The sequence below is a fragment of the Nocardioides aequoreus genome (assembly GCF_000720335.1).
Taxonomy (GTDB): domain Bacteria; phylum Actinomycetota; class Actinomycetes; order Propionibacteriales; family Nocardioidaceae; genus Marmoricola; species Marmoricola aequoreus.
Genome location: NZ_JOJN01000002.1, coordinates 281819 through 338372, shown reverse-complemented (window position 1 = coordinate 338372; position 56554 = coordinate 281819). Strand labels below are relative to the sequence as shown.

Annotated in this window: 50 protein-coding genes and 1 tRNA gene (2 of these 51 cut by a window edge); 22 read left to right on the top strand and 29 right to left on the bottom strand. The window is 73.1% G+C overall.

Translation table 11 applies throughout. The features are described from left to right. The 6 genes from IG63_RS0104165 to IG63_RS0104140 form a co-directional block, all read left to right on the top strand. A protein-coding gene (locus IG63_RS0104165) for an NADH-quinone oxidoreductase subunit J (protein ID WP_084596589.1) crosses the window boundary here: on the top strand, positions 1 to 395 show its 3' portion. It extends 397 nt beyond the left edge of the window; the window shows 395 of its 792 coding nt (coding positions 398-792); its start codon lies beyond the left edge, outside the window; the stop codon is at positions 393 to 395. Beyond that, positions 392 to 691: an NADH-quinone oxidoreductase subunit NuoK gene (nuoK, locus tag IG63_RS0104160; protein ID WP_030483121.1), complete on the top strand. Its 300-nt coding sequence runs from the start codon at positions 392 to 394 to the stop codon at positions 689 to 691. Before IG63_RS0104165 ends, nuoK begins: the two co-directional genes overlap by 4 nt. Before the next feature lie 64 nt (positions 692 to 755). After that, complete coding sequence (gene nuoL / locus IG63_RS0104155; RefSeq protein ID WP_030483120.1) at positions 756 to 2663, top strand: NADH-quinone oxidoreductase subunit L; 1908 nt, start codon at positions 756 to 758, stop codon at positions 2661 to 2663. Next, positions 2660 to 4183: an NADH-quinone oxidoreductase subunit M gene (locus IG63_RS0104150; RefSeq protein ID WP_030483119.1), complete on the top strand. Its 1524-nt coding sequence runs from the start codon at positions 2660 to 2662 to the stop codon at positions 4181 to 4183. The genes nuoL and IG63_RS0104150 overlap by 4 nt, the downstream gene beginning before the upstream one ends. Beyond that, entirely contained in the window at positions 4183 to 5775 is a 1593-nt protein-coding gene (gene nuoN / locus IG63_RS0104145; RefSeq protein ID WP_030483118.1) for an NADH-quinone oxidoreductase subunit NuoN, read from the top strand. The genes IG63_RS0104150 and nuoN overlap by 1 nt, the downstream gene beginning before the upstream one ends. After that, positions 5772 to 6767: a polyprenyl synthetase family protein gene (locus IG63_RS0104140; protein ID WP_211249189.1), complete on the top strand. Its 996-nt coding sequence runs from the start codon at positions 5772 to 5774 to the stop codon at positions 6765 to 6767. Before nuoN ends, IG63_RS0104140 begins: the two co-directional genes overlap by 4 nt. A gap of 117 nt (positions 6768 to 6884) precedes the next feature. Here the strand turns inward: IG63_RS0104140 and IG63_RS0104135 are convergent, their stop codons facing one another. The 10 genes from IG63_RS0104135 to IG63_RS0104090 all read right to left on the bottom strand — a co-directional run bounded on the left by IG63_RS0104135 (position 6885) and on the right by IG63_RS0104090 (position 18958). Beyond that, positions 6885 to 7823: a type IV toxin-antitoxin system AbiEi family antitoxin domain-containing protein gene (locus tag IG63_RS0104135; RefSeq protein ID WP_030483116.1), complete on the bottom strand. Its 939-nt coding sequence runs from the start codon at positions 7821 to 7823 to the stop codon at positions 6885 to 6887. A gap of 212 nt (positions 7824 to 8035) precedes the next feature. After that, the gene (locus IG63_RS0104130) at positions 8036 to 10120 is read right to left on the bottom strand and encodes a PhoX family protein (RefSeq protein ID WP_030483115.1); all 2085 of its coding nucleotides are present in this window, start codon (positions 10118 to 10120) and stop codon (positions 8036 to 8038) included. Positions 10121 to 10240: 120 nt separating this feature from the next. Beyond that, on the bottom strand, positions 10241 to 10708 hold the full coding sequence (locus IG63_RS0104125; RefSeq protein ID WP_245604308.1) for a thioesterase family protein: 468 nt from the start codon (positions 10706 to 10708) through the stop codon (positions 10241 to 10243). Further along, positions 10705 to 11652 (bottom strand): 3-hydroxyacyl-CoA dehydrogenase NAD-binding domain-containing protein, encoded by a 948-nt coding sequence (locus tag IG63_RS0104120; RefSeq protein WP_030483113.1) that lies wholly within the window; start codon positions 11650 to 11652, stop codon positions 10705 to 10707. The genes IG63_RS0104125 and IG63_RS0104120 overlap by 4 nt, the downstream gene beginning before the upstream one ends. Continuing rightward, on the bottom strand, positions 11649 to 12551 hold the full coding sequence (locus IG63_RS0104115; protein WP_245604307.1) for a beta-keto acid cleavage family enzyme: 903 nt from the start codon (positions 12549 to 12551) through the stop codon (positions 11649 to 11651). The genes IG63_RS0104120 and IG63_RS0104115 overlap by 4 nt, the downstream gene beginning before the upstream one ends. Continuing rightward, on the bottom strand, positions 12548 to 13714 hold the full coding sequence (locus IG63_RS21275) for a serine hydrolase domain-containing protein (RefSeq protein ID WP_051706131.1): 1167 nt from the start codon (positions 13712 to 13714) through the stop codon (positions 12548 to 12550). The genes IG63_RS0104115 and IG63_RS21275 overlap by 4 nt, the downstream gene beginning before the upstream one ends. Then, complete coding sequence (locus IG63_RS0104105; RefSeq protein WP_030483110.1) at positions 13714 to 15501, bottom strand: ABC transporter ATP-binding protein; 1788 nt, start codon at positions 15499 to 15501, stop codon at positions 13714 to 13716. Before IG63_RS0104105 ends, IG63_RS21275 begins: the two co-directional genes overlap by 1 nt. After that, a complete protein-coding gene (locus IG63_RS0104100) occupies positions 15498 to 16343 on the bottom strand; it encodes an ABC transporter permease (RefSeq protein WP_030483109.1) in 846 nt (281 codons plus the stop codon). The genes IG63_RS0104105 and IG63_RS0104100 overlap by 4 nt, the downstream gene beginning before the upstream one ends. Continuing rightward, the gene (locus IG63_RS0104095) at positions 16340 to 17374 is read right to left on the bottom strand and encodes an ABC transporter permease (RefSeq protein ID WP_245604304.1); all 1035 of its coding nucleotides are present in this window, start codon (positions 17372 to 17374) and stop codon (positions 16340 to 16342) included. The genes IG63_RS0104100 and IG63_RS0104095 overlap by 4 nt, the downstream gene beginning before the upstream one ends. A gap of 3 nt (positions 17375 to 17377) precedes the next feature. Next, positions 17378 to 18958, bottom strand: coding sequence for an ABC transporter substrate-binding protein (locus IG63_RS0104090; RefSeq protein ID WP_036194378.1), 1581 nt, complete (start codon positions 18956 to 18958; stop codon positions 17378 to 17380). 86 nt (positions 18959 to 19044) lie between these two features. Here IG63_RS0104090 and IG63_RS0104085 point away from each other — a divergent pair, with 86 nt between their 5' ends. After that, the gene (locus tag IG63_RS0104085; protein ID WP_084596585.1) at positions 19045 to 19857 is read left to right on the top strand and encodes an IclR family transcriptional regulator; all 813 of its coding nucleotides are present in this window, start codon (positions 19045 to 19047) and stop codon (positions 19855 to 19857) included. A 42-nt stretch (positions 19858 to 19899) separates the two neighbouring features. Here IG63_RS0104085 and IG63_RS0104080 read toward each other — a convergent pair whose 3' ends face one another. Both IG63_RS0104080 and rarD read right to left on the bottom strand, forming a co-directional pair. Then, positions 19900 to 22257 (bottom strand): arylsulfatase, encoded by a 2358-nt coding sequence (locus IG63_RS0104080; RefSeq protein WP_211249188.1) that lies wholly within the window; start codon positions 22255 to 22257, stop codon positions 19900 to 19902. 49 nt (positions 22258 to 22306) lie between these two features. Beyond that, positions 22307 to 23218 (bottom strand): EamA family transporter RarD, encoded by a 912-nt coding sequence (gene rarD, locus IG63_RS0104075; RefSeq protein WP_030483104.1) that lies wholly within the window; start codon positions 23216 to 23218, stop codon positions 22307 to 22309. Positions 23219 to 23286: 68 nt separating this feature from the next. Between rarD and IG63_RS0104070 the strand changes: the two genes are divergently transcribed. Then, a complete protein-coding gene (locus IG63_RS0104070) occupies positions 23287 to 23751 on the top strand; it encodes an SRPBCC family protein (RefSeq protein WP_030483103.1) in 465 nt (154 codons plus the stop codon). A 2-nt stretch (positions 23752 to 23753) separates the two neighbouring features. Here the strand turns inward: IG63_RS0104070 and IG63_RS23195 are convergent, their stop codons facing one another. The 5 genes from IG63_RS23195 to IG63_RS0104045 form a co-directional block, all read right to left on the bottom strand. Further along, positions 23754 to 25043: a LuxR family transcriptional regulator gene (locus tag IG63_RS23195; protein ID WP_030483102.1), complete on the bottom strand. Its 1290-nt coding sequence runs from the start codon at positions 25041 to 25043 to the stop codon at positions 23754 to 23756. Positions 25044 to 25062: 19 nt separating this feature from the next. Next, a complete protein-coding gene (locus IG63_RS0104060) occupies positions 25063 to 25539 on the bottom strand; it encodes a hypothetical protein (protein WP_030483101.1) in 477 nt (158 codons plus the stop codon). Between the two features lie 60 nt (positions 25540 to 25599). Then, positions 25600 to 26076 (bottom strand): DUF4334 domain-containing protein, encoded by a 477-nt coding sequence (locus tag IG63_RS0104055; RefSeq protein WP_281174270.1) that lies wholly within the window; start codon positions 26074 to 26076, stop codon positions 25600 to 25602. Positions 26077 to 26138: 62 nt separating this feature from the next. Next, entirely contained in the window at positions 26139 to 27236 is a 1098-nt protein-coding gene (locus IG63_RS0104050) for a 2-oxoacid:ferredoxin oxidoreductase subunit beta (RefSeq protein WP_030483099.1), read from the bottom strand. After that, complete coding sequence (locus IG63_RS0104045; protein WP_084596578.1) at positions 27233 to 29176, bottom strand: 2-oxoacid:acceptor oxidoreductase subunit alpha; 1944 nt, start codon at positions 29174 to 29176, stop codon at positions 27233 to 27235. The genes IG63_RS0104050 and IG63_RS0104045 overlap by 4 nt, the downstream gene beginning before the upstream one ends. 271 nt (positions 29177 to 29447) lie before the next feature. On the opposite strand from IG63_RS0104045, the gene IG63_RS0104040 reads away from it, so the two are divergent. Both IG63_RS0104040 and IG63_RS0104035 read left to right on the top strand, forming a co-directional pair. After that, positions 29448 to 30368, top strand: a complete 921-nt coding sequence (locus IG63_RS0104040; protein ID WP_030483097.1) for a sulfite exporter TauE/SafE family protein — start codon at positions 29448 to 29450, stop codon at positions 30366 to 30368. A gap of 91 nt (positions 30369 to 30459) precedes the next feature. Then, positions 30460 to 31251: an isocitrate lyase/PEP mutase family protein gene (locus tag IG63_RS0104035; RefSeq protein WP_051706130.1), complete on the top strand. Its 792-nt coding sequence runs from the start codon at positions 30460 to 30462 to the stop codon at positions 31249 to 31251. Between the two features lie 6 nt (positions 31252 to 31257). On the opposite strand, the gene IG63_RS0104030 is transcribed toward IG63_RS0104035, so the two are convergent. From IG63_RS0104030 to IG63_RS0104020, 3 genes are read right to left on the bottom strand one after another with little or no spacing between them, the layout of a single operon-like run. After that, on the bottom strand, positions 31258 to 34062 hold the full coding sequence (locus IG63_RS0104030; RefSeq protein WP_051706129.1) for a DEAD/DEAH box helicase: 2805 nt from the start codon (positions 34060 to 34062) through the stop codon (positions 31258 to 31260). A gap of 31 nt (positions 34063 to 34093) precedes the next feature. Beyond that, entirely contained in the window at positions 34094 to 34555 is a 462-nt protein-coding gene (locus IG63_RS0104025; RefSeq protein WP_030483094.1) for an SRPBCC family protein, read from the bottom strand. 37 nt (positions 34556 to 34592) lie between these two features. Continuing rightward, on the bottom strand, positions 34593 to 35084 hold the full coding sequence (locus tag IG63_RS0104020; RefSeq protein WP_030483093.1) for a YajQ family cyclic di-GMP-binding protein: 492 nt from the start codon (positions 35082 to 35084) through the stop codon (positions 34593 to 34595). Between the two features lie 92 nt (positions 35085 to 35176). Between IG63_RS0104020 and IG63_RS0104015 the strand changes: the two genes are divergently transcribed. Next, positions 35177 to 35262: transfer RNA gene (locus tag IG63_RS0104015), tRNA-Tyr, on the top strand. A 70-nt stretch (positions 35263 to 35332) separates the two neighbouring features. Here IG63_RS0104015 and IG63_RS0104010 read toward each other — a convergent pair. Then, positions 35333 to 35692, bottom strand: a complete 360-nt coding sequence (locus IG63_RS0104010) for a hypothetical protein (protein WP_157210013.1) — start codon at positions 35690 to 35692, stop codon at positions 35333 to 35335. 373 nt (positions 35693 to 36065) lie between these two features. Between IG63_RS0104010 and IG63_RS0104000 the strand changes: the two genes are divergently transcribed. After that, the gene (locus IG63_RS0104000; RefSeq protein ID WP_245604302.1) at positions 36066 to 36863 is read left to right on the top strand and encodes an SDR family NAD(P)-dependent oxidoreductase; all 798 of its coding nucleotides are present in this window, start codon (positions 36066 to 36068) and stop codon (positions 36861 to 36863) included. Positions 36864 to 36869: 6 nt separating this feature from the next. Here the strand turns inward: IG63_RS0104000 and IG63_RS21265 are convergent, their stop codons facing one another. Continuing rightward, positions 36870 to 38255 (bottom strand): serine/threonine-protein kinase, encoded by a 1386-nt coding sequence (locus IG63_RS21265; protein WP_157210012.1) that lies wholly within the window; start codon positions 38253 to 38255, stop codon positions 36870 to 36872. 28 nt (positions 38256 to 38283) lie between these two features. Next, positions 38284 to 39156 carry an SGNH/GDSL hydrolase family protein gene (locus IG63_RS0103990; RefSeq protein WP_030483089.1) on the bottom strand — a complete coding sequence of 291 codons (873 nt, stop codon included), beginning with the start codon at positions 39154 to 39156 and terminating at the stop codon, positions 38284 to 38286. Between the two features lie 124 nt (positions 39157 to 39280). On the opposite strand from IG63_RS0103990, the gene IG63_RS0103985 reads away from it, so the two are divergent. Together IG63_RS0103985 and IG63_RS0103980 are read left to right on the top strand one after the other, a co-directional pair. Further along, on the top strand, positions 39281 to 40333 hold the full coding sequence (locus IG63_RS0103985) for an NAD(P)-dependent alcohol dehydrogenase (RefSeq protein WP_030483088.1): 1053 nt from the start codon (positions 39281 to 39283) through the stop codon (positions 40331 to 40333). Positions 40334 to 40367: 34 nt separating this feature from the next. Next, positions 40368 to 40745 (top strand): TfoX/Sxy family protein, encoded by a 378-nt coding sequence (locus tag IG63_RS0103980; RefSeq protein ID WP_030483087.1) that lies wholly within the window; start codon positions 40368 to 40370, stop codon positions 40743 to 40745. Between the two features lie 13 nt (positions 40746 to 40758). Here the strand turns inward: IG63_RS0103980 and IG63_RS0103975 are convergent, their stop codons facing one another. Together IG63_RS0103975 and IG63_RS0103970 are read right to left on the bottom strand one after the other, a co-directional pair. Next, a complete protein-coding gene (locus IG63_RS0103975) occupies positions 40759 to 41517 on the bottom strand; it encodes a sulfite exporter TauE/SafE family protein (RefSeq protein ID WP_030483086.1) in 759 nt (252 codons plus the stop codon). Then, the gene (locus IG63_RS0103970; protein WP_030483085.1) at positions 41514 to 42233 is read right to left on the bottom strand and encodes a FadR/GntR family transcriptional regulator; all 720 of its coding nucleotides are present in this window, start codon (positions 42231 to 42233) and stop codon (positions 41514 to 41516) included. Before IG63_RS0103970 ends, IG63_RS0103975 begins: the two co-directional genes overlap by 4 nt. A gap of 86 nt (positions 42234 to 42319) precedes the next feature. Here IG63_RS0103970 and IG63_RS0103965 point away from each other — a divergent pair, with 86 nt between their 5' ends. From IG63_RS0103965 to IG63_RS0103950, 4 genes are all read left to right on the top strand, one after another. After that, positions 42320 to 43636: an SLC13 family permease gene (locus IG63_RS0103965; RefSeq protein ID WP_245604300.1), complete on the top strand. Its 1317-nt coding sequence runs from the start codon at positions 42320 to 42322 to the stop codon at positions 43634 to 43636. Positions 43637 to 43640: 4 nt separating this feature from the next. Beyond that, the gene (locus IG63_RS0103960) at positions 43641 to 44837 is read left to right on the top strand and encodes a CaiB/BaiF CoA transferase family protein (RefSeq protein ID WP_030483083.1); all 1197 of its coding nucleotides are present in this window, start codon (positions 43641 to 43643) and stop codon (positions 44835 to 44837) included. Continuing rightward, complete coding sequence (locus IG63_RS0103955; RefSeq protein WP_051706127.1) at positions 44834 to 46294, top strand: carboxyl transferase domain-containing protein; 1461 nt, start codon at positions 44834 to 44836, stop codon at positions 46292 to 46294. Before IG63_RS0103960 ends, IG63_RS0103955 begins: the two co-directional genes overlap by 4 nt. A 194-nt stretch (positions 46295 to 46488) precedes the next feature. Further along, on the top strand, positions 46489 to 47973 hold the full coding sequence (locus IG63_RS0103950) for a DEAD/DEAH box helicase (RefSeq protein ID WP_030483081.1): 1485 nt from the start codon (positions 46489 to 46491) through the stop codon (positions 47971 to 47973). 266 nt (positions 47974 to 48239) lie between these two features. On the opposite strand, the gene IG63_RS0103945 is transcribed toward IG63_RS0103950, so the two are convergent. After that, positions 48240 to 50186: an alpha/beta hydrolase family protein gene (locus tag IG63_RS0103945; protein WP_030483080.1), complete on the bottom strand. Its 1947-nt coding sequence runs from the start codon at positions 50184 to 50186 to the stop codon at positions 48240 to 48242. An 83-nt stretch (positions 50187 to 50269) separates the two neighbouring features. Between IG63_RS0103945 and IG63_RS0103940 the strand changes: the two genes are divergently transcribed. Genes IG63_RS0103940 through IG63_RS0103930 form a run of 3 tightly spaced genes read left to right on the top strand, consistent with a single transcriptional unit; the run spans position 50270 to position 52729 of the window. Next, positions 50270 to 51214 (top strand): pirin family protein, encoded by a 945-nt coding sequence (locus tag IG63_RS0103940; protein ID WP_030483079.1) that lies wholly within the window; start codon positions 50270 to 50272, stop codon positions 51212 to 51214. A gap of 22 nt (positions 51215 to 51236) precedes the next feature. Next, complete coding sequence (locus tag IG63_RS0103935; protein WP_211249186.1) at positions 51237 to 52124, top strand: homocysteine S-methyltransferase family protein; 888 nt, start codon at positions 51237 to 51239, stop codon at positions 52122 to 52124. Further along, complete coding sequence (locus IG63_RS0103930) at positions 52124 to 52729, top strand: DNA-3-methyladenine glycosylase I (RefSeq protein WP_030483077.1); 606 nt, start codon at positions 52124 to 52126, stop codon at positions 52727 to 52729. Before IG63_RS0103935 ends, IG63_RS0103930 begins: the two co-directional genes overlap by 1 nt. 15 nt (positions 52730 to 52744) lie before the next feature. Here the strand turns inward: IG63_RS0103930 and IG63_RS0103925 are convergent, their stop codons facing one another. Both IG63_RS0103925 and IG63_RS0103920 read right to left on the bottom strand, forming a co-directional pair. Beyond that, positions 52745 to 53059: a hypothetical protein gene (locus tag IG63_RS0103925; RefSeq protein ID WP_030483076.1), complete on the bottom strand. Its 315-nt coding sequence runs from the start codon at positions 53057 to 53059 to the stop codon at positions 52745 to 52747. Positions 53060 to 53075: 16 nt separating this feature from the next. Further along, the gene (locus tag IG63_RS0103920) at positions 53076 to 54758 is read right to left on the bottom strand and encodes an MDR family MFS transporter (protein WP_051706126.1); all 1683 of its coding nucleotides are present in this window, start codon (positions 54756 to 54758) and stop codon (positions 53076 to 53078) included. Between the two features lie 57 nt (positions 54759 to 54815). Here IG63_RS0103920 and IG63_RS0103915 point away from each other — a divergent pair, with 57 nt between their 5' ends. Further along, entirely contained in the window at positions 54816 to 56246 is a 1431-nt protein-coding gene (locus tag IG63_RS0103915; protein ID WP_030483074.1) for an amidase, read from the top strand. Positions 56247 to 56254: 8 nt separating this feature from the next. On the opposite strand, the gene IG63_RS0103910 is transcribed toward IG63_RS0103915, so the two are convergent. Next, positions 56255 to 56554 carry the end of a 2-phosphosulfolactate phosphatase gene (locus IG63_RS0103910; RefSeq protein ID WP_051706125.1) on the bottom strand. It continues 444 nt past the right edge of the window, so only the last 300 of its 744 coding nucleotides appear in the window; the start codon falls outside the window, past its right edge; its stop codon occupies positions 56255 to 56257.

Genomic DNA, 56554 nt, shown 5'->3' with positions numbered 1-56554 from the left:
TGCTCTTCTCGACGTACTTCCTGGCCTTCGAGGTGACCGCCGCGCTGCTGATCACCGCCGCCCTCGGCGCGATGGTCCTGGCGCACCGCGAGCGGCTCACTCCGAAGGCGACGCAGGCGGACCTCGCCGCGCAGCGGATGCGCGACTACGCCGAGCACGGCAAGCACCTCGGTCCGCTGCCCCCACCCGGCGTCTACGCCCGCCACAACGCGGTCGACACCCCGGCCCTGCTGCCCGACGGGTCGCCTGCGCCCACCTCGCTCTCGCGGGTGCTCACCGCCCGCGGCTCCACGCTGTCGCCCCCCGGGAGCGCGACGCAGGTCGAGCGCATCGGCGGCTCCGACGAGGACGTGGCCCCGCGTGACGACGCCCCGGAGGGTGGTGCCGGCCGATGAGCGAGACCCCCTTCCTGGTGCTCAGCGCCATCCTCTTCACCATCGGTGCCGTCGGGGTGCTGACCCGGCGCAACGCGATCGTGGTCTTCATGTGCGTGGAGCTGATGCTCAACGCCGGCAACCTCGCGCTGATCACCTTCGCCCGCACCACCGGCACCCTCGACGGCCAGATCGCGGCGTTCTTCGTCATGGTCGTCGCGGCGGCCGAGGTCGTCGTCGGGCTGGCCATCATCATGACCATCTTCCGCACGCGTCGGTCGGCCTCGGTCGACGACGCGAGCCTGCTGAAGTACTGACAAGGGAGAGCGACCACTCGTGATCTCAACTGCCATCGACGTCCTGACGGCGGAGGGCGGCGGCATGCCGCCCCTCGTCGAGCCGGGCGCGGCCGGCTCGCTCGCGCTGCCCCTGGTGCTGGTGATCGCGCTGCCCGCGCTCGGCGCTGCGGTGCTGCTGCTCGGGGGGCGGCGTACCGATGCGTGGGGGCACCTGCTCGGCACCGCCACCGTCGTCGGCTCCTTCGTGTGCTCGCTGTGGCTCTTCCTCGGCATCCTCGGACGTCCCGAGGACGAGCGGCAGATCACGCAGTCGCTGTGGACGTGGTTCTCCGCCGGCGAGTGGACCGTCGACCTCGGCCTGCTCTACGACCCGCTCTCGGCGCTCTTCCTGCTGCTGATCACGGGCGTCGGCGCGCTGATCCACGTCTACTCGATCGGCTACATGGAGCACGACGTGCGTCGTCGCCGCTTCTTCGCCTACCTCAACCTCTTCGTCGCGGCGATGCTGGTGCTGGTGCTGAGCTCCGACTACGTCGGGGTCTTCCTCGGCTGGGAGGGCGTCGGCCTGGCGTCGTACCTGCTGATCGGCTTCTGGCAGCACAAGCCGTCGGCCGCGGCCGCGGCCAAGAAGGCCTTCGTGATCAACCGCGTCGGTGACATCGGGCTCTCGCTGGGCGTGGGCCTGATCTTCTTCACCTTCCACACCACCTCCTTCGACGAGGTCAGCGCGCTGACCTCGGAGGCCTCGGCCGGGGTGATGACCGCGATCGGGCTGCTGCTCCTGCTGGCCGCCTGCGGCAAGTCCGCGCAGTTCCCGCTGCAGAGCTGGTTGCTCGACGCCATGGAGGGCCCGACCCCGGTGTCGGCGCTGATCCACGCCGCGACGATGGTCACGGCCGGCGTCTACCTGATCGTGCGCTCGCAGTTCGTCTTCGAGTACACCGACGCCGCGCGCACCGCCGTCGCCGTCATCGGCACCATCACGCTGCTGATGGGTGCCTGGATCGGCTGCGCCAAGGACGACATCAAGAAGACGCTGGCCGGCTCGACGATGAGCCAGATCGGCTACATGGTGCTCGCCGCCGGGCTCGGCGTCGCGGGCTACGCCTACGCGATCTTCCACCTCGTCGCCCACGGCGCCTTCAAGGCCAACATGTTCCTCGGCGCCGGCTCGGTGATGCACGGCACCAACGACGACGTCGACATGCGCCACTACGGCGCGCTGCAGAAGGCGATGCCGGTCACCTTCATCACCTTCGCCATGGGCTACCTCGCGATCATCGGCTTCCCCGGCTTCTCCGGCTTCTGGTCCAAGGACCGCATCATCGAGACGGCGCTGGCGGAGAACCTCGTGCTGGGCCTGTGCGCCCTGCTCGGTGCGGGCGTCACCGGCTTCTACATGACGCGCCTGATGCTGATGACCTTCTTCGGCGAGAAGCGCTGGGAGGACGACGTGCACCCGCACGAGTCGCCCAAGGTGATGACGATCCCGCTGATCGTGCTCGCCGCGCTCTCGGTCTTCGGCGGCATCATGATCGCCGGCGACTGGATCAAGAAGTTCCTGGCGCCGGTCACCGGCGAGGGCGAGGCCCACCACCTGCCGGTCTCGCCGCTCGTGATCAGCCTGGTCGTCACCGTCGTCGTGGCGATCGGCGTCGCGGTCGCCTGGATGCTCTTCGGCCGCCGCGAGATCCCGCGCGAGGCGCCGACCGACGTCTCGCCCTTCACCCGCGCCGGCCGCCACGACCTCTACGGAGATGCCATCAACGACGTCCTCGTGGTCGGGCCGAGCAAGCAGCTCACCGCCGGCCTCGCGACCTTCGACCGCGCCGTCGTCGACGGCGGTGCCATGGGCACGGCCTCCGCCATCGGCGGCCTGTCGGCGGTCGCGCGCCGGGTGCAGAACGGCTTCGTCCGCTCCTACGCCCTCGCGCTGCTCGGCGGCGCCGCCCTGGTCCTCCTCGCGCTCGTGGCGGTGAGCTTCGCATGAGCATCCCCGTGCTGAGCGTCCTGCTGCTGCTGCCCATCCTCGGGTCGGTCGTGGTGGCCCTGCTGCCCGCGCGCGCCGCGGCCACCGCCCCCAAGACGGTCGCCCTCGGCTTCTCGCTGGTGACCCTCGTGCTCGGCGTCGGCCTGGCCGTCGCCTACGAGCCCACCGGCGGCGAGCAGTTCGTCGAGGAGGTCGAGTGGATCGGCGTCTTCGGCGCCCACTACGCCCTCGCGCTCGACGGCGTGGGCCTCGCGCTGGTCCTGCTGACCTGCATCCTGACCCCGGTCGTGATGCTGGCCTCGTGGCACGACGGCGACGAGGGTCGCTGGGGCGCCAAGGGCATGTTCGCCTGGATCCTCGCGCTGCAGGGCCTCTCGCTCGGCGTCTTCCTCGCCGTCGACGTCTTCCTCTTCTACGTCTTCTTCGAGGCGACGCTGATCCCCGTCTACTTCCTGGTGGCGGGCTACGGCGGTCCCGAGCGCGTCCGTGCCGCCGTGAAGTTCCTGCTCTGGTCCCTCGCCGGCGGGCTCGTCATGCTCGCCTCGGTGGTCGGCCTGTACGCCGTGTCGAGCGCGGCGGGGGAGCCGACGTACCTGGTGCGCGAGCTCGCGGAGCTCGACATCGACACCTGGGCCGGTCGCTGGATGTTCCTCGGCTTCTTCATCGCCTTCGCGATCAAGGCGCCGATGTTCCCGGTGCACACCTGGCTGCCCGACACCACGCAGCAGGCCACGCCCGGCACCTCGGTGCTGCTGGTGAGCGTGCTCGACAAGGTCGGCACCTTCGGCATGATCCGCTTCTGCCTCGAGATCTTCCCCGAGGCCTCGGTGTGGGCGACGCCGGTCGTCGTGGTGCTCGCGATCTTCAGCATCCTCTACGGCGCCCTCATGGCGATCGGCTCGAGCGACATCATGCGGCTGATCGCCTACACCTCGGTGTCGCACTTCGGCTTCATCGTGCTGGGCATCTTCGTGATGAACAGCCAGGGCCTCTCGGGTGCCAACCTCTACATGTTCAACCACGGGCTCTCGACCGCTGCGCTCTTCCTGATCGGGGGCTACCTGGTCAAGCGGCGGGGCTCCCAGCGCATCGAGGACTTCGGCGGGGTCGAGAAGGTCGCCCCGGTGCTCGCCGGGCTCTTCCTGGTCGCCGGCCTCTCCTCGCTGGCGCTCCCCGGGCTCTCGCCCTTCGTCTCCGAGCTGCTCGTGATCGTCGGCGCCTTCGTGTGGTCGCCCTGGGCCGGTGCGGTGGCGGTGCTCGGCATCGTGCTGGCGGCGGTCTACGTGCTCTGGCTCTACCAGCGCACCATGACCGGGCCGGTGGCGCCGGGCGTGACGGGCATGCGTGACCTCGGCGTCCGCGAGATCGGCGCCGTCGCGCCGCTCTTCGCGCTGATCGTGCTGCTCGGCTTCTACCCGCAGCCGCTGCTCGACGTCATCAACCCGGCCGTCGACGACACCATGTCGCAGGTCGGCACCACCGACCCGCAGCCCTCCGTGACCGAAGGGGAGGCACCCTGATGACCGGCTTCCAGGCTCCGAACGTCGAGTGGCTGACGCTCTCGCCGCTGCTGGTGGTCTTCCTCGCGGCCGTCGTGGGCGTGCTGGTCGAGGCCTTCGTGCCCCGCGCCCAGCGCTACGCCGTCCAGGTCGGGCTGTCGCTCGCCGCGATGGTCGGCACCCTGGTGGCCTCGCTCGTCGTCTTCGCACGGCTCAGCCCCACCGCCGACGAGGCCGAGCTCGGCCGCGTGGTCGCGGCGGGCGCCGTGGCCGCCGACGGCCCGGCGGTCTTCACCTGGGTGCTGCTCAGCGTGCTGGGCCTGCTCAGCGTGATGCTCTTCGCCGAGCGCAAGGTCGAGAGCGGTGTGCTGACCTTCGCCGGCCAGGCGGCCGCGCTGCCGGGCACCGAGGCCGAGCGCGAGGCCTCGACCCGGGGCCTGTCGCACACCGAGGTCTTCCCGCTGATGCTCTTCGCCATCGGCGGCATGATGCTCTTCCCGGCGTCCAACGACCTGCTGACGATGTTCGTCGCGCTCGAGGTGCTCTCGCTGCCCCTGTACCTGCTCTGCGGGCTCGCGCGCCGTCGCCGCCTGCTCTCGCAGGAGGCGGCGATGAAGTACTTCCTGCTCGGCGCCTTCAGCTCCGGCTTCTTCGTCTACGGCCTCGCCCTGGTCTACGGCTACGCCGGCTCCATGGGCTTCGCGCAGATCGCCGCCGCCGTGTCGGCCGACACCGGCAGCCGGGCGCTGCTGCTCGGCGGCATCGGCCTGATGTCGGTCGGCCTGCTCTTCAAGGTCGGCGCCGCGCCGTTCCACGCCTGGACGCCCGACGTCTACCAGGGCGCGCCGACCGCGGTCACGGCGTTCATGGCCGCGGCCACCAAGGTGGCGGCGTTCGGGGCGATGCTGCGGCTCTTCTACGTCGCCTTCGGCGGCAACCGCGACGACTGGCTGCCGATGGTCTGGGCGGTCGCGATCCTGACCATGGTGGTCGGGTCGGTGCTCGCCATCAGCCAGACCGACGTCAAGCGGATGCTCGCCTACAGCTCGATCGCCCACGCGGGCTTCCTGCTCACCGGCTTCCTCGGCATCCGCTCGCTCGACGAGGTGGCCCCCGGCGGCCTCACCGGCGTCAGCGCCGTGCTCTTCTACCTGACCACCTACGGCTTCACCACGATGGCCGCCTTCGCCGTGGTCAGCATCGTGCGCGACGCCGGCGGCGAGACCACGCACCTCGCGCGCTGGCAGGGGCTGGGCAAGGAGTCGCCGCTGGTGGCGGGCGTCTTCGCCTTCCTGCTGCTGGCCATGGCCGGCATCCCGCTCACCAGCGGCTTCACCGGCAAGTGGGCGGTCTTCGCCGCCGCCACCGCCGCCGGCGCCTGGCCGGTGGTCGTCGTCGCGGTGCTGATGTCGGCCGTGGCGGCGTACTTCTACGTGCGGGTGATCGTGCTGATGTTCTTCGCCGAGCCCGTCGGCGACGGGCCCAGCGTGGCCGTGCCGAGCGCCCTCACCACGGTCGTGATCGCGGTCGGGACGCTGGTCACCCTGGTGCTCGGGATCGTGCCGGGTGCACTGATCGAGCTGCTGGGCAACGTGGGAGTATTCATCAGGTGACCGGTTCCCTGGCCCTCCCGGTCCTCGACGCGGACCTCGAGGACCGGCTGCGGCAACGGCTCGACGTGGTGGAGAAGGCCCTCGCCGGCCACGTCGTCAGCGAGGCGGCGTTCGTCACCGAGGCGGCCAGCCACCTGATGGAGGCCGGCGGCAAGCGCTTCCGGCCGCTGCTGGTGCTGCTCGCCGCCGAGGCCGGCACCGCCCCGGCGTCCGACGCGGTCATCACCTCGGCCTGCGTCGTCGAGCTCACCCATCTCGCCTCGCTCTACCACGACGACGTCATGGACGAGGCCGACCTGCGACGGGGCGCCGCCTCGGCCAACGCCCGGTGGGACAACCACGTCGCGATCCTCACCGGCGACTTCCTCTTCTCCAAGTCCTCCGAGCTCACCGCCGAGCTCGGTGCCGACGCCGTGCGGATCCAGGCGCGGACCTTCACCCGGCTGGTGGAGGGGCAGATCCTCGAGACGCTCGGACCCATCGACGGCACCGACCCCCTCGAGCACCACCTGCGCACCGTGGCCGGCAAGACCGGCTCGCTGATCGCCACCTCGGCCCGCTACGGCGCCCGCTTCTCCGGCACCCCGGCGGAGGTCGAGGAGGCGCTGGCGGCGTACGGCGAGAAGGTCGGCGTCGCCTTCCAGCTCTCCGACGACATCCTCGACATCGCCTCCGACTCCGAGGAGTCGGGCAAGACCCCCGGCACCGACCTGCGCGAGGGTGTGCCGACCCTGACCACGCTGCTCGCCCGCCGCTCGACCGACCCGGCCGACGCCCGCCTGCTCGAGCTGCTCGCCGCCGACCTCACCGACCCCGCGCTCCACGCCGAGGCCCTCGGCCTGCTCCGCGCCCACCCCGCCCTCGCCGAGGCCCGCGACTACGTCGTCGGCCTCGCCACCGAGGCCAAGACCCACCTCCAGGCCGTCCCCCCCGGCCCCGTCCGCGACGCCCTCGACACCTTCGCCGACCTCGTCGCGACCCGGACGGCATAGGCGCGCGGGGTCGTGGTGCCGGTTTCACCAGTTAGCTGGTGAAACCAGCACCTCCCCACCGAAACTTCGGTGGGAAGGTAACAGCTTCCGTAGGTCAATGAGGTGCACGAGGCGCGATCACGCGGCGAGCCCGAGCATCCGGCGGGTACGCCGCGTCGTCTCGCGGGGCCGCGCGAGGTCGTCGTGGACGAAGCGGATCATGCGCATCTGGGTCTGCTCGCGGACCAGGTCCTCGCGACGCTTCTCGGCGTACACCACCTCGGCGGGGTCCTGGCCCGGGAGGAGCGAGCGGCCGTACTTCATCCTTCCGTCCGCCTCGCCCAGCAGCTCGTGCTCGGGCCAGCAGAAGTCGACCCGTGCGAGCAGCACCCCGTCGTCGGACCAGACTTTGAACTGCAGCTCCGGCTCCGGGATCTGGTGTCGCCAGAAGAGCATGCGCAGCAGGGTCTCGAGCACGGACTCGGCGCCCGGGCGGGTCAGGCGGACCACGAGCTGCAGCCGCCGGCTGTGCGGGTGGTGGCCACGGCGCTTGAACGTCTCCACCACCTCTCCGAGCTCCGCCAGGCCGTGGTGCAACAGGGAGTCGACCACCACGACACCACTCAGGACGTCGTGCAGGCTGGCGGTTCCGAGGGCGGCCAGGGTCGGCGTCACGAGCAGGCGGTGGCCGTCCCAGTACAGGTCCTCGGGCGTCCACCGCGGGGCGTGGTAGGTGATGTCGCCGCGGACGGCCGCGTTGCCGCCGTCCAGACGGACGACGTGCACGTGGGTCAGGTCGGGCCGGAAGAGCTCGAGCCCGTGGGCGACGGCCGCGGAGGTATGGCTCAGCGCGACTCTCTCCCGGTGGACGAGCATCACGGCCTTGCAGCGCAGGAGGTAGCGCCCGACCTCGTCGAGATTGCGCCACACCACGGCCGAGCAGTAGGCGCCATGACGCACCCTGACGATGACACCGGCACGCAGCGACCGTGCAAGCTCGCGGTCGTCGTGGCCGAAGGCCAACGCGTCACGGCGGAGGAAGAGCGTCTCGGGAGTGAGGTGAAAGAGGTGGTCCATGACGCCCGAGGATGCGGCCGTCCTGCCGTGCGCGGGAACGGCGTACGGCGGGCTGTGGACAACTGCCCGAGCCGACCGCCTGTGGACGCGGAACGGCTCCTCGCGCGGAGACTCGGAGAGGCGTGGCGACCTACGGAAACTGGCACTTCCCCGCCGAAACTTCGGTGGGGAAGTGCCAGTTTCACCAGTTAACTTGTGAAACCGCCAAACGGTCAGGCGCGGTAGGAGACCACCACGGAGGGGCGGGGGAAGGGGGAGTCGGGCCAGGTGGAGGCGGGGGACTCGAAGGTGGAGCCGTCCCGCTCGCCCGGGTGCTGGATGGCGGCCCAGACCGAGCGCTGGTCCTCGGAGATCAGCGGGCCGCAGCACTCCGCGCCGAGGGGCACGGTGAGGAACATCTGCACGTGGCCGCGCTGGTGGCCCTCGGTCGGGACCCGGAAGAGGCCGTCGTTGGAGCCGATCACGTTGCCGTCGGTGGAGACCCACAGGTTGCCCTGGGCGTCGAAGGCGACGTTGTCGGGGCAGCTGATCGGGCTGACCAGCTGCTTGGGGTAGCCCGCGAAGTAGGTCTCGGGGGCCTCCGGGTCGCCGCAGACGAGCATCAGGTCCCAGTCCATCGACGTCGAGGCGTGGTCGCCGCCCCGCGGGCTGATCTCGAGCACGTAGCCGTTGCGGTTGCCGCTCGCCGGGGTCAGCGGGAGGTTGCGCTCCGCCCGCACCATCGAGGTCGCGAGCGGGTTGGGCTCGTCGACGGGGAAGGTGCTGCCGCGCTGGGAGTTGTTGGTCAGCGCGCAGTAGACCTTGCCGGTGACCGGGTTGGGCTCGATGTCCTCGGGCCGGTCCATCCGCGTGGCCCCGAGCTTGTCGGCGGCCAGCCGGGTGAAGACGAGCACCTCGGCGACGCTCATGCCCTCGACGAAGGACTGCTTGTCGGTGCACAGCGGCAGCCACCGCCCGCTGCCGTCGTACGGCGCCTCGGGCGGCGTCTCGCCGTCGAAGCGGGCGACGTAGAGCGTGCCGGTGTGCAGCAGGGTCAGGTTGTGGCGGCGGGCGGCCTTGGAGTCGCCGCGACGCATCTTCTTGCGGGAGACGAACTTGTAGATGTAGTCGCCGCGCTCGTCGTCGCCCATGTAGGCCACCGCGCGGCCGTCGTCGGCCAGCGCCACGTTGGCGCCCTCGTGCTTGAAGCGGCCGAGCATGGAGTGCTTCTGCGGCACCGAGCCCGGGTCGTAGGGGTCGATCTCGACGATCCAGCCGAAGCGATGCGGCTCGTGCGGCTCCTCGGAGAGCGAGAAGCGGTCGTCGACCTCGCTCCAGCCGCGGGTGTCGGCGCCGGTGATGCCGTAGCGGGCGTACTGCGCGGCGTAGCGCGGGTCGAGCCCGTCGCCGGCGTCGAAGTACTGGTTGAAGTTCTCCTCGCCCGAGAGCACCGTGCCCCACGGCGTGTGGCCGCCGGCGCAGTTGTTGAGGGTGCCGTAGACGCGCCGGCCGGTGAGGTCCTTGGAGGTCCGCAGCAGCGGGTGGCCCGCCGCCGGACCGGTGACCTCGAAGCGGGTGCGCAGGCTGATCCGCCGGTTGCGCTTGGTACGACGCACGGGGACGGTCTCCCACGAGCCCTGCCGCCGGCCGCGCTGGATCTCCACGACCGACAGGCCGTGGGCGGCCATGGCGACCTCCTTCTGGAGCCGCTCGTCGGTGCCCGTGGGGAACATCAGCTCCTCGTTGGTGTACTCGTGGTTGACCGCGAGCAGGGCCTTGTTGCGGTTGGTGTGGAAGACGCCGACGTAGTCGCAGTTGTAGCCGAACTGCTCGTACTGCGCGTCGGCGCTCTGCCGGGTGACGTCGAAGCGGGGCGCCTTCCTCGTGACGGGGTCACCCCAGCGGATGACCACGTCGGAGCGGTAGCCGCGCGGCACCGTGACGTCGTCCGTGCGGTTGGGGGAGACCACGCGGAAGGGGTCGGTGCCGACGTCGTTGCGACCCCGACCCCGACCACGACCACGGCCCCGCCCACCCGGGGCGGCGACCGGCGAGACCGGCGCGGCGGCCGCACCGGGGGCGGTGAGCCCCGTGACGGCGAGGGCGCCGAGCCCGACGCCGCCGGCCTTGAGCAGCGAGCGGCGACGCAGCGCCTGCTCGGCGATGTCGCGGAACTCGGGGTTGCCCGAGGTGTTGGGGGCGTCGTGGAAGCAGGCGTCCGCACAGCGGTACTTGCAGGTCATCGCACTGCGGGAGCCGTGGGGGCCCTGGACAGGGGTCAGCGGCAGGAGCTTGGGCTGGGTCTGGGGCTGGGTCATCGTGTGAGATCTCCGAGTCGACGTGGACGGTGACCCCACTCAACCTAGACCGGCGTACGCCGGAGCGGCAGGGGCGTGAACGGTCGGCAAACTGCGGTGCACGCGTGTGCAACCCCCTGCTCAGAGCCGGATCGCGCGTCCTGCCTCCGGCCCGGGCTCGGTCAGGGCGGCCTCGACGAGGGCGGCGACGTCGTCGGGGAAGGGAGCGCTGGCGGCGCGCCCGCTGACCCGCCCGCTGTCGACGTGGAGGCCGAGGACCTCCTCGGTCGCGCGCAGCGACCCGCCGGCCCACAGCTCGTGCCACAGGCGCAGCAGCTTGCGGGAGCCGCCGATCGCCCAGGTGCGCGCCTCGAGCAGCTCGCCCGGCCCGACCTGGTCGAGGTAGCGCACGTGCGCCTCGACGGTGTAGAGCGAGGCGCCGGTGCGCTCGCGGTACGCCGGCCCCATGCCGAGGGCCTCCATCGCGGCGTCGGTCGCGCGCCCGAGGACGAGCACGTAGTACGCCTCCGAGAGGTGGCCGTTGTAGTCGATCCACTCCTCGCGCACCGGCTCGCTCCAGGTGCACAGCGGCTCGCGGGGCTCGCTCACGCGCGCCCCAGCGCCCGCAGCACCGCGATCACGCCGGCGTCGCGCTCGGCCACCAGCTCGTCGATGGTGCGGCCGTCGGCCTCGCGCTCGCAGCCGGACACCACGTCGTCGCGCAGCTCCCGGGTCAGCTCGGCGGCCACCAGGCGGGTCCAGGGCGACTGCAGCGACGGGCCGAAGTGGTCGAGCATGTGCGCCATGCCGCCCTGGCCACCGGCGAGGTGGAAGGTCAGCATGGGGCCGTGGACGGGCCACCGCAGCCCCGGGCCGTCGGTGATGGAGAGGTCGATCTGCTCCACCGTCGCCTCGCCGGCGGCGACCATGTGCAGCGCCTCGCGCCACAGCGCCTCCTGCAGCCGGTTGGCGATGAAGCCGGGCACCTCGCGCTCCATCGTGATCACCGACTTCCCGACGTGGCGGAAGAAGTCGGAGGTCCACGCGACCACCTCGGCCGAGGTCTTCTGCCCCCCGACGACCTCGACGAGCGGGATCAGGTACGGCGGGTTGAAGGGGTGGCCGACGACCGTGCGCTCCGGCGTCGCGCACCCGACCTGCATCTCGCTCATGCCGTAGCCCGAGGTGGAGGAGGAGATCACGATGCCGGCCGGCGCGGCGGCGTCGACGTCGGCGAGCAGCCGGATCTTCAGGTCGAGGTCCTCCGGCGCGCTCTCCTGCACGAAGTCGGCGCCGGCGAGCGCCGTGGCGAGGTCCGGCTCGTAGCGCAGCCGGTCGCGCGAGGCGCCCTCGGCGAGCCCGAGCTCGGTGAGCGCGGGCCAGGCGGCGTCGACCAGGTGGCGGAGCCGGCCCTCGGCGTCGGGGGAGGGGTCCCAGGCCACCACGTCGTAGCCGTGGGCCAGGAAGTAGGCGACCCAGCCGCCCCCGATCACGCCGGTGCCGACGCAGCAGACCGTGCGGACGTCGCCGACGGCGACGGGTGGGGTGCTCATCGGCCCCTCGGCTTCAGGTCGAGCAGCTCGCGGGCCTCGTCGGGCGTGGCCACCGAGGCGCCGAGCGCCTCGATGATGGTGACCGCCCGCTCCACGAGCTGGGCGTTGGTCGCCTTGACGCCCTTGGAGAGGTAGAGGTTGTCCTCCAGGCCCACGCGCACGTGGCCGCCGAGCAGCACCGACTGCGCCACCCACGGCATCTGCATGCGGCCCAGCGCGAAGGACGCCCACTGCGACCCCTCGGGCAGCTGCTGCACCATCGAGGCGAGCAGCATCGGGTCGGCGGGAGCGCCGTACGGGATGTCCATGCAGAGCTGGAAGAGCGGCGGGGCGTCGATCAGGCCCTCCTCGACCAGCTGCCGGGCGAACCACAGGTGCCCGGTGTCGAAGATCTCCATCTCGCACCGCACGCCGAGCTCCTGGATCCGCTTCGCGCCCTCGCGCAGCATGTCGGGCGTGCTGACGTAGACCAGGCTGCCCTCGCCGAAGTTCAGCGACCCGCAGTCGAGGGTGCAGATGTCGGGCAGCAGCTCCTCCACGTGCTTGAGGCGCTCGACGCCGGAGACGAGGTCGGTGCCCTCCACGAAGGTGGTGGGGTCCTGCGGGTCGAGCACCAGGTCGCCGCCCATGCCGGCGGTGGTGTTGACGATGACGTCGACGCCGCTCTCGCGGATCCGCTCGACCGCCTCGCGGTAGTAGGAGACCTCCCGGGAGCCCTGGCGGGTCTCGGGGTCGCGCACGTGCACGTGCACCACCGCGGCGCCGGCGCGCGCCGCCGCGATCCCGGACTCGGCGATCTGCTCGGGCGTCACCGGCACGTGCTCCGACCTGCCGACCGTGTCGCCGGCGCCGGTCAGGGCGCAGGTGATGATGACCTTCCGGTTCATGATCGTCTTCACGACGTGGCCTCCTTCTGCTCGGGGGTCGAGCGTGTCGAGAGCCTCGCCGCGGTCGCGACGAGGGGGAGTCCGAGGTAGGACAGGTCCCGCTGCTGCCGGTCGACCCACGGGTCGTCGTAGGGCCACAGCGAGGTCTTGAGCACCGCGACGCCCAGGTCGCGGTCGACGTAGCCGAGCTGGCCGCGGCTCCCGTCGGCGACGACCCGGCGGCCGTCGGCGGTCAGCGGCCACCAGTGCCGGCCGAAGCCGGCGTGGGTGGTGATGGTGCTGGGCAGCCGGCCCGGCGCGGTGAAGGGGTACGCCGCGGCGCTCGCCGCCTCCACCCAGCCGGCCGGCAGCACCCGCGCGTCGTACGCCGTGCCGTCGAGCTGCAGGGCGGCCAGCCGCAGCCAGTCCTCGGCGCAGGCGGCGAGACCCCCGCCGGCGAGCGCCACGCCCTCGCCGTCGACCGCCACCACCGCGTCGCGCACGCAGCCGAGCTGCCGCCACAGCGTGCCCAGCGCCTCGGCGTACGTCGCCCCGGTGGCGCGCTCGCGCACCCAGTCGAGCACCTGCGAGTCGGCGGTGGAGTAGCACCACCGGGTGCCGGGCGGCTCCGCGGGCGCGACCGCGGCGAGCCGTGCGCGCGAGCTCTCGCCCGCGAAGAAGCTGGCGAGCAGCCGTGAGGCCGGTCCCGCGGCGTCGCGGTGGTCCTCGACCCAGGCGGTGCCGGTGGTCATCGTGAGCACGTGCGCCACCGCGCACCCGTCGTAGCCCGACCCGCGCAGCTCGGGCACGTGGTCGACGACCCCGTCGTCGAGCCGCAGCGCGCCCGCGCCCACGGCGACGGCCACGAGGTGCGCCAGCGCCGACTTCGACATCGAGGCCCCCAGGAGCAGCGAGCCGGGGCCGACGCCCTCGGCGTACCACTCGTGCACGACGGTGCCGCGGTCGAGCGCGAGCAGGGAGGTGGTGTGGGTGCCCCTCACCCACTCCGGCAGCGACCAGCTGCGCCCGGCGCCGTGCACCACGGCCTCCAGCGGCGCGACCGCACGGGGGAGCGGCCGCGCCGTGGTGGCCGCGACGGTGGCGTGGGGGCGCGAGGCGTCGTGGTGGGGATCCACGAAGCGCACGGAGGAGAGACCGGTCTGCTCGGCCCCCACGGCGTCGGAGGCCGGGGTCATCAGTCGATGCGCGGACTGTTGGAGAGCAGGCGCTTGGTGTAGTCCTCGCGAGGCCGGTCCATCACCTCGACGACGGAGCCCGACTCCACCACGCGGCCCTCGTTGAGGATCTGCACGCGCGCGGCGATCGAGCGCACCAGCGCGAGGTTGTGGGTGACGAAGAGCATGCTGATGCCGCGCTGCAGGCGCAGCTCCTCGAGCAGCGAGACGATCGACCCCTGCACCGAGACGTCGAGGGCCGAGGTGATCTCGTCGCACACCAGCAGGTCGGGCTCGGCCGCGAGCGCGCGTGCGATCGCGACCCGCTGCCGCTCGCCGCCGGAGAGGCGCGAGGCCTGGTAGCGCAGCACGGCCGGCCCGAGCGCGACCTGCTCGAGCAGGTCGACGACCCGCTCGGTGGCCTCCTTGCCCGAGGCGATGCCGAAGAGCTCCATCGGTCGCTTGACGATCTGCTCGATGGTCAGGCGCGGGTTCAGCGAGAGGTAGGGGTTCTGGAAGATGTACTGCACCCGCTTGCGCTCGTCCACGCTGCGCTTGCGCGAGCCCTTGCCGAGCTCCTGGCCCTCGAAGGCGATCCGGCCGGTCCACTCCCGGTGCAGCCCGCCGACGCAGCGCGAGATCGTGGTCTTGCCGCTGCCCGACTCGCCGACCAGTGCCACGGTCTCGGCCCGGCCGACGTCGAAGGAGACGCCGTGCACGACCCGCTTGGCGCCGTAGAAGACCTCGAGGTCGCCGATCTCGAGGATCACCTCGCGCGCCTTGCTGGGGTCGGCGTCGGGGACGGTGCCGCGGGAGATGTCCCAGCTGCCGATCTCGCCGGCCCGCAGGCAGCGCACCTCGTGGTCGGGGGCGATGGTGCGCAGCTCGGGCACGCTCTCGGCGCACCGCGCCTCGGCCACGGAGCAGCGGTCGTGGAAGCGGCAGCCACCGGGCCGGGCGCCCGGGGCGGGGGTCCGGCCGGGGATGCCGCTGAGCGCACGGGCCTGGCTCAGATGCGGGATGGAGTCGAGCAGCGCCCGGGTGTAGGGATGCGACGGCTCGGCGAAGATGCGCTCGCGCGGGCCGAGCTCGGCGATCTGGCCGGCGTACATCACCGCGACGCGGTCGGCGATGTTGGCGACCACCGCGAGGTCGTGGGTGACGTAGAGCGCGGCGACGCCGTGCGAGCGGCACAGCTCGGCCATGGTGCGCAGCACCATGCCCTGGGTGGTGACGTCGAGACCGGTGGTGGGCTCGTCGAGCACGAGCACCTTGGGCTTGGGCATGAAGGCCATCGCCAGGGCGACGCGCTGCACCTGGCCGCCGGAGAGCTGGTGGGAGTAGCGCCGCAGGAACTCGTCGTCGGAGGGCAGCCCGACCTCCTCGAGGCCGGCGCGGGCGTCGGCGAGCCGCGACTCGGAGGTGCCGAGACCGCGCAGCTCCATCAGCTCCACGATCTGCTTGCCGATCCTGATGCTGGGGTTGAGCGCGGCGGCGGGGTCCTGGGGGACGTAGGCGATCTCCTCGCCGCGGATCTTGCGCACCTGCTGCCACGGCAGCGCCAGCACGTCGCGGTCCTCGAGCAGGACCTTGCCGCTCTCGATCATCGCGCCGGCGCGGGTGTAGCCGAGCAGGGAGGTGCCCACGGTCGTCTTGCCGCTGCCGGACTCACCGACGAGGCCGACGACCTCGCCGGGCTCGAGCACCAGGTCGATGTCGTCGACGACGTCGGTGCCGCCCCCGCGGCCGGTGAGCACGATGCGAAGGTCCTCGACGCGGATGCCGGCGCCGGTGCGAGCGGTCGTCACTCGCCACCTCCGGGCTGGGAGAGCTGCGCGATGCCGTCGGCGGTGAGGTTGGTGCCGATGGTGAAGAGGCCGATCAGGAGCACCGGTGCCAGCACCGACCAGGGCTGCGTCGAGAGCGCCAACCTGTTCTCGTTGAGCATCTGGCCCCAGTTCGCGGCGCTCGGGTCGGTGGCGAAGCCGAGGAAGCCGAGCGCCGCCACGATCCCGATGGAGTAGGTGAGCCGCAGCCCGGCCTCCGCGAGCAGCGGGGCGTTCATGTTGGGCAGCACCTCGGCGAGGATGACGCGGGAGCGGCGCTCGCCGAGCGCCTCGGCGGCGTGCACGAAGTCGCGGGAGACGATGCCCAGGGCGACGCCGCGGGCCAGCCGCGCCACGCGCGGGGCGTGCGAGGCGCCCACGAGCAGCACGATCATCCAGGCGCGCGGCTGGCTGACCGCAGTCAGCACGAGCAGCGCCAGCAGGATCTGGGGGAAGGCGAGCATCACGTCGTTGAGGCGCATGATCACCTCGTCCCACCAGCCGCCGGCATACGCCGCGACGACGCCGATGAGCACCCCGAGCACCATGCCGAGCACGGTGCTCAGCAGCGCGATCACGAGCACGGAGCGGCCGCCGTACATCACCCGGGAGAGCACGTCCTGGCCCAGGTAGTCGGTGCCGAAGAGACCCTGGGAGGAGAAGGGGGCGCCGACCACCTCGTTCTGCCCGTGTGGGGCGAGCCAGGGGCCGACCACGACGAAGACGCTGATGACGAGGGTCAGCGCCCCGCCGAAGACGAAGCGCTTGGAGCGCAGGGCACGGCGCAGGGCCGAGGGCGAGGCGGTGGCGTCGGTGGTGCTCATGAAGAGATCGCCGTCCTCGCCCGCGGGGTGAGCAGGATCGAGAGCAGGTCGGCCACGAGGTTCACCCCGACGTAGACCGCGGCGATGATCATGCTGATCGCCTGCACCACGGGTACGTCGTGGTCGCGCACCGACTGCACCAGCTGGTTGCCGATACCGGGGTAGTTGAAGACGGCCTCGACGATGACCACGCCGCCCGCCAGCCACGCCAGCTGCAGCGCGATGACCTGGATGCCGGGCACGATCGCGTTGAGCAGTGCGTGCTTGCGCATCACCACCCGCTCGGGGATGCCCTTGAGCCGGGCCAGCTCGACGTAGTCGCTGTCGAGCACCTCCAGCAGCGTCGCGCGCACGATCCGCGAGACGTACGGAGCCACGGCGAGCACCAGGGTCAGCACCGGCAGCACCATCGCCTCGGGGGTGCTCCAGGGCGTGCTCCCCGGCGCGACCAGCGTGATCGCGGGGAGCACCTGGAAGACGGTCGTGGCGAAGAGGGCGACGAGCAGGATGCCGGTGACGAACTCCGGCAGCCCCGCGAGCGCGAGCAGCACCACCTGGATCGCGGCGTCGGGGCGGCGGCGCCGGTAGTTGGCGGAGAGCATCGCGATGCCGAAGGCGACCGGGATCATCACGACGGCGGCGATGACCACGAGCACCATGGTGTTGGCGACCAGGGGGCCGATCACCTCGGAGACGGGGCGCTGCGAGGCCAGGCCGGTGCCGAGGTCACCGCTGAGGAGGCCGCGCAGCCAGTCGAGGTAGCGCACCGGCAGCGGGTCGTCGAGGTTGAGCTGCTCGGTCAGGGCGGTACGCCGCGCGACGTCGGCGTCGTACTCGCGGCCCATGATGGCCCGCACGGGGTCGCCGAGCGACGAGGTCGAGACGTAGACCAGCATCGAGACCAGCCACAGGGTGAGCGCCGAGAGCCCGAGCCGCCGCGCCAGCCACGCCGCCCACGCCGCGGCGCCGTGACGACGCTGCGACGGGGGTGTCTCCGCGAGCGGCTCGGGGAGGGTTGCGGTCTCCGCCACCGGTCAGCCCGAGACCGAGGCAGTCTGGAACTTGTAGGCGTTCAGGGGCAGGTAGCGGTTGGGCTCGATGCCGGAGACCCCGGCCCCCACGCCGTCGACGTTGCGCCGGAAGCCCCAGATGATCAGGCCGCCGTTCTCGTACTCGATCTCCTGGGCGTCCTGCAGGGCCTGGGTGCGCTTGGCCTCGTCGGTCTCCCGCTGCGCCGTCTCGATCAGCTGGGCGAACTGCGGGTAGACGTCGGCCTTGTCGAAGTGCGTCTCGTTGTAGGTCCCGCCCTTCATCACGCCGACGGCGGCCTGGGGCAGGTAGTTGCGGGTGTTCCAGAAGTCCTGGGCGAAGGGGTAGGAGAGGTACTGGTCGCCGTAGAACTCGCTGCGCCTGTTGATCCTGACGTCGACGCCGGCCTGCTTGGCCTGCTCGACGAAGAGGTTGGCCGAGGCGATGCCGACGTTGCCGCCGATGCCCGGGCCGGTGTTGAGCTCGACCTGCAGCCCCTCCTGGCCCGCCTGCCGGAGCAGCGACCTCGCCTGGTCGATGTCCTGCTCGCGCTGCGGCAGGTCGGAGGCGTACGCCGTGTCGAAGGGGGCGTAGAGGTCGTTGCCCAGGGTGCCGTAGCCGCTGAGGGCGTTGTCGATCATCTGCTGACGGTCGACGATCAGCCGCATCGCCTGGCGCACGCGGTTGTCGGAGAAGGGCGCCGCGTCGACGCGCATGGTGAAGGGGACCCAGGCGCCGGTATTGGACTCGATGGTCTGGCCGCCCTGTCCCTTGACCGAGTCGACGAGGTTGTAGGGCAGGTTGTCGACCGTCTGGACCTGGTTGGCGAGCAGCGCGTTGACCGCGGCGTTCTCGTCGGTGAAGTTCTGGATCCGCAGCTCGTCGAGCAGGGCCGCCTCGCCCCAGTAGTCGTCGTAGCGCTCGAAGACGCTGTTCTGGCCCGGGTCGAAGGACTTGTACTTGAAGGCGCCAGTGCCGACGGGGTTGGCCGGGTCGTAGTCGGCCGGGACGATGCCGAAGGTGTACTCGGCCAGCAGGTAGTCGAGCACGGCGTAGGGCGACTTGAGCGCGATGACGACGGTGCTGTCGTCGACCTTCTTGGTGCCGTCGAAGTCGATGATCGGCGCCAGCGCGACCCCGGCGGAGGTGGGCTCCTTGCCGGCCACCCGGTTGAGGGTGAAGAGGACGTCCTCGGCGGTGACGTCCTTGCCGTTGTGGAAGGTGACGCCCTGACGCAGCGAGATGGTCCACGTCATCGCGTCGGCCGACGGCTCGATCGACTCCGCGAGGGCGGGCGCGATCCGGTAGTCGGCGTCCCAGAAGAGGAGCGGCTCGAAGAGGTTGCTCACCCGGGCGATGTCGGGGGCGTTGACGGGACGGTGCGCGTCGAGGGTGTCGTCGGACCCGCCGCCCGTCGCACCGTGGATCAGGATGCCGCCCGCGCTCTGGGCGCCGTTGCCTCCACCTCCCGGGCCGGAGCCGCCGCACGCCGCGAGCAGCTGCGAGCCACCGACGGCCGCGGCTGCGAGGCCGGTCATCCGGAACAGGTCGCGCCGCGAGAGACGGGCGGGGTCGTTGCCGGGCATGGATCCAGGGCTGTTCGCCATCCGAGCACCTCCGTTTAGGATGCGAACATAAGGCGGGTCCCCGGACCGGTCAAGGAGGCAGGCGCATGCGTTACCGACGAGTGACCACGCCGCCGCCACGCCCGCCAGGTGGTCCAGACAAGCCACCGGACGGGGCTTCCCCCTCGCACGTCCAGTCGGTAGACAGAGCGGTTCGGCTCCTCTGGGCGGTGGCGGAGGCCGGCCCGGCCGGTGCGGCGACCACAGCCCTGGGCGCCGCCTGCGGCCTCAACCGCGCCACCGCGTGGCGGATCCTGTGGACGCTGCAGGCGCACGGGCTGGTCGACAACGACCGGGCCTCCGGGGCCTGGACGCTCGGCCACGGTGTCGCCGACCTCGCCCGGACCGGCGGCGTCGACGGCGCGCTCCACGACGTCGCCGAGGTGCTGGAGGGCCTGGCGATGCAGACCGGCGAGACGGCCGCGCTGGCCGTGGTGCGCAACGGCACGCTGGTCTACGTCGACGAGGCCACCCCGCCGGCCGCGGTGTCGGTGTCGTGGGTCGGGCGGCCCATCAGCCTGCACGCCACGTCGACCGGCAAGGTGCTGCTCGCCTGGTCGTCGCCGGCGGAGGTCGACCGGCTGCTGCGCGACCGGCTCGAGCGCTTCACCGACACCACCGTCACCGACCGCGACGCGCTCGACGAGCACCTCGAGCAGACCCGCGGCCGGGGCTGGGCGACCTGCCGGGGCGAGTACGACGAGGCGGCGTGGGGCGTCTCCGCGCCGGTGCTCGACCGGGCCGGTCGGCTGCTCGCCGTGCTCAGCATCTGGGGGCCGCCGCCCCGGGTCGCCGACGCCCGCTTCGAGGCCCTCGCCGAGGCCGTGCTCGCCGGCGCCGCCCGGATGTCGCCGGCCTGAGGCCGCCGGGCCGACGACTCGTGCGCGATCGCGCGGGAGACCTCAGTCGCGCACCCGCGCGGCGAGCATCGCCTCGGCCTCCGGGCCGAGCGGCGTGCTCGGCGCCAGGTCGACGACCACCTGGAGGATGTCGCCGCTGAAGGCGTTGCGCAGCGGCGGGTAGTCGTCGACGACGGGGCTGCCCCGGTCGACGCCGACGTTGAAGGTCTCGTCGAAGGCGAAGTAGTACGCCGTCGTCGCGGGCACCCGGCCGGAGGCCAGCTGCTCCCGGTCGAGCAGCAGTCGCGCCTCGCCGCCGCTGCCGGGCGGACCCCCGTCGTACTCGAAGTCGAGCACCACCTCGTGCCGGCCGGGCCAGATCACCCGCTCGGCCCGGACGACGGTGAGGTCCTTGCCGTAGCGGTTGTAGGCGTAGTGCAGGTGGCCGGCGACGACGTAGAGCGACCAGCCGCCGAAGCGACCGCCCTGGGCGACCAGCACGCCCTCCACCGACTGCGGCGGCAGGTCGGCGGGGATGTCGATGTCGACGACGACCCGGTGCGAGCGGTTCTTGACGTTGGGCGCCGCCTCCTCGGAGAGCCTGCCGGTGTGGCCGCCGAGCACCATCCGGGTGCGGCCGCGGTGCAGGTCGTAGCGGCCGGCGAGCTCGGGGTTCTCCCGCTCGGTGACGCGGTCGTCGAGCGGGAAGACGTGGTGCTTCGTGGCCTCCTCGTCGAAGAGCGCCTGCAGCCGGGCGAGCCGCTCCGGGTCCGCGGCGGCGAGGTTCGCGGCCTGCGACCAGTCGCGCGAGGTGTCGTAGAGCTCCCAGGTGTCGTGGTCGAAGGGTCGCGGCTCCTCGGTCATCTTCCAGGGCACGCCGTGGCGGGTCACCGCGGTCCAGCCCTCGTGGTAGATCCCGCGGTTGCCGACCATCTCGAAGTACTGGGTGCGGCGGCGCTCCTCGGCGGCGGGGTCGTCGAAGCTGTAGCGCATCGAGGTGCCCTCGACCGGCTGCTGGGAGACGCCGCCCACGGTCTCGGGCAGCGGCACCCCCACCACGTCGCACACCGTGGGCAGCACGTCGATGACGTGGTGGAACTGGTGACGCACCTCGCCTCGCGCGGCCATCCCGCGCGGCCAGTGCACCACCAGGCCGTCGCGGGTGCCGCCGAAGTGGGAGGCGACCTGCTTGGTCCACTGGTACGGCGTGTTCATCGCCAGCGCCCAGCCCACCGGGTACATCGCGTACGTCGTGGGCCCGCCGATCTCGTCGAGGCGGGCGTCCATGTCGGCCACGTCGTCGGCGATGCCGTGGCCGACCAGGTGCTCGCGCAGGGTGCCCTCGGGGCCGCCCTCGCCCGAGGCGCCGTTGTCGCCGAGCAGGTAGAAGACCAGGGTGTCGTCGAGCACGCCGAGCTGGTCGAGCGCGTCGACGAGGCGACCCACCTGCTGGTCGGCGTGCTCGGCGAACCCGGCGTAGGTCTCCATCAGCCGGACGGCGACGCGCCGTCCGGCCTCGTCGAGCTCCTCCCAGTGCGGGACGCCGTCGGCCCAGGGGGCCAGCTCGGTCTCGGGCGGCACCACCCCGAGCTCCTTCTGCCGGGCCAGGATCTCCTCGCGCATGGCGTCCCAGCCGGCGTCGAAGCGGCCCTCGTACTTCTGGATCCACTCCTCGGCGACGTGGAAGGGCGCGTGGGTCGCCCCGAGGGCGAGGTAGGTGAAGAAGGGACGGTCGGGGGTGAGCGCCTGCTGCGTGCGCACCCAGTCGATGGCGTGGTCGACGAGGTCCTCGGTGAGGTGGTAGCCCTCCTCGGGGAGCGTCTCGGGCTCGACCGGGGTGGTGCCGGCGTAGAGCTGCGGGTACCAGTGGTTCATCTCCGCGCCCATGAAGCCGTAGAAGGTGTCGAAGCCCTCGCCGGTCGGCCAGCGCGTGAAGGGACCCGACGCCGTGACCTCGACGGGCGGCGTCTGGTGCCACTTCCCGAAGGCCGCCGTGCTCCAGCCGTTGCCCGAGAGGACCTGGGCGAGGGTGCCGGCGCTGGCGGGGCGGAAGCCGGAGTAGCCGGGGTGGCTGGTCGCCATCTCGGAGGTCACGCCCATGCCGACGGAGTGGTGGTTGCGCCCGGTCATCAGCGCCTGCCGCGTGGGCGAGCACAGCGCCGTCACGTGGAAGCGGCTGTAGCGCAGCCCCCGGTCGGAGAGCCGCTCCGCGGTCGGCATCCGGCACGGGCCGCCGTAGACGCTGGAGGCGCCGAAGCCCATGTCGTCGATGACCACCACGAGCACGTGGGGGGCGCCGGCGGGAGGCTGCACCGGTGTCACCGGGAGGCCGCTGGCGTCGAGCGGGAGGTGCCGTCGGTCGACGGCGTCGCCCAGGTCGGGGGCCGGCCCGGCTGCTGGACCGGCTGCAGGATCGTCCACGGGACGCATCGTGGACCTCATCCCCCCGCGGAGTCGAACCGACGTGCCGTCACGGCACGCAGGCGGTGCCCTGCGCCATCAGCCGCAGCTGGCGGCGGTGGCGCAGCGCCTCGCTGGTGAAGAGGGCGAGCGCTGCCCACACCATCACGAAGCCGACCCACTTCACGGTGCTCATCGGCTCGCCGAAGAGGGTCACGCCCAGCGCGAACTGGATCGTCGGGGCGAGGTACTGCAGCAGCCCGATCGCCGTCAGCGAGATCCGGTTGGCGGCGGCACCGAAGCAGATCAGCGGGACGGCCGTCACCAGGCCGGTGCCCGCGAGGAGCAGGGCGTGCAGCGACCCCTCGGCGCCGAAGCTGCCACGTCCCTGGGCGCCGAGCCAGATCAGGAAGCCGAGCGCGACCGGGAAGAGCACGGCGGTCTCGAAGGTCAGGCTCTCGACCGCCCCGACGCCGGCCTTCTTCTTCAGCAGGCCGTAGGTCGCGAACGAGCCGGCCAGCAGCAGCGCGACCCACGGCGGGTGGCCGTAGTCGACGGTGAGCACGAGCACCGCCAGGAGCGCGATCCCCATCGCCACCCACTGCAGGGTGCGCAGCCGCTCGCCCAGCACGACCACGCCGAGGAGCACGGTCACGAGCGGGTTGATGAAGTAGCCGAGCGAGACCTCCACGACGCGGCCCGCGTTGACGCCGTAGATGAAGCCGCCCCAGTTGAAGGTGATCACGATCGCGGCCACGGTCAGCAGCGCCGCGGCGCGCCGGTCGCGGAGGATGGCGCGCAGCTGCCGGGAGCGGCGTACCAGCACGGTGAGGGCGACCATCGTGACCAGCGACCAGCACACGCGGTGCGCGAGGATCTCCACCGCGCCGGCCGGCTCCAGCAGCGGCCAGTAGAGCGGGAAGAGCCCCCACATCACGTACGCCGCGGCGCCGAGTGCCAGGCCCCGCCGCTGCTCGCTCACGTCAGGAGCGTACGCGCGCTTGACCCGTGACGGTGGCCGGGGAGGCGCCGTGGGTCTAGCGTCGGGCCATGGCCTCCTACGTCGTCGAGCGCAGCGCCGTCGTGCGCGCCCCGGCGGAGCGGGTGCACGCCCTCGTGGCCGACTTCCGGCAGTGGCCGGCGTGGTCGCCGTGGGAGGATGTCGACCCCGACCTGCACCGTGCCTACGACGGCCCCGAGACCGGTCCCGGCTCCAGCTACGCCTGGTCGGGCAACCGCAAGGCCGGGTCCGGCCGGATGGCCGTCACCTCCGACACCCCCGAGCGGGTCGACTTCGACCTGCACTTCGAGAAGCCCATCAAGAGCGACAGCGCCTTCGCCTTCGTCCTCCGGCCCACCGACGCGGGCACCGAGGTCACCTGGCGGATGACCGGTGAGCAGCGCGGCCTGATGGCGGTCCTCGGCAAGGTGGTCAGCATGGACCGCCTCGTCGGCAAGGACTTCGAGAAGGGCCTCGCCCGGCTGCGAGCCGTCGCGGAGCAGGCGGCTCCCTGAGCTCAGGCCTCGCGCCGCCGGTCGGTCGTGGGCCGGCGGTGGAGGTCGTGCCAGGCCAGGGCCGCGAGCACGCGACGGTTGTCGGTGCGGTCGTCGGGGAGGCGGAGCTTGGTGAAGACGGCGCGCAGGTGCGCCTCCACGGTGCGCTCCGAGAGCACCAGGTCGGCGGCGATGCCGGCGTTGGAGAGCCCGGCCGCCAGCAGCCCGAGCACCTCGCTCTCCCGGGCCGTGAGCACGTCCGCCGGACGCGGCTCGCGCGGCCGCAGGTCGCGGACGGGGGCCAGCGACCGGTCCACCACGGGACCGGCCGGACCGCTGGTCACGGTGCCGGAGGTGGGCGGGCGGCCGGCGACCCCGTCGCCGACCCGATGCAGCCACGGCTGCACGGCCAGGGCCGCCGCAGCGGCGAGCAGCGCGGCTCCCAGGCTCCCGAGCGCGGGCCAGCGCAGCGCCAGCACGACACCCACCGTGGCGCCCAGGAGCACGGCGACGGAGCTCAGCGTGAGCAGCACGGCGCGGGTCAGCACCCCCGGACCCACCGTGTACGCCGCGTCGTCCGGGCCGCGGGTCGCCAGGGCGAGTGCGGTCGCGGCCAGAGGCCACATCACGCCGACGCCGGAGACCAGCACGACGGCGGCGGCGCTCTCGCCCAGCCCGGAGGCGCCGGCGGCGACGCCGAGGAGGCCGCACACCAGGACCTGCGCCACCGGGGCGGCGGCACCGGCCGCGGTGACCGCCAGCCGCTCGCGCGACGGGGTGCCCGAGCAGCGGCGGTGGGCCCGCAGCACGACGACGACGGGCACCGCGAGCGAGCCCAGCCACAGCAGGTTGACCGTGCCGGTCGCCGTCCCGAGGGCGGGGCCGCCGACGCTGGAGGCCGAGACGAGGAGCAGCGCGGTGGCACTCACGGCGAGCGCCGTGATCGCGTGCCCGACCGCGGGTGACCCCTCGCCGGTGAGCGCGCGGCGTACGGCCAGGGGAGCCAGCGCCGCCAGCGAGAGGGCCGGCACGTGGCCCACCAGCGCGAGGCCGACGAGCACGGGCGAGCCGAGCGTGTCGCCGCCCATGAGCAGCAGCTGGTAGGCCACGACGCTCCAGGCGCCCGCCCACAGCCACCGCGCCGTGACCGGGCTCGCGGCGCGGCGGGCGAGCGAGGCCGTGACCGCGGCGCCGACCGCCAGGGACGCGGCGACGACGGGGGAGCCGCCGAAGCCGCCCAGGTGACCGCCCACGCCGGGCAGCGCCGTCAGCGCCAGCCCGGCGACGCCGAGCAGGGCGACGAGGAGGACCACGAGCCGATGGTCGCGCAGGTCAGACGGGGGTGGGAACACCTGCGCCCGATCGTCGCGCCTTGGTCCGCACCACCGCGATCGCGATGCTGCCGGCGATGCCCAGCACGACCGCTGCCATCAGCCCGAGGACCGCGAAGTTGGCGAAGAAGACGTGCCGGTGGTCCTCGAAGACCGACTCCGGGGCCGAGAACAGGCCCTCCATCGCCGTCACCACGAGCTCGCCGACGTGACCGAAGAGGGCGGCCACGAGGGCGACGAGCAGCAGCACCAGCAGCACGCTCACCACACGCGAGGACGAGGTGGCCAGGATCCGGCGCACGGTGCCCAGCGCCAGGGCGATCACCGGGAGGTAGAGCAGGTGGAAGACCGCATGTCCCCACAGGGCCTCGTGCGGGACGACGAGCCCGGAGAGGAAGGTCAGGGGCAGCACCGCGAAGGGCAGCACGGTCAGCAGCCAGAGTGCGGCCACCGGCCGCGCGGCGAGTCGCTCGATCATGCGGCGGACGCTAGGGGCGGGCGCCCCGGCGCGCATCGGTGGAAACGCCTAACCGGCTGGTCAGGCCGCCTCGCGCCGCAGCACGAAGCAGAAGGGGCGCGACATCGCGCGCAGGTCCATCACGCCCAGGAGGGTGTCGGGGTCGACCAGCCGGAAGTGGTCGTTGATGGGCAGCGCGTCGTAGGACATCGTCCCCGTGACGACGCCGCGGTGCTCGACCATCCGCAGCCGGGCCCGCGGTCTCCACGTGGTCGCGGCGCGCAGGGTGCGCCGCGCGGCCGCCGCGACCCGGTCGTCGCGCAGGCGCGGGCCGTGCCGGTCGACGAGGCCCATCGGGACCAGGGCGGGGTTGACCGAGAAGCGGCCGCGCCGGTCGGCGAAGACCAGCGGGTGGGCCTCGTCCGGTCCGTCGAAGCGCTTGCCGTGCCAGCCGTAGGCCTCGAGCAGGCCGTCCATCGGGTGGCCCGTGGACAGCCCCGACCCCTGCCAGGCGCCGAGCAGCTGCGCGACGGTGACCGGGGGCAGGGCGTCGTACAGCGCCAGCGCCTCGGCGAGCGTCCCGCCCCGCTGCTGCAGCCGGGCGAGCTCCTCGGTCGGGCTCAGACCACGGTCCAGGTGTCGTTGCCGTGCACCAGCGCCGAGAGCGCCGCGCGGCTCTGCTCGGCCGACGGTGCGGCCTCGCCCCCGCGGGCGGTCGCGAGCTGCTCGCGGGCCTGGTCGTCGTACGTCGCCCGCTCGACCTGCCGGAAGATCCCGATGGGCGCCTGGTGCAGCACCCCGGCGTCGGTCAGCCGGCTGATCGCGAAGGCCTGCGTGGGGTCGTCCAGCGTGGCGTCGTGGACGAGCAGGTCGCCCTCGTTGTCGCCGGAGACCTCGACCACCTCGACGCCGCCCGCGGCCGAGCGCACCAGGCCCTTGGACCCCTCCACGCCGAAGCGGATCGGCTGGCCCTGCACGAGCGGGATGATCGCGTCGGCCTTGGTGTCGGGGCTCTTGATGGCGTCGAAGGCGCCGTCGTTGAAGATCGGGCAGTTCTGGTAGATCTCGACCAGCGAGGTGCCGCGGTGGGCGGCCGCGGCGGCGAGCACGCCGGTGAGGTGCTTGCGGTCGGAGTCGACAGTGCGGGCCACGAAGCTCGCCTCGGCGCCGAGCGCCAGCGAGACCGGGTTGAAGGGGTGGTCGACCGAGCCGACGGGCGTCGACTTGGTGACCTTGCCGGGCTCGCTGGTGGGGGAGTACTGGCCCTTGGTGAGGCCGTAGATGCGGTTGTTGAAGAGCAGGATCGTCATGTTGACGTTGCGCCGCATCGCGTGGATCAGGTGGTTGCCGCCGATGGAGAGGGCGTCGCCGTCACCGGTGACCACCCAGACCGAGAGGTCTTCGCGCTGGGTCGCGATGCCGGTGGCGATCGCCGGGGCCCGGCCGTGGATGGAGTGCATCCCGTAGGTCTCGAGGTAGTAGGGGAAGCGGCTGGAGCAGCCGATGCCCGAGACGAAGACGATGTTCTCCCGGCGCAGCCCGAGGTCGGGCAGGAAGGACTGCACCGCCTTGAGCACGGCGTAGTCGCCGCAGCCGGGGCACCAGCGCACCTCCTGGTCGGAGGTGAAGTCCTTGCCGGTGAGCTTGGTGTCGGTGGTCGGGACGCCCGAGAGCCCAGGGAAGGGCAGGTCGGTCGCGCCGGTGGGCGTGGTGGTCATCGGACGATGTCCTCCAGGTCGGTCTCGGTGAGCACGTCGGCGGCCTCGGGGTCGGTCTGGGTCACCAGGTCGGCCAGTGCCCCGGCGAGCTCGGCGGCCTTGAGCGGGAGCCCGCGCACCTGGTTGTAGCCGACGGCGTCGACCAGGTACCTCGCCCGCACGAGCAGCGAGAGCTGCCCGAGGTTCATCTCCGGGATCAGCACCTTGTCGTAGCGCTGCACGATCTCGCCGAGGTCGTGGGGGAAGGGGTTGAGGTGGCGCAGGTGCACCTGGGCCACGTCGAGCCCGGCCCGGCGCACCCGACGGCACGCGGCGCCGATCGGGCCGTACGTCGAGCCCCACCCGAGCACGAGCACCTTGGCGCGCCCGCTCGGGTCGTCGACCTCGAGCGGCGGCAGGGAGTCGGCGATCCGGTCGATCTTGGCCTGCCGGATGCGCACCATGTAGTCGTGGTTGCCCGGGTCGTAGGCGATGTTGCCGTGGCCGTCACCCTTCTCCAGGCCGCCGATGCGGTGCTCGAGGCCGGGCGTGCCGGGCACGGCCCAGGGCCTCGCCAGCGTCTCCTCGTCACGCAGGTAGGGCCAGAAGTCGGCCGTCTCCTGGCCGTCCTTGCCGACGGTCACGTGGTTGGTCTCCGTGGCGAAGCCGGGCTCGATCTCCGGGAGCGAGGCGACGTCGGGCACGTGCCAGGGCTCCGAGCCGTTGGCCAGGTAGCCGTCGGAGAGCAGCATGACGGGGGTCCGGTAGGTGACCGCGATCCGCACCGCCTCCACCGCTGCGTCGAAGCAGTCGCCGGGCGACTGCGGCGCCACGATCGGGACGGGGGCCTCGCCGTTGCGCCCGAACATCGCCTGCAGCAGGTCGGCCTGCTCGGTCTTGGTCGGCAGCCCGGTGGAGGGACCGCCGCGCTGCACGTCGATGACCAGCAGCGGCAGCTCGGTCATGACACCGAGCCCGATGGTCTCGCTCTTGAGGGCGACACCCGGACCGGAGGTGCTCGTGACCCCGAGGGAGCCCGCGAAGGAGGCGCCGAGCGCGGCGCCGATCCCGGCGATCTCGTCCTCGGCCTGGAAGGTCGTGACGCCGAAGCGCTTGTGCTTGCTCAGCTCGTGGAGGATGTCGCTGGCCGGGGTGATCGGGTAGGTGCCGAGGAAGACCGGCAGGCCCGAGGCGACGCCGCCGGCCACCACGCCGTACGCCAGGGCGAGGTTGCCGGTGATGTTGCGGTAGGTGCCGGGCGCCATCGCCGCGGGCTTGATCTCGTAGCGCACCGCGAAGGCCTCGGTGGTCTCGCCGTAGTTCCAGCCGGCACGGAACGCCGTGATGTTGGCGTCGCGGATGGCGGGGACCTTGGCGAAGCGCTTCTCCAGGAAGCCGACCGTGGTCTCGGTGGGCCGGCCGTACATCCACGAGAGCAGCCCGAGGGCGAACATGTTCTTGGCGCGCGAGGCGTCCTTGCGGGAGAGCCCGAACTCCTTGACGGCCTCGATCGTCACGCCCGTCAGGTCGACCACGTTGAGCGAGTAGTCGGCCAGCGAGTCGTCCTCGAGGGGGTTCTCGGCGTACCCCGCCTTGGTGAGGTTGCGGCCGGTGAAGTCGTGGGAGTCGACGATGATCGTCGTGCCCGGCTTCATGTCGGGCAGGTTGGCCTTCAGTGCGGCGGGGTTCATCGCCACCAGCACGTCGGGCCGGTCGCCGGGCGTGAGGATGTCGTGGTCGGCGAAGTGCACCTGGAAGGACGAGACGCCCGGCAGCGTGCCCTGGGGCGCGCGGATCTCGGCCGGGAAGTTCGGCAGCGTCGACAGGTCGTTGCCGAAGGCCGCCGACTCCTGGGTGAACCGGTCGCCGGTGAGCTGCATGCCGTCACCGGAGTCACCGGCGAAACGGATGATCACGCGATCGAGCTGCTTGACCTCAGTGGTCACCGTGGATTTCCTCATCTCCTCGACTGCAGGTGCGCAGAGCCGTCCGGACCTCGGGCGCAGCGGCCGCGCAGAGGTGGAACACACCGACCCGCCACGATAGTCCGCCCCTGAGCGCGACCGTGCCCATCTCTAGAGGCGAGACCGCTCACGACGTGGCGGACGTCACGTCCCGGCGCGTGGTCTGGACCTGTGCGGGGCGCGCGAGGTGGATGTCTTTGCCTAAGCCGACTTGATTAGTCTATTTTAGCGACTCGATCCACTCCTTCTTCTGATGGGTAGCCTCCCCATGCGCAACCTCCTCCTCCTCGCCCTCGTCGGCCTGGGCGCCCAGCTCGTCGACGGGAGCCTCGGCATGGCCTACGGCGTCACCTCGACGACGCTGCTCCTGGCGATCGGCACCAACCCCGCCGCCGCCTCCGCCACCGTGCACCTCGCGGAGATCGGCACCACGCTGGTCTCCGGCGTCTCGCACTGGCGCTTCGGCAACGTCGACTGGGGCGTCGTGGCCAAGATCGGCATCCCCGGTGCGGTCGGCGCCTTCGCCGGCGCGACCTTCCTCTCCAGCCTCTCCACCGAGACGGCCGCGCCGATCATGGCGCTGATCCTGCTCGCGCTCGGCCTCTACGTCTTCATCCGCTTCACCGTCGCGGGCTTGCCGAAGGCCAACCTCGGCAAGCCGCTCGGCAAGCGCTTCCTGGCGCCGCTCGGCCTCGTCGCCGGCTTCGTCGACTCCACCGGCGGCGGCGGCTGGGGCCCGGTGGGTACGCCGGCGATCCTGGCCAGCGGCCGGCTCGAGCCCCGCAAGACCATCGGCTCGATCGACACCAGCGAGTTCCTGGTCGCCGTCGCGGCCAGCATCGGCTTCATCATCGGCATCGGCTCCGAGGGCGTGAACTACACCTGGGTGCTCGCGCTGCTCATCGGCGGCATGATCGCCGCGCCGATCGCTGCCTGGCTGGTCCGCCACATCCCGCCGCGGGTGCTCGGCTCGGCCGTCGGTGGCCTCATCATCGTCACCAACTCGCGCACGCTGATGAAGAGCGACTGGATCGGTGCCTCCGACGGTACCCGCACGGTCGTCTACGTCGTGCTCTTCGCGGTCTGGTTCGCCGCGATCGCCTACTCGGTGGCGCAGTACCGCAAGCACCGCGACGAGGAGCGCGCCGTCCTCGAGGCGGCCCACGCCCGCGAGGCCACCTCGGCCTGACCCGCGTCGTACGCCGACGACCCCGCCGCGAGCTACGGCGCGCGGCGGGGTCGCGGCGTCCCGGGCTGCTCGTGGGGGGTACTGGAGCCACATGACCCCTGCACCCGACGCCACCCCCGGCGCAGCCGCCGAGCTGCTCCGCCTGCACCGCGACCCGACGCTCCTCACGGTCGTCAACGTCTGGGACGCCATCAGCGCCAAGGTCGTCGCCGAGACGCCCGGCACCGCGGCGCTGGCCACGGCCAGCCACTCCATCGCGGCGTCCTACGGCTACGAGGACGGGGAGCAGATCCCGGTCGAGACGATGATCGAGGCCTGCGGCCGCATCGTCGCCGCCACCACGCTGCCGGTCACGGCCGACCTCGAGGCGGGGTACGGCGACCCCGGCGAGACCGTGCGCCGGGCGATCGCCGTCGGGGTGGTCGGCTGCAACCTGGAGGACCAGGTGCAACCGCTCGAGGAGTTCCTCGGCCACGTGGAGACCGTCATCGACACCGCGGTCGCCGAGGGCGTGCCCGACTTCGTGCTCAACGCGCGCACCGACGTGCTGCTGCGGGCGGGCGACCGCGACCGCGACGTGGTCATCAGCGAAGCCGCAGTCCGTGCCCGGGCGTTCGTCGAGGCCGGGGCTCCCGTCGTCTTCGTGCCCGGCAAGGTCACCGAGGACGAGGTGGCCCGGCTGGTCGACGCCGTCGGCCCGCAGCGGCTCACGCTCATCGGCGTCCCGGGCAACCCGCCGCTGGCCCGTCTCGAGGAGCTCGGCGTCGCCCGGGTCTCCTACGGCCCCTACTCGCAGCGTGTCGCACTCACCGCGCTGCAGCAGCTGGTCGAGGCGGTGCACGCCGGCGGTGGCCTGCCCGACGACGTGCGCCCGCTCAACTGAGCTGGGCTACTCCCAGACCCGCCGCACCACGCAGGTGACCGACATCGGGTCTTCGCCGCGGTGCGTCGCGAGCACCCCCGCGGCCTCGGGGCCGTGGGCGAAGACCGCCGGCCCGCCGCCGACCCAGTGCTCCCAGGCGGCGGCGTAGGCGTCGGCCTTGGCGCGGTGGGTGGCGAGGACCGACGGCACCGTGTGCCAGACCTCGCCGTCGGGCCGCTGGCGGCCGCGGTCGTGCCAGCCGCGCTGCAGCCCGGCGAGACCGGACGGCGGCGTGGTCACGCCGCGCGCGATGACGTAGCGGGGCGACGCCATGGGGGAGAGCGCCTCCTCCAGCGCGACGGCGAAGCGGGCCGACGACGTCTCGTCGACGTCGGCCAGGGTGAAGGTCTGCCGGCCGTCGGCGCCGGTCGTGGCGCGCACCGCCTCGGCGCCGACCTGGTGCACGCCGGCGCGGCGCAGCCCGTCGGCCACCGCGGCCGCCACCGTGGAGACGGTCACCTGGTGGTCCGACGCCGCCCGCAGGGCCGAGCGGCCCCACAGCGCCACCGCGGCTGCGCCCGCCGCCGCCAGCAGCAGCACCCCGAGGACGACGAGCAGCCACGTCGGCGCGCCGGCGAGGGCGAGCACGCCGAGCAGCACCAGCGCCACCACCGGTGGCACGGCCAGCAGGCGGGCGCCGGGACGCTCGCGCCGCTGCTCGGCCCACGGCCGCGGTGCTGCAGGGGCGGCAGCGGACGTCGCCGCCGCGGCACCGGGCGTGGGGCGGACCCGCAGGACGTGGCCCACGTGGTCGCGGTAGCGAGGCCGGTCGAGCCAGGCGTCACGGATGGCGTCACGATCCTCCGCTCGCCGCAGCATGCGCGCCGCGACGGCGTCGTGCTCCTCCCGCCGAGGCGGGTGGAACTCGCTGAAGGCGGAGTCGATGCCCGCGACGCCGTCGACGACCGTGCCGGTCTCGTCGACGGTGAAGTAGCCGGCGTGCTTGCGGGAGAAGCGGGCCCAGTCGTTGGCCCCGGCCACGTGACCGTCGTGCACGCACACCACCGACCACACCTGGGCGACCTTGTCGGGGCGGGCGGGGTCGAGCCGCAGCGCCCGGCCGCGGGTCTGCACGACCGCCGTCGGCGTCGTCACCGTGGTGAGGTCGACGAGCGTGGTGACCCAGGGGGCGTCCCACCCCTCGCCCAGCAGTCCGCGGGTGCCGACCAGGCACTGCGTGCCGCCCTCGGCGAAGTACGCTGTCAGGTGCGCGACCCACTGGCCGCTGCTCCAGCGCCCGTCGAGCCGGGGCACCTCGCCCTGGGTGACGATGCGCAGGGTGCCCGAGAGCATCGGGTGGGTCCGGCCGAGCCACTCCAGGAAGCGCTCGAGCGCGTCGACGCCGCCGGCGACGGTGCGGCCGGTGACGAGCAGCGGGTCGAGGCCGGCGGTCACCGGGTCGGCCAGCAGCGTGCGCAGCACCCCGGTGGCCGAGCCCGCGGGCTCCGGCGGTGGAGCGCCCGCGTCGTCGCGTGCGCGGACGCTCGTGGTCGCGGTGGCACGCTCGTGGTCGCACAGCACCAGCACCCGGGCGTGCTGGCCGAGGTTGGCCAGCTCGGCGCCCACGATGCTGGCCGCCGCCGTCTCCTTCGCGCGCGACCGCGCGGTGACCCGGTCGACGGTGCCCTGCCCGACGCGCACGCCGCGCTTGGTCCAGACGAAGCCCAGCGACGGCAGCGCGGCGGCGACCGCCTCCAGCACGGCCCGGTCGCGCTCGGCGTCGTCGCCCTCGCCCTGGCTGCTCGGCTGCACGCACTGCCGCAGCCAGTCGTCGAGGACCAGCCGCCAGTCGGTGGCGGTGGGGCGCTCGCGGTGGCGCTCCTGGAGCGTGGCCCCCGGGGGCAGGTCGACCAGGTCGGCGTGCGCCAGGCGGAGCACGGCGTCGGAGAGGGCGGGCTCGCGCCTCGCCAGCTCCTGCCAGGTGGTGTCGACGCCGACCGCCTCGTGGAAGCGGGCGCGGAGCCAGGCCGGGAGCGGCGTGCTGCCGAAGTCGGGGTCGAAGAGGTCGGCGGTGAGCTCGGCGAAGCGGGTCGCCTGCTCCGAGAGCCAGGTCGCCTCCTCCGTGGTGGGCGAGACCACCCAGGCCAGCTCGGCGTACGGCGCGAGCACGCCGTCCTTGACCAGGGCCGGGATCCGCGCCTCGTAGAGCACCTCGCCGAAGAGGTCGCGCACCAGCGCGGCCTGCGCCTCGGTGACCGACTCGGGCGGGGTGGCGGTCAGGCCGAGCACGGTGGCCTCGGGCAGGTCGTCGAGCACCTCGCGGAGCAGCTCGCCCCACACCTCGAGCAGGTGATGGCACTCGTCGAGCACCACGAGCAGCGGGCCGGCCTCGCGCATCGTCTCGACGAGCTCGCGACCGTTGGGGTGCAGCCGGTCGAGCTGGGTGCGCGGCACGTCCTCGCCGGGGTCGGCGCCCTCGCCGTCCTCGCGGTCTGCCTCGTCGAAGACCGCCAGTGCCTGGTAGGTCAGCGAGGTGAAGCCCTCGCGCAGGTCGCGGCGGCGGCCGCCGGGCGGGCCGTCGTAGGACTCCCAAGTACGCAGCCACTGGCCCTGGATGGCGGTGTTGGGGGAGAAGACGACCGTCCGTCGTCCGCTGAGGCGCGCCAGCTCGGTGCCGACCAGGGTCTTGCCGGCCCCGGGCGGCATGGTCACCCACCAGCGGGTGCTGCCGGCCGCCTCGGCGTCGAGGACGGCGTCGAGCGCCTCCTCCTGGTGCCGGCGCAGCAGGTGGGGGCACCGCGCGGCGTCGTAGGAGGGGACCGGCGGCAGCACCCGGTCATCCTAGGTGGGCGGGTGCCCCGCCCTAGCCGGAGACCGCCTCGGCCAGGGCGCCCAGGGAGTCCTCCAGCTGCGACTCGCTGACCAGCGGGAAGGAGATCTTCGCCAGCAGCGCCTGGTCGGTCACGTCGGACCAGTCGTAGGTCAGGGTGACGAGGGTCGCCGCGCTGCCCTGGTCCTCCAGCTCCCAGAGCCACTCCCAGCCGGGCGGCTCCTGGCCGGCGGGTGCGGTGCGCCAGGCGATCAGGTGGTTGGGCACAAAGCCCGTGACGACGTTGTCGGTCTGGTACTCCCCGCCCATGTGGTCGCCGGTCATGTTCATCCGGAATTGCTGCCCGGACTTCTCGATCCGGTCGCCACGCTCGAGGCTGCGGACGAAGCCGGAGCCGTCGAGCTCGGGGTGCCGGTGCGGGTTGGACAGCACGTCGAAGACCTCGCTGGTCGAGGCGTCGATGGTGCGGCTGACGGTCACACGTGAGTCGCTCATGGCACGGGGAGTGCCCTGCGAGCGCCGTACGACACGCTCAGCGGTAGTTGGTGAACTGCACCGCGAAGTCGTAGTCCTGCGCCTTCACCAGCTGCTGCACGGCCTGGAGGTCGTCGCGCTTCTTGCTGCTCACCCGCAGCTCGTCGCCCTGCACCTGCACCTTGACGCCCTTGGGCGCCTCGTCGCGGATCAGCTTGCCGATCTTCTTGGCGTCCTCGGAGGAGATCCCCTCCTTGAGCGCGATGCCGATCTTGGACTGCTGGCCGGACGCCCGCGGCTCGGAGGCATCGAGGATCTTCAGCGACTGCTGCCGCTTGATCAGCTTCTCCTTGAAGACGTCGAGCACCGCGGTGGCACGGTCGTCGGCGTTGGCCGAGATCTCGATGCCCTGCTCGCCCTGCCAGCTGATCTCCGCGCCGGTGCCCTTGAAGTCGTAGCGCTGGGCCACCTCGCGGGCGGTCTGCGAGAGGGCGTTGTCGACCTCCTGACGGTCGATCTTGGACACGATGTCGAAGGACGAGTCGGCCATGCCGTGGGCCTCCTGGGCGGATTGGGTGGTGTACGTCGGGCTGCGCTATCCTCATGCGCGCTGCCGGTCACCCTACGTGGTGCCGCGGCACTGGCAGGTTGTCCGAGCGGCCAATGGAAACGGACTGTAAATCCGTCGGCTTATGCCTACGCAGGTTCGAATCCTGCACCTGCCACCAGCACGAGACACCGGAGCCCGCAGGTCCCTGACCTGCGGGCTCCGGTGTGTCGTGACGGGGTGCTGGGGTGTCACGACCCGGGACGGACGACGAAGACCACCTCGTCCGGCTCGACGGCGGCGTTCGCGAGCACACGCACCTCGACCGGACCCGGCTCGACGCCCATCGCGTCGTGGTCGCGGTGGAGCACGTCGCGCACCGTGACCTGCCCCTCGGACTCGATCATGAGCTCCGCCAGCGTCACCAGCTCGCGGTCGCCGGCCGTGGGCACGATCGAGACGGCCGTCGGCCCGTCGACCGGGCTCAGGGTGGCCACGGCGATGCAGTCGAGGGTGGCGACGCAGGTGGCTCCGCCGAACGACGCGGGCGGGGTGTGGTCCTCCCGCCCCACGAGCAGCACGATCGAGTGGGGCGGTCGGATGGAGGGCACGAGCTGATCGTGCCGCACCAGCCTCACGGCCTCCTCGTGCCCTCAGCCGTACCGGACCACCTCGTGGGAGGCCAGCCGGAGGGTCCGGCGGGCGACGTCGATGACCGCCCGGCAGCTGAGGCAGCGGTACCAGGCACACCCCGGACCGGTCCTGGGGCAGTGGCCCTCCAGCGTGGCCGACGTGCACACGAGGCAGGTCATGGCGCCAGCTCCTCGACTCGAGCACCGGCCCCGCCGCAGCACGCGACGCGGCTCTCGGGGGCAGCATACAGGGATAAAATAGATATTTCGGACTAAGGTCGGGCGGAGCCTCGCACCCACCCGGGGCCGGGCGCGGGGAACAAGCGCAGCCCGGGCCCGGGTTGGGTCGTGCATGATCACCCTCGACCTCACCGGCCGCACCGCCCTCGTCACCGGCTCCAGCCAGGGCATCGGCCTGGCCATCGCCACCCGCCTCGCCCAGGCAGGGGCGCGGGTGGCGGTCAACGGCCGCTCCGCCGACCGGGTCGCCGACGCCGCCGCAGAGGTACGCCGCGCGGCCGAGGGCGCCGAGGTGCTCGAGGTCGTCGCCGACCTCTCCGACGCCGCCGGCGCAGCCGACGTCGTCGCGCAGCTGCCGAGCGTCGACGTGCTGGTCAACAACCTGGGCATCTTCGGCGCGCAGGACCCCTTCGAGATCGACGACGCCACGTGGGACCGCTACTGGCAGGTCAACGTGATGTCCGCCGTGCGGATGCTGCGCGCCTACCTGCCCGGCATGCGCGAGCGTGGTTGGGGACGCGCGGTCACGATCGCCAGCGACTCGGCGGTCGCGATCCCGGCCGAGATGATCCACTACGGGGTCAGCAAGACGGCCCTGCTCGGCGTCACCCGCGGCTTCGCCAAGGCGGTCTCGGGCAGCGGCGTCACGGTCAACACCGTCATCGCGGGTCCGACCCACACCCCGGGCGTCGAGGGCTTCGTCGCCGAGATGGTGGGCGAGGACGGTCCCTGGGAGGAGCGCCAGCGCACCTTCATGCGCGAGCACCGGCCGGCGTCGCTGCTGCAGCGGCTGATCGAGCCCCACGAGATCGCCGACACGGTGACCTACCTGGCCTCCGACCTGGCCTCGGCGACCACCGGCGCCGCGGTCCGCGCCGACGGTGGCTACGTCGACGCGATCCTGCCCTGAGGCGGCTCAGCCCGCCGGGGTGAAGCCCTCGCTGGTCTCGCCGTCGATGAGGTACTGCCCGTCGCCCTCGTAGCGCAGCTGCAGCACGGTGGGACCGGGCCCGTTGTCGAAGTTGTCGAAGCGCACCTGGTAGCTGACCACGAGCGACTCCGGGTCGGCGGAGATGCTCAGCACCCGGCCGTTCGTGGCGTCGTCCCAGAAGGCCCGGTAGGTGTCGAAGCCGCCGCTCTCGGTCTGGAACTTCGGCGTCAGCATCTGCCACGAGACCGCGGGGTCGTCGCCGACGGCCCTGACGTAGTCGCGGATGAAGGCCTCCATGCCCTCGGCCGTCGGGCCCGGGTCGGCGCTCTCGCTCTCGCTCGGGGTGGGGGTGGGGGTCGGGCTGGCGCTGGCGCTGGGGCTCGCGGCGGGCGGGTCGCCGGAGGAGTCGGTGAGCTGCCGACCGAGCACGAAGCCCCCCACGACGAGCAGCGCGACCAGGAGCACGAGCAGCGCGGAGCGCACGGGTCGGCGACGTCGACCGAGCGGGACGACGCTGGTCGCCAGCGTCTCCTCGCGCGTGGCCGGTGCGGGTACGACGGCGGCGGGCGGCGCCCACCCGTCCGGCTCGCGGCGGTCGCGGACGAAGTCCTGCACCTCGGCCATGGTCCACCGCTGCTGCGGGTCCTTGACGAGCGTCCCCTCCAGGAGCGGGGTGAGCCAGCCGACGTCGGCGCGCGGCGGGTCGTCCTGGACGACGCGGTAGATCGTGCTGAGCGCGTCGCCGGTCTCGTACGGCGGCCGCCCGGTGAGCAGGTGGTACGCCGTCGCGCCGAGTGACCACACGTCGGCGGCCTCGTCGCCCCTGGCGCCGGAGGCGATCTCCGGGGCGAGGTAGGTGGGCGACCCGGTGACCATGCCGGTCTGGGTCAGGGAGGGGTCGCTGCCGAGCCGGGCGATGCCGAAGTCGGTGAGCTTCGCCTGGCCGTTGCGGTCGAGCAGGATGTTGGAGGGCTTGACGTCGCGGTGCACGATGCCGGCCTCGTGGGCGGTGCGCAGCGCGTCGGCGACCTGGCGCAGCACCCGGGCGGCGTCGTCGGGTGCGAGCGCCCCGTGCTCGCGGACCAGGCGGCCGCAGTCGGGGCCGTCGACGTGCTCCATGACCAGCCAGCGACCGTCGCCGCTCTCGTCGGCGACCACGTCGAAGACCGAGACGACGTGGGGGTGGTGCAGCCGGGCCGCCAGGTGGGCCTCGCGCTCGGCGCGGGCCAGGTCGGTGCTGTCGGCGCCGGGGAGCACGCCGATGCGCTTCAGGGCGACGTCACGGCCCAGCCGCTCGTCGCGGCCGAGCCAGACCGCGCCCATGCCGCCGCGCCCGATCTCGCGCACACGGGTGTACCTGCCTGCGATCACAACGGACCATCGTAGGAGCAGTCCGGGATCATCCCAGGCCCAGCACCGCCATGGTGTGGTCGGCCATGCCGCGCTCGCCCCGCGCGTTGGGGTGCACGACCACGGCGTTGGTGGTGCCGACCACCGGCTCGACCCAGCGCACGCCCACGCTCTTGCAGGCGTCCTTGCCCTCCGAGACCGTGCTCAGGTCGACGTACGTCGCCCCGGTCGCCTCGGCCGCGCGGCGCACGGCGTCGTTGAGGGTGGTCTGCAGGCTGCGCAGGTAGGGCACGTCGCCGCGGGCGACCGGCAGCTGCGGGAAGCAGCTGCCCGAGGCCGGCACGATCCACGGGTAGCCCAGGATCGCGACCCGCGCCTGAGGCGCGGCGGCCCGCACGTCCTGCAGCGCCTGCACCAGGGCCGGGTAGGTGGTGGTGCGGATGGTGTCCTCGAAGGAGCTGCCGTAGCGGCGCTGGCAGGGGTTGCCCTGGCCCAGGGTCCGCAGCCCCTCGCTGCCGCACTTGGTGATCGCGCCGACGAAGACGCCGCTGTCGTTGCCGCCGATCGTCATGGTCACGAGCTGGGTGTCGCTGCGCAGCGCGGAGAGCTGGGGCGGGACGCCGGGGTACTGCGCAGCGCGGTAGTCGCCGGTGTCGGCGCCCCCGCAGGTGACGTCGCGCAGGGTCGCGGCGGTCCGCTCGGCGATCACGGACGGGTAGTTGCGCTGCGAGCGCAGGCACGGCAGCGGGGCGAGCGGCTTGAGGGGCAGCACGCCGGAGGCGGCGCTGTAGGAGTCGCCGAGCGCGACGTAGCGCAGGGGAGCGGGGTCGGCGGCGACGGCCGGGGCGCTCAGCGCCGTGCCCGCGAGGGTGGTCAGGGCGGCGGCGACCGCGGTGAGCACGACGGCGAGGGGACGACGCATGTGAGCAGCGTCACCCATCGCGCCCGGCGGCGCCAGGCCTCGTCCACGGGGCTGCATGGCGGCCGGGGTGCCGGGGTACGAGAAACGCGTTGTGCACCACCGATCCTTAAGGACTGACTTCACTGTGACCACCACCGTCTCCGCCCTCTCGACCCCCAGCGCCGGCGCCGCCTTCGAGACGACCGAGCTGGAGCGTCGCGACCTGCGCGCCGACGACGTCCGCATCGCGATCCGGTACGCCGGCATCTGCCACTCCGACATCCACCAGGCCCGGGGCGAGTGGGGTGGGGAGACCTTCCCGATGACGCCCGGCCACGAGATCGTGGGCGAGGTCGTCGAGGTCGGCGACGCGGTCACGCGCCACCAGGTCGGCGACGTCGTCGGGGTCGGCTGCTTCGTCGACTCCTGCCTGGAGTGCGAGGCCTGCAAGGACGGCGAGGAGCAGTTCTGCTCCCAGGGCGTCGTCCAGACCTACAACGACACCGGCTACGACGACCAGCCGACCCACGGCGGCTACAGCCAGCAGGTCGTCGTGCGCGACCACTTCGTGGTGCGCATCCCCGACGGGGCCGACCTGGCCGGCACCACCCCGCTGCTGTGCGCGGGCATCACGACGTACGCCCCCCTGGTGCGCTACGGCGCCGGCCCGGGCCGCAAGGTCGGGGTGATCGGCATGGGCGGACTGGGTCACGTCGCCGTCAAGATCGCCGCCGCGCTCGGCGCCGAGGTCAGCGTGCTCAGCCGCACCGCGGCCAAGCAGGACGACGGGCTCGCCTTCGGGGCCACGCACTACCACGCCACCGAGGACGAGGGCGTCTTCGACGACCTGGCCGGCTCCTTCGACCTGCTGCTCAACACCGTCGGCGACGGCATCCCGCTCGACTCCTTCATGGGCCTGCTCGGTCGCGGCGGCACGATGGTCAACCTCGGCGCTCCCAGCGACAAGCTCGAGGTCGGCGCCTTCTCGCTGCTCCCCTTCCGCCGCTCGCTCGCCGGGTCGATGGTGGGGGGCCTGGAGCAGACGCAGGAGATGCTCGACTTCTGCGCCGAGCACGACATCGTGGCGACCGTCGAGGTCATCTCGGCCGACCAGGTCGACGACTACTACGAGAAGGTCGTCTCGGGCGACGTGCGCTACCGCGCGGTCATCGACACCGCCACGCTGACCGGCGCCTGACCCGCCGCGGGCACCGGGCTGCGACACTGAGCCCATGGCGTACGACGCAGTGCTCGCCGACCGGGTCCGGGACGTGCTCGAGACCCTGGTCGGCGTCGACGCGGCCTCGGTCGTGGAGAAGCCCATGTTCGGCGGCCTGGCGTTCGTGGTCGACGACTACCTGGCCCTGGCGGTGAGCCACCAGGGCGGCCTGCTGCTCCGCGTCGACCCCGACGCGGAGCAGCAGCTGCGCACGCGGCCGCACGTCGACGACCTGGTCATGCGCGACCGCCCCGTGCGGGGCTGGCTCCGTGTCGAGGCGGAGGGCTGCGTCCTCGACGAGGACCTGCGCCGGTGGGTCGAGGAGGGTGTGGCGCGGGCCCACCAGCTGCCCGCACGACACGACGACGCGGCCCGCACCGCCGACGGCTGAGCGCCCAGGTCGGCTACAGCAGCACCACGAAGGCCGTGACCCCGGCGATCACCACGAAGGTGCGGAGCACCCGGTCGGGCAGGTGCCGGCCGATGTGGGCGCCGACGTAGCCCCCGACCACGCTGCCCGCGGCGAGCAGGGCGATCGCCCGCCAGTCCAGCGGCGCGAGCACCAGGAAGATCAGCGAGGCCACGAGGTTGGCGACCGCGAGCGAGAGGGTCTTGAGCGCGTTGATGACCCGCAGCTCGAGGTCGAGGCCGAAGCCGAGCACCGCCATCATCATCACCCCGGCCCCCGCGCCGAAGTAGCCGCCGTAGACGCCCGTCAGGGTGGCGAAGCAGGCCGTCACGGGCGACATCCGCTCGCGGTCGGCGACGTCGTCCCCCCGCCGGGCGCGCACCAGGCGCGAGACCAGGGGCTGGATGCCGACGAGCACCGCCGTCAGCAGCACCAGCCACGGCACGACGGCCTCGAAGACCCCTGGTGGCAGGGCCAGCAGCAGCAGCGCCCCCGCCACCGCGCCGACGGCGCAGGTCAGCAGGATCGCGAGCCCGAGCCGCGGGTGCGCGCGCAGCTCGCGCCGGTAGCCCAGCGACCCACTGAGCCCGCCCGGGAGCAGCCCCAGGGTGTTGGAGGCGTTGGCGCTGACCGGGGGCAGCCCCACGGCCAGCAGCACGGGGAAGCTCAGCAGCGAGGCGACGCCCACGGTCGAGGCCAGCACGCCGGCCCCCAGTCCCGCCGCGACCACGGCGAGGACCTCCAGTCCCGTCACTCCCCGGTCAGCTCGCCGGGCTCGCGCAGCAGCGCGACGTCGCTGACCATCTGCACGTGCGCGTGCATCGCGTCGGCGGCCTGCGCCGGGTCTCCCGCGCGGATCGCCTCGGCGATCGCGGCGTGCCCCGCCAGGGAGTCACGGGGGCGGCCGGGCTGGGAGAGCGACTCCAGGCGCGTCTCCCTCACGAGCTCGCCGATCTCGGCCATGAGCCGGGCGAGCAGGTCGGAGTGGGCGGCCGCGGTGACGGCGGCGTGGAAGACCTCGTCGCCCTCCACGCCGCGCCCGCCGCGCTCGATGTCGGCGGCCATGGCCTCGAGGGCGTCGTCGATGCGCGCGAGGTCCTCCTCGGTACGCCGCTGCGCGGCCAGCGCCGCCAGCTTGGTCTCGAGCGCGTCGCGGGTGTCGATGATCTCGGGGATCCGGTCGGCGTGGGCGCGGATCGCCTCGCCGATGCGGGGGCCGGCGGTCGACCGGGTGACGACCGTGCCGTCGCCGTGGCGCACCGCGACGACGCCGACGACCTCCAGCGCCACCAGGGCCTGGCTCAGGGTGGCGCGGCTGACGCCGAGGCGCTGGGCGAGCTCGCGCTCGGGCGGGATCCGGTCGCCGGGCTCGAGCCCGTTGTCGGCGATCCACCGGGTGATCTGCTGCGCCACCTGCTCGTAGAGCCGGCTGCGCGAGAGCCGTCCCGGGAGGGAGTCGAAGGAGGTCACGCGGCCGAGTGTATTGACAGATGCCGTAGTGGGCTATTGGCTAGGCCACTGATCCAACACGTGACCGCGGTCACGAAGGAAGGGAGATGCCGGTGGGACCGGAACTCATCGCGATCCTCGCCCTGGTGGCGTTGTTCGTCGTCGGCACCCTGCTGCCGATCAACATGGGAGCGCTGGCCTACGTCGCTGCGTGGCTCGTCGGCATGTACGCCCTCGGCTGGGACGAGAGGGAGATCCTCGCCGGCGTCAGCGGCGACCTGATCCTCACCCTGATCGGCGTCACCTACCTCTTCGCGATCGCACGCAACAACGGCACGGTCGACCTCATCGTCGCCACCGCGGTGCGGGCCGTCGGCGGCCGCGTCGCGCTGATCCCGTGGGTGATGTTCGGCGTCACGGCGCTGCTCACCTCGATCGGCGCCGCCAGCCCGGCCGCCTGCGCGATCATCGGCCCGATCGCCCTGGGCTTCGCCGGCCGCTACAAGATCAACCCGCTGATGATGGGCATGTTCGTGGTGCACGGCGCCCAGGGCGGCGGCTTCTCCCCGATCAGCATCTACGGCGTCATCACCAACTCGGTGATGGAGCAGGCCGGCCTCCCGGTCGGTGAGCTGACGCTCTTCTTCTCCAGCCTGGTCGTCAACCTGATCATGGCGACGATCCTCTTCGTGCTGCTCGGCGGGCGGCAGCTGATGAGCCAGCGCCTCGACCCCGACGACGACACCGTGCACGGCCACCGCGAGGGCGTCAGCGTCCCGGCCCGCGGCACCGGCGACTCGACGTCCTCGACCATCCAGGCGCAGGGCGTGCGCCGCGACCAGGTGCTGACCCTCGTCGCCTTCGTGGGCGTCGCCGTCGTCGCGCTGGTCTTCGAGAAGAACATCGGCTTCGTGGCCATCACCGCCGCCGTGATCCTGGCGATGCTCAACGCCCAGGAGCACAAGGACGCCGTCAAGCAGATCGCGTGGCCGACGGTGCTGCTCGTCGCCGGCGTGTCGACGTACGCCACCATCCTCAGCGCCTCCGGCAGCCCGGAGTACGTCGGCCGGTGGGCCGCCGGCCTCGGCGTGGCTGCCCTCGGCGCCCTGGTGCTCTGCTACGTCGGCGGCGTGGTCTCGGCCTTCGCCTCCTCCACCGCGCTGCTGCCGATCATCATCCCGATCGCGGTCCCGCTGATCAGCGAGGGCGGCATCAACGCCGTGCTCTTCGTGGCGGCCCTGGCGATCTCCTCGACGATCGTCGACGTCAGCCCCTTCTCGACCAACGGCGCGCTGATGCTCGCCAACCGGCCCGACTCCGTCGAGGAGCGCGTCTACTACAAGCAGATCCTGACCTACAGCGTGATCGTCGTGCTGGTGGGTCCGCTGCTCGTGTGGGCCGCTCTCGTCCTCCCAGGATGGTGATCGCATGACCGACGCTCCACTGACCGCTCCCCTCGACGACCTGCTCGTCGTCGACCTCTCCCGGGCCCTCGCCGGCCCGCACGCCACCCAGATGCTGGGCGACCTCGGGGCCCACGTGGTCAAGGTCGAGGCGCCCGGCCACGGCGACGACACCCGCGGCTGGGGGCCGCCCTTCGTCGGGCCCGACGAGGAGCCGGTGTCGACCTACTTCCTGTGCACCAACCGCAACAAGGAGTCGATCGCCCTCGACCTCAAGGCCGAGGCCGACCGCGACCTGCTGCTGCGCCTGGTCGACCGCGCCGACGTGCTGGTGGAGAACTTCCGCACCGGCGTCCTCGAGCGGCTGGGCCTCGGCATCGAGTCGCTGACCGAGCGCAACCCGCGCCTGGTGGTGCTCTCGATCACCGGCTTCGGCCACGACGGCCCCGAGGGCGGGCGCGCCGGCTACGACCAGATCGCGCAGGGCGAGGCCGGGCTGATGTCGCTGACCGGCTCCGGCCCCGAGGACCCCCAGCGCGTCGGCGTCCCGATCGCCGACCTGCTCTCCGGCATGTACGGCGCCTACGGCGTGCTCGCCGCGCTGCACGAGCGCGAGCGCACCGGCCGGGGCCGCGTGGTGCGCACCTCGCTGCTCGCCGCCACGGTCGGGGTGCACGCCTTCCAGGGCACCCGGTGGACCGTGGCCGGCCAGGTCGGCCGGGCGCAGGGCAACCACCACCCGTCGATCGCGCCGTACGGGCTCTTCCGCTGCCGCGACGGTGCGGTGCAGATCGCTCTCGGCAGCGAGGGCCTGTGGCGCAAGTTCTGCGAGGGCTTCGGGCTCGACCCGGCCGCCCCCGGACTGGCGACCAACCCCGAGCGGGTGGCCGCCCGCGAGCGGGTGATCGAGGTCGTCGAGGCGGCCTTCGCCGACTGGGACGCCGAGCCGCTGCTGGCCCGGCTCGCCGAGGTCGGCATCCCGGCCGGCAAGGTGCGCACCCTCGACGAGGTCTACGAGTGGGACCAGACCGCCAGCCAGGGGCTGCTCGTCGACGTCGAGCACCCGGTGCTGGGGCGCGTCACGCTCCCGGGCCCGCCATTGCGCTTCTTCGACGGCGACGGCCAGGAGGTCACGCGGCGCGACCACGGGGCGCCCCCGACGCTCGACCAGCACGGGGCCTCGATCCGCGCGTGGCTCGAGGAGCAGGTGGCCGAGCGGTGACGGGTCCGGAGCGGGCGCGGCGCTGGTCGGCGGCCGAGCTGGTCGACCTGGTGCTCGACGAGGGCACCTTCGAGTCGTGGGACGAGCCGATCGACATCGGCGCCCACAGCGAGGCCTACCAGGCCGAGCTGCGCGCGGCGGCCGCGAAGGCCGGCACCGACGAGTCCGTCGTGACCGGCTACGGCGTCGTCCGGGGCCGCCCGGTGGCCTTCGTGATCAACGAGTTCCGCTTCCTCGGCGGCACGATCGGCCGCGCGGCCGCCGGCCGGATCGTCGCCGCCGTACGACGCGCGACGGCCGAGGGGCTGCCGCTGCTCGCGACCACCGCCTCGGGCGGCACGCGGATGCAGGAGGGCACGCCCGCCTTCTGGGAGATGGCCGAGATCTCGCGCGCGGTGATGGCCCACCGCGCCGCCGGCCTGCCCTACCTCGTGCACCTGCGCCACCCGACCACCGGCGGCGTCTTCGCGTCGTGGGGCTCGCTCGGCCACGTCACCGTCGCCGAGCCGGGCGCACTGGTGGGCTTCCTCGGGCCCAAGGTCTACGAGGCCCTCAACGGCGAGCCCTTCCCCGACGGCGTGCAGCGCGCGGAGAACCTCCGCGACCACGGCGTCATCGACGCCGTCGTCTCGACCGAGCAGCTGCCGGGACTGATCGACCTCGCGCTCTCGGTGCTCGTCGACGCACCCAGCGACCCGTCGCTGCCGCTGCGCGACGTCGCGCCGCCGCCGCGCGGCACCTGGGAGTCCGTCGAGCTCACCCGGGAGGACACCCGCGCCGGCGTGCGCGACCTGACCCGCTACGGCTCCTCCACGACGCTGGCCCTCAACGGCACCGAGCACGGCGAGCGCGACTCCTCGGTGATCGTGGCGCTGACCCGGCTCGACGGCCAGCCCTGCGTGCTGGTCGGCCAGGACCGGCTCCGCCAGACCCCCGAGACCCCGCTCGGCCCGGCCGCGCTGCGCCAGGCCCAGCGCGGCATGGCGCTCGCCGAGGAGCTCGGGCTGCCGCTCGTCACGGTCGTCGACACCCCGGGGGCCGAGCTGTCGAAGGCGGCCGAGGAGGGCGCGGTGGCCGGCGAGATCGCGCGCTGCATCGCGACCCTGACCACGCTGACGGTGCCGACGGTGTCGGTGATCCTCGGCCAGGGCTGCGGCGGGGGAGCGCTCGCACTGCTGCCCGCCAAGCACGTCGTGGCCACGAGCAACGCCTGGCTCTCGCCGCTGCCGCCCGAGGGCGCCTCGGTGATCGTGCACGGCGACGTCGCGCACGCCCCGCAGATGGCCGAGGCCCAGGGCGTCGCCGCCCCGGCGCTGCACGCGGCCGGGATCGTCGACACGATCGTGCCCGAGCTCCTCGACGACGGTCCCGAGGAGCTCGCCGTCGCGGTCGCCGCCGTGGTGCGCCGCGCCCTGGCCGACCAGCTCGCCGACCGGCCGGTCGACCAGCCGGGGTGAGCACCGACACAGTCCCCGGTGGTGCGCTCGATGCGAGGCTTCGGGCCCCGGTGCCCTAGGCTGGAGGGGCTGGACCGTCCTCTCGTCGCGGTCCACGAGGTGTGTCGCAGCCCCTAGCGACGGCTCCACACCTCCGCCCCGGGTCTCCGGTGGCGTTGCGACGAGGACCCACGAACTCCGAGAGCTGAGCTTTCTTGTCCTCCTCCTTCGCAGGCCTCGGCCTGCCCACCGACCTCGCCGACATCCTCGCCGGCCAGGCCATCACCACTCCCACCCCCATCCAGGCGGCGACGCTGCGCGACGCGCTCGAGGGCCGCGACGTGCTGGGCCGGGGCCGCACCGGCTCCGGCAAGACGCTGGCCTTCCTGCTGCCCCTCGTCACCCGCCTCGGCCAGGGGCGGCGTACGCCGAAGAAGCCGCGTGCGCTGATCCTGGCCCCGACCCGCGAGCTGGCGACCCAGATCGACGACGCGCTGCGGCCGCTGGCCGCCGCCCGCGGCCTGGTCAGCCGGACCGTCTTCGGCGGCGTCGGCCAGAACCCGCAGGTGCGCGCGCTCGGTCAGGGCGTCGACATCGTCGTCGCGTGCCCCGGCCGTCTCGAGGACCTGATCCAGCAGGGGCACGTGTCCCTGTCGCAGGTCGAGATCAGCGTGCTCGACGAGGCCGACCACATGGCCGACCTGGGCTTCCTGCCCGCCGTGCGCCGGCTGCTCGACCAGACGCCGCAGCGCGGCCAGCGGATGCTCTTCTCCGCCACGCTCGACTCGGGTGTCGACGTGCTGGTCAAGCGGTTCCTCACCGACCCGGCCGTGCACCAGGCCGACTCGGCCCAGTCGCCGGTCAGCGCCATGGACCACCACGTGCTCCACGTGTCGGCCGCGCAGCGCCTCGACGTGCTGATCGACCTGGCCAGCGCTCCCGGCCGCACGGTCGTCTTCACCCGCACCAAGCACGGCGCGAAGAACCTCGCCCGCCGGCTGAACTCCGCGGGCGTGCCCACGGTCGACCTCCACGGCAACCTGGGCCAGAACGCCCGCACCCGCAACATGGACGCCTTCCGCGCGGGCAAGGCCACGACCCTGGTCGCCACCGACGTGGCGGCCCGCGGCATCCACGTCGACGACGTCGCCCTCGTGGTGCACGCCGACCCGCCGGCCGAGCACAAGGCCTACCTGCACCGCTCCGGGCGCACGGCACGTGCCGGCGCCACGGGCACCGTGGTCACGTTGATGACCGACCAGCAGGTGCGCGACGTACGTCAGCTGACCCGCGCCGCCGGCATCAACCCCACCACCACCAAGGTCTCGGGCGCCAGTCACCCGGTGCTGCTCCAGCTCGCCCCCGGCGAGCGCTCGCTGGTCGAGGGCGGCCTGCAGCTCGCCACGCCGGCGGCGGAGGGTCGCGGCAACGGCGGCGGCAACCGTGGCAGCAGCCGCGGCGGCAACGGCGGCGGCAACGGCGGCGGCAACGGCGGCGGCAACGGCGGTGGCAACGGCGGTGGCCGGCGTCGCCGGCCGGCCGGCCAGGGTGCCGGTCAGGGCGGTCAGGGCGGTCAGGGCGGCGGCGCCCCGAAGTCCGGTGGCTCGCGGAGCCGTCGCGGCGGCCAGTCGCGCGGCCAGTCCCGCCCCCAGTCCTCCGGTCGCGCCCACAGCGCCAGCGACTTCAGCCGCGGCCGCTGACCCGCCCGTCACCCCCCGACACGTCACTCCCTGACCGCCGACACGTCACTCCCTGACCGCCGACACGTCACTCCCTGACCGCCGACACGTCACTGCCTGACCGTCGAGGCGTCACTCCCTGACCGTCGACGCGTCACTCCCTGACCGCCGACACGTCACTCCCTGACGGTCTGCTGTCAGGGAGTGACCTCTCGGGTGTCTGGGAGTGACCTCTCGGGCGTCTGGGAGTGACCTCTGGGCGGTCAGGGAGTGACCTCTCGGCGGGGTCAGGGGCGGGGGGTGAAGCCCCAGCAGCGACCGAGGAAGTCCAGCTCCAGCTCGGCGGTGCGGACGATGTTCTCGGGCTTGCGGAAGCCGTGGCCCTCGCCCTCCAGCTCGACGACCTCGACCTCCCGGCCGCGGGAGCGCAGCGCGTCGGCGATGGCCGTCGTCTGCGAGGGCGGTACGACGCGGTCGTCGAGGCCCTGCAGCAGCAGCAGCGGGGCGTCGATGCCGTCGACGTGGTGCAGCGGCGAGCGGGCGTCGTACGTCGCTCGCGCGGCCGGCCACGGGCCGATCAGGCCGTCGAGGTAGCGCGACTCCATCTTGTGGGTCTCCTGGGCCAGCAGCGAGGGGTCGGCGACGCCGAAGTAGCTGATGCCCGCGCTGAAGACGTCGTGGAAGGCCAGAGACGCGAGCACGACGTAGCCCCCGGCGGAGCCGCCGATGACACCCATGCGCGCGCCGTCGACGACGCCCGCGTCGGCGAGGTGCTGCGCGCCGCGCACGACGTCCTCGATGTCGACGACGCCCCACCCGTCGCGCAGCCGCTCCCGGTAGGCGCGGCCGTAGCCGGTCGAGCCGCCGTAGTTGACGTCGAGCACGGCGATGCCGCGCGAGGTGTAGTAGGAGAAGCGGGCGCTCGGCACGGTGTTGGTGGCCGACGTCGGCCCGCCGTGCGCCATCACCAGCAGCGGCGGCAGCTCGCCGTCCGGGGCGGCGGCGTCGGGGTGGGTCGGCCGGTGCAGGAAGCCGTACGCCGTGTCGCCGGCGTGGCCGGGCCACGAGACCGCCTCCGCCTCCGCGACGTACGCCGCCTCGGGCACGGTGCCGCGGCGCGCGACCACCTCGGACCCACCGGAGGGATCGACGGCGACGGTCGTCCAGCCCTCGGTGACGTGGCCGACCTCCGCGACCAGGCCGTCGCCGTGCGGGGCGAGCCCGCTGACCGCCGTGACGGTGTGCGGCAGGTCGGTGGCCTCACCGTCGCCGTACACCGTGATCCGCTCGCGCCCCTCGACGACCCGCACCGCCGCCACCCGGCCCCCGGGCAGCGCCGCGAGGGTGCGGGTGCGCAGCTGCCACCCCGGCAGCCCGTGCTCGTGCACGGTCGGGGCCAGCGCCACGGGGGTCGAGACGGGCTCCGCGTCGACGACGTGCGGCACGGCGACGCCCTCGGGGTCGGTGAGGAAGGCGAGCCGCCGGCTGTCGAGCCAGACCGGCTCGGACGCCGAGGCGCCGAGCGCCCCGCCCGCCACCCGCCAGGACTCGGCGACGTCGCCCTCGGGGGTCAGCCGGCCGAGCCAGACCTCGCCGGCGTCCCACGGCATGCCCGGGTGCGACCACTGCACCCAGGCGAGGTGGGCGCCGTCGGGGGAGAGCGCCGGGTCGGCCACGAAGTCGGGCAGCGCCGGGTCGCCGGCGTCGTCGGCGTCGGGCCGGGGGAGCGGACGGCGACGGCCGGGCACCACGACACGGGCCTCACCGCCGCGCAGCGGCAGCCGCACCAGCTCGTTGACCGGCTCGACGTCGGGGTCGGTGTGGTCCTCGCGCACGACGTAGACGACGCCGCGGCGCACGTCGACCTCCATGGCCGACCAGCGCAGCGCGGCGTCCGGCGTCCGCGGGGTCAGCGCCACCGGGTCGCCGTCGAGACGCCAGAGCCGCTGGGTCTCGAAGTCGACGGCCAGGACGACGCTGTCGCGCGCGGCGTAGGCCCCGCCGCCGTACTCGTGCACCCGCGAGCGCACCGACATCCACTCCGGGGAGACGTCGGAGACGGTGCCGTCGGTGTCGCGGCGGCACAGGATCACCCGGGCGCCGGTCTCGGGCCGCGACTCCAGCCAGTGCACGGCGCCGCCGTCGGAGGTGGGCGAGGCCGGTACGCCGGCGCCGGCGACGCGGTCGCGCGCGGCGACGGGGGAGGGCCAGGAGCCGAAGGAGAGCGTGCTCATGCGCCCATCCAACTACGTGGTCGCGCGGAGGGGGCGGACGCCGGCCGGCTGCCCCGCTCCGGGCGACCTCCTATCCTGGAGCCATGGAGGTCCTGACCCCGCGCGACGTGCCACTCGGTGGCCTCCGGGCGATGACCGTGCGGCGCACGCTGCCGCAGCGGCAGCGCTCGCTGATCGGCGCCTGGTGCTTCCTCGACCACTACGGGCCCGACGACCTCGACGAGGCCGAGGGCATGGTGGTGCCGCCGCACCCGCACACCGGCCTCGCCACGGTCAGCTGGCTCTTCACCGGCGAGATCGAGCACCGCGACTCCGCCGGCCACCACGCGGTGGTGCGGCCGGGCGAGATGAACCTGATGACCGCCGGACGCGGCATCTCCCACAGCGAGTACTCCACGCCCGCGACCCGCGTGCTCCACGGCGCGCAGCTCTGGCTGGCGCTGCCCGACGCCGACCGGCAGGTCGAGCCGTCCTTCGAGCACTACGTGCCCGAGCCGGTGCGCGGCGACGGGTGGGAGGCCCGGGTCTTCCTCGGCTCCCTGCTGGGCTCCGAGTCGACCGTGCTGACCCACTCGCCGCTCCTCGGGGCCGAGCTGGTCCTGCAGGCGGGTACGACGCTGCGGGTGCCGGTCGACGCGGCGTACGAGCTCGGCGTGCTGGTCGACTCCGGGTCGGTGCGCGTCGACGGCATACCTCGAGACGGCCTCGTCCCTCGGCCTCCTCAGCAACCGCCGCTGCAGGCCCACGAGCTCGGCTTCCAGGAGCCGGGTGCGGAGGTGCTGGTGCTGGCCGCCGAGGAGGACGCCCGGCTGCTGCTGCTCGGGGGGCCGCCCTTCGGCGAGCGCATCGTGATGTGGTGGAACTTCGTGGGTCGCAGCCACGACGAGGTCGTGCGCTACCGCGCGCAGTGGGAGTCGCGGCTCGACGAGGGCGACCCTACCCGCTTCGAGCTCCCCGACGACGACCCCCTGGCGCCGCTGCACGCGCCGCCGCTGCCGACTACGCGGATGGTCCCCCGGGGACCGTGACCCCGCGGCGTACGCTCGCGCCGTGACCGCGCGACGCTCCCTCCTGGCCGACCTCGCCGCCGAGGGGCCGGTGCTCCTCGACGGCGGCATGGGCACGCTGCTGCAGGAGCGCGGCCTCGAGGACGGCGCCCCCGGCGAGCTGTGGAACCTCGAGCGCCCCGAGGCGGTCCGCGAGGCGCACCACGCGTACGCCGAGGCGGGCTCGCGGGTGCTCACCACCAACACCTTCGGCGGCACCCGGCCCAGGCTCGAGCTGCACGGCCTCGGCGACCGGGTCGAGGAGGTCAACGCCGCAGCCGCACGGATCGCCCGCGAGGTGGCCGACGAGCACGGTGCCCTCGTGGCGGGCGACCTCGGCCCCACCGGCGAGCTCCTCGAGCCGCTGGGCACGATGAGCGCGGCGCAGGCGCAGGAGTGCTTCGCCGAGCAGCTGCGCGGGCTCGTCGCCGGCGGCATCGACGTGGTGCTCGTCGAGACGATGAGCGACCTCGGCGAGGTGGAGGCGGCGGTGGCCGCGGCCCACGAGGTCGCGCCCGGCCTGCCCGTCGTCGTCACGATGAGCTTCGACACCAACCTGCGCACGATGATGGGCGTCGCGCCCGCGGCGGCCGTCGCCGCCGCGGCGCGGCTCGGCGTCGACGCCGTGGGCGCCAACTGCGGGCGCGGCCCCGGGGAGATGGAGCAGATCGCCGCCGAGCTCGTCGCGGCCCGCTCCGAGGGCCTGCTCGTCGCGGCGCAGAGCAACGCCGGGCTGCCGCAGCTGGTCGGCGACCGCTTCGAGTACGACGCGTCGCCCGACGACCTCGCCCGCCACGCGGCGGCGCTGCGCGACCTCGGCGTCGACCTCGTCGGCGGCTGCTGCGGCTCCACCCCGGCACACCTCGCGGTGATGAGCCGCGCCCTGGCGTGATGGCCCCCGACGACACCGACGACACCGACGGCACCCTCGTCGGCGACGACGGCGTCCGGCGCTGCCCGTGGGCCGGCGACCCGGGGATGATGCGCGACTACCACGACACCGAGTGGGGCGTGCCGGTCACCGACGAGCGCGGGCTCTTCGAGCGGCTCTGCCTCGAGGGCTTCCAGGCGGGGCTCTCGTGGGCCACGGTGCTGCGCAAGCGGCCGCGCTTCCGCGAGGTCTTCCACGGCTTCGACGTCGACGCGGTGGCCGCGATGGGGGAGGCCGACGTCGAGCGCCTGCTCGGCGACCCCAGCATCATCCGTCACCGCGGCAAGGTCGAGGCGACGCTCCGCAACGCCCGCGCCACCGTGGCGCTGCGCGAGGAGGAGGGACTGGTGGCCCTGATCTCGTCCTTCGCCCCCGAGGACGACCCGCAGCCGCGCACGGCGGCGGAGGTGCCCACGGTCTCGCCCGGCTCGACGGCGCTGTCGAAGGCGCTGCGCCGGCGCGGCTTCGGCTTCGTCGGACCCACCACCATGCACGCGCTGATGGAGGCCACCGGCCTGGTCGACACCCACCTCGTGGGCTGCCACCGTCGCGGCGTCGCCCGGTGAGGGGCGGCGGGTCGCTCAGGACTGGTCGGTGTCCTGGCCGGTCTCGTGGGCGGGCTCCCAGCGGGCCCGGAACTCCTCGAGGCTGAGGGAGTCGAGGTCCTCGCGGACCTCCCGCAGCAGCTGGGCGGCCTCGTCCTCGTCGAAGTCCTCGAGGCGGAAGAGCTCGGTCTGGTCGTCGCGGCGGCGTACGACGACGTCGCCCTCGGCGGCCGTCGGGTCGCCCAGGGCGGCGCTCACGATGCCGACGGCGAGGTCCTTCGCGTGCTGCCACGCGCCACCCTCGCGCAGGTCGATGACCGCCTCGTACTCCGCACCCGCCACGTCGCTCATGCCTGCACGGTATCCGTCAGTCCCCGAGCGCCTGCTGCTCGGCACGGGCCTCCGCCGAGGCCGAGGAGGTGCGCAGGGTGACCTGGGGGAGCAGCGAGAGGATCGCGAAGGCCACGAGCAGGGTGACGGAGGCGGCCAGCAGCACTGCGCTCATCGACTCGGCGAAGCCGACCTGGAAGGGGTGGGCGACCACGTCGCTCATCCGGCCGATCACCGAGGAGTCGTCCTGCACGGAGGTGAAGACGCCACCGGCGGACGACGGGTCGGCCAGGCCGGCGAGCACCTCGCGGTCGGCGGCCGTGCGGGGGATCTCGCCCGCCTCGGCGGCCGCGCGCAGCGTGCCCGCCTCGGCGCGGAAGGCGCGAACGATGTTGTCGCCCAGGCTGCCGAAGAGGATCGAGAGGAAGACGGCGACGCCGAGCGTGCCGCCGAGCTGGCGGAAGAAGGTCGAGGCGCTGGTGGCGACGCCGATCTCGGAGGGGGGCACGGCGTTCTGGGCGATGATGGTCAGCGGCTGCATGCACTGCCCGAGCCCGAGGCCGAGGAAGACCATCCCGGTCATCATCCAGACCAGGCTGGTGTCGGCGGAGACGAAGGACAGCGCGAACATCGCGACCGCCCCCATGCCGGAGCCGATGATCGGGAAGAGCCGGATCTGGCCGGTGCGCGAGGTCACCTGGCCGGTGAGGATGCCGGCGGCCATCATGCCGCCGACCATCGGCACCATCATCAGCCCGGCCTGCGTCGGCGACGCGCCGTGCACGATCTGCATGTACTGCGGCAGCACCGTGATCGCGCCGAACATCGAGGCGCCGATCACGAAGCCGCCCGCGATCACCACGGCCGCGGCGCGCAGCCGGAAGATGCGCAGCGGGATCAGGGCGTCGTCGCCCATCCGGCGCTCGGCGAGCAGGAAGCCCACCGTGCCCAGCAGCCCGACGGCGTACGCCGTGAGCGCCTGCGGCGAGGCCCAGCCCCAGTCGCGCCCCTGCTCGGCGACCAGCAGCAGCGGCACCACGCCCATGGCGAGGAAGGCGGCGCCGAACCAGTCGATGCGTGCCTCGCGGCGCACGTGGTGCAGCTTCAGGTTGCGCATCACCACGACGAGCGCCGCGATCCCGATGGGCACGTTGACCAGGAAGACCCAGCGCCAGCCGACGATGCCGAGGATCGACTCCTGCCCGGCGAAGAGCCCGCCGGCGACGGGGCCGAGCACGCTGGAGGTGGCGAAGACGGCCATGAAGTAGCCGGTGTACTTCGCCCGCTCGCGGGGGCTCACGATGTCGCCGATGATGGCCAGCACCAGTGTGAAGAGCCCGCCCGCGCCCAGGCCCTGCAGCGCGCGCAGCACCGCGAGGTTGTACATCGAGGTCGCGAAGGAGCAGGCGGCCGAGCCGACGATGAAGATCGAGATGGCGACCATGAAGAGGGTCTTGCGACCGTAGAGGTCGCCGAGCTTGCCGTAGATCGGCGTGGTGATGGTCGAGGTGATCAGGTACGCCGTCGTGGCCCACGCCTGCACGGAGAGCCCGTCGAGGTCGTCGGCGATGGTGCGCACGGCCGTCGCCACGATCGACTGGTCCAGCGCTGCGAGGAAGAGCCCGAGCAGCAGCCCGGAGAGGATCGTCATGATCTGTGCGTGGGAGTAGGTCTCCTCCGGCGTGGCCGGGGCTTCCTCTCGATGGTTGCCCTCGGTCACCTACCCGAGGCTACCGGGCGACCACAGCGTCCCGCGGTGCTGCACTAGGTTCTCGCCATGGTCCAGCAGCCGGCCGAGCCCCGTGCCCGCGTGCACGCCTTCACCGACGACGCGATGGGCGACGACGACGCCGTCGAGCTGGTGGCCAGGATCCGCGCCGGCACCGTCTCCCGGCGGGAGGTCGTGCAGGCCGCGGTCGAGCGCAGCCGCCGCCTCGACGAGGCGCTGGCCGCGGTCGCCGCCGAGCGGTACGCCGCCGCGGTGGTGGAGGCGTCCGCCCCCCACGAGGGCTTCTTCGCCGGGGTCCCGACCTTCGTCAAGGACAACAGCGACGTCGCCGGGCTGCCGACCCAGCAGGGCTCGCGTGCGTACGTCGCCCGCCCGGCGGCCGCCGACGGCGACGTCGCCCGGGTGCTCGGCACCCTCGGGCTCACCGTGCTGGGCAAGACGCGGCTCTCGGAGTACGGCTTCAGCGCCAGCGCCGAGTTCGTCCACGAGCCGCCCGTGCGCAACCCCTGGCACCTTGAGCACTCCTCCGGCGCCTCCTCGGCGGGGGCGGCGGTGCTGGTCGCCGGCGGGGCCGTGCCGCTGGCCCACGCCAACGACGGGGGCGGCTCGATCCGGATCCCCGCGGCCGTCAACGGGCTGGTGGGGCTCAAGGCCACCCGGGGTCGCATCCCGAGCGACCGCGCCAACCGCGAGATGCCCGTCCGGATCGTGCACGACGGCGTGCTGACCCGCAGCGTGCGCGACACCGCGGCGTTCGTGCGCGAGGCCGAGCGGGCCTACCGCGACCTCTCGCTGCCGCCGGTCGGCGACGTCACCCGGCCGGGCCGCAAGCGGCTCCGGGTCGCCCTGGTCACCGAGTCGCTCGGCGGCCGGGCGGTCGACGACGAGGTGCTGGCGGTGGTGCGCGCCACCGCCGCCCTGCTGGAGCGGCTCGGGCACGACGTCGAGCCCACGCCGGTGCCGGCGCCGGAGAGCTTCGTGGAGGACTTCCTCGACTACTGGGCCTTCCTCGCGCTCGCCCTCACGACGTCGGGCCGGCGCGGGCTGGGTCCCGACTTCGACGCCACCCGGCACGACGAGCTCACCCGGGGCCTGGCCGCACGCGCCCGGGGCCGGCTGTGGCGGATGCCGCTGGCGATCGGTCGGCTCCGCGCGAGCCAGCGCCGCAGCCGGCGCTTCTTCGCCGACCACGACCTGGTGCTGAGCCCGACCCTGGCCACCGTCACCCCCCGGCTCGGCTGGCTGCACCCGGGACAGCCCTACGAGACCGTGATCGAGCGGCTGGTCGACTGGGTCGCCTTCACCCCGCTGCAGAACGCCACCGGTGACCCGTCGATCTCGCTGCCGCTCGGCACGTCGTCGCAGGGTCTGCCGGTCGGCGTGATGCTCTCCGGGCCGCGGGGGCACGACCGCCGGCTGCTGGAGGTGGCCTACGAGCTGGAGGAGGCGCAGCCCTTCGCGCGCATCCAGGTGCCCTGACGCCCCTCTCAGCGGGCGACGAAGGCCTCGCCCCGGAGCACCGGCACCAGGTCGCTGCCGTCGAGCTCGAGCGCCACCTCGACGTCGGCGGCGTACCCCATCTCGGCGAGCTCGCGCGAGCTCGCCAGCGAGCGCAGCCGCGTCCCCAGCCGCGGCAGCGCGTCGTGGTAGGCGGCCATGGCGGCCGAGGCGTCGGCGTCGGGACGCCGCATCGGCCCGGCCGTCAGCGCCGCCGTCAAGACGGCGCCCGCCCCCAGCAGGTCCTCCAGCGCGGGCCGCAGCGTGCCGTCGGGCCAGTGCTCGCCCGC

Bases quoted from the DNA above. Each gene is read 5' to 3' on its own strand.
- nuoK (WP_030483121.1), top strand. From the start codon at position 392: ATGAGCGAGACCCCCTTCCTGGTGCTCAGCGCCATCCTCTTCACCATC.
- nuoL (WP_030483120.1), top strand. From the start codon at position 756: ATGCCGCCCCTCGTCGAGCCGGGCGCGGCCGGCTCGCTCGCGCTGCCC.
- IG63_RS0104150 (WP_030483119.1), top strand. From the start codon at position 2,660: ATGAGCATCCCCGTGCTGAGCGTCCTGCTGCTGCTGCCCATCCTCGGG.
- nuoN (WP_030483118.1), top strand. From the start codon at position 4,183: ATGACCGGCTTCCAGGCTCCGAACGTCGAGTGGCTGACGCTCTCGCCG.
- IG63_RS0104135 (WP_030483116.1), bottom strand. From the start codon at position 7,823: ATGGACCACCTCTTTCACCTCACTCCCGAGACGCTCTTCCTCCGCCGT.
- IG63_RS0104130 (WP_030483115.1), bottom strand. From the start codon at position 10,120: ATGACCCAGCCCCAGACCCAGCCCAAGCTCCTGCCGCTGACCCCTGTC.
- IG63_RS0104120 (WP_030483113.1), bottom strand. From the start codon at position 11,652: ATGAGCACCCCACCCGTCGCCGTCGGCGACGTCCGCACGGTCTGCTGC.
- IG63_RS21275 (WP_051706131.1), bottom strand. From the start codon at position 13,714: ATGACCCCGGCCTCCGACGCCGTGGGGGCCGAGCAGACCGGTCTCTCC.
- IG63_RS0104100 (WP_030483109.1), bottom strand. From the start codon at position 16,343: ATGAGCACCACCGACGCCACCGCCTCGCCCTCGGCCCTGCGCCGTGCC.
- IG63_RS0104090 (WP_036194378.1), bottom strand. From the start codon at position 18,958: ATGCCCGGCAACGACCCCGCCCGTCTCTCGCGGCGCGACCTGTTCCGG.
- IG63_RS0104085 (WP_084596585.1), top strand. From the start codon at position 19,045: ATGCGTTACCGACGAGTGACCACGCCGCCGCCACGCCCGCCAGGTGGT.
- IG63_RS0104070 (WP_030483103.1), top strand. From the start codon at position 23,287: ATGGCCTCCTACGTCGTCGAGCGCAGCGCCGTCGTGCGCGCCCCGGCG.
- IG63_RS0104060 (WP_030483101.1), bottom strand. From the start codon at position 25,539: ATGATCGAGCGACTCGCCGCGCGGCCGGTGGCCGCACTCTGGCTGCTG.
- IG63_RS0104050 (WP_030483099.1), bottom strand. From the start codon at position 27,236: ATGACCACCACGCCCACCGGCGCGACCGACCTGCCCTTCCCTGGGCTC.
- IG63_RS0104045 (WP_084596578.1), bottom strand. From the start codon at position 29,176: ATGAGGAAATCCACGGTGACCACTGAGGTCAAGCAGCTCGATCGCGTG.
- IG63_RS0104040 (WP_030483097.1), top strand. From the start codon at position 29,448: ATGCGCAACCTCCTCCTCCTCGCCCTCGTCGGCCTGGGCGCCCAGCTC.
- IG63_RS0104035 (WP_051706130.1), top strand. From the start codon at position 30,460: ATGACCCCTGCACCCGACGCCACCCCCGGCGCAGCCGCCGAGCTGCTC.
- IG63_RS0104025 (WP_030483094.1), bottom strand. From the start codon at position 34,555: ATGAGCGACTCACGTGTGACCGTCAGCCGCACCATCGACGCCTCGACC.
- IG63_RS0104020 (WP_030483093.1), bottom strand. From the start codon at position 35,084: ATGGCCGACTCGTCCTTCGACATCGTGTCCAAGATCGACCGTCAGGAG.
- IG63_RS0104000 (WP_245604302.1), top strand. From the start codon at position 36,066: ATGATCACCCTCGACCTCACCGGCCGCACCGCCCTCGTCACCGGCTCC.
- IG63_RS0103990 (WP_030483089.1), bottom strand. From the start codon at position 39,156: ATGCGTCGTCCCCTCGCCGTCGTGCTCACCGCGGTCGCCGCCGCCCTG.
- IG63_RS0103980 (WP_030483087.1), top strand. From the start codon at position 40,368: ATGGCGTACGACGCAGTGCTCGCCGACCGGGTCCGGGACGTGCTCGAG.
- IG63_RS0103965 (WP_245604300.1), top strand. From the start codon at position 42,320: ATGCCGGTGGGACCGGAACTCATCGCGATCCTCGCCCTGGTGGCGTTG.
- IG63_RS0103960 (WP_030483083.1), top strand. From the start codon at position 43,641: ATGACCGACGCTCCACTGACCGCTCCCCTCGACGACCTGCTCGTCGTC.
- IG63_RS0103945 (WP_030483080.1), bottom strand. From the start codon at position 50,186: ATGAGCACGCTCTCCTTCGGCTCCTGGCCCTCCCCCGTCGCCGCGCGC.
- IG63_RS0103940 (WP_030483079.1), top strand. From the start codon at position 50,270: ATGGAGGTCCTGACCCCGCGCGACGTGCCACTCGGTGGCCTCCGGGCG.
- IG63_RS0103930 (WP_030483077.1), top strand. From the start codon at position 52,124: ATGGCCCCCGACGACACCGACGACACCGACGGCACCCTCGTCGGCGAC.
- IG63_RS0103925 (WP_030483076.1), bottom strand. From the start codon at position 53,059: ATGAGCGACGTGGCGGGTGCGGAGTACGAGGCGGTCATCGACCTGCGC.
- IG63_RS0103915 (WP_030483074.1), top strand. From the start codon at position 54,816: ATGGTCCAGCAGCCGGCCGAGCCCCGTGCCCGCGTGCACGCCTTCACC.